The organism is Paenibacillus sp. OAE614, assembly GCF_040546645.1.
GTDB lineage: Bacteria > Bacillota > Bacilli > Paenibacillales > Paenibacillaceae > Paenibacillus_AQ > Paenibacillus_AQ favisporus.
The window spans coordinates 2204008-2261678 of record NZ_JBEPOD010000001.1 but is presented as its reverse complement, the minus strand read 5'-3'; the positions used below and the strand labels follow the sequence as shown (position 1 = coordinate 2261678).

Here is a 57671-nt window from a genome sequence, read left to right as displayed (position 1 = left end):
TGTTCGAACGTTTCGGCAAGGGGGTTCGGCTGACCTCCTCCGGGGAAGAGCTGCTTAAGCTTACGGTACAAATGCTTGATTTGTTCGATGAATCGAAGGAGAAGCTTCGGACCGAGGGAGGCGGCACGATCTCCGTCGGAACGATGGATTCACTCGCCGCTTACTTTCTCCCCCCGCTGATCCAGCAGCTGCGCAAGCAGTACGAAGGATTGTCCATCCGATTATGGACGGACCGGGAGGACCTTCTCGTCCAGAGGGTCAAAGAGGGAGATTTGGACATCGGCTTGATTCTCGATAACGAACCGGAGGATCCGGCGCTTCACTGGCAGACGGTCCGCGAGGAACCGCTCGTTCTCATTGCAGGACCAGGACATCCACTAGCAGATCGAGAGATCATCCGTCTTCAAGATCTGTACGATGCCGAGTGGATTCTGCCGGAAGAAACCTGTAATTACCGGGTGATGCTGGAGAAGCTTCTGAAGCAGCATGGAATCCCATGCCGGCTCGGCTTGGAGCTGGGAAACCCCGAAGCGATCAAACGCTGCGTCATGACGGGATCAGGAATCTCCCTCTTGCCTCGCATGGCGGCAGACGATGAAATCCGCAGAGGGCTGCTCGCCCCACTTCCGTTCAGTCATCCCGATCTGCGACTCAGCCTGCAGCTGATGACCCATCCGAAGAAGTGGATCTCCCGGGCACTCGGCGATTTTATCGAGTTGGTTAGGAAGTCGCCGTAAGCCCAGCTTGGCTGTTCGTGATTCCCCAGAATCAGCTGTAAGCCGTCCGCAGCAAGTCGATCTCCATGTTCCCGGCACCCAATACTCCATGACCACCTGAGCTCGGCGAATTCCTTTAACCCTCGGGGATACAACAAAAAACGCACTCAGGCAGCGTCCAATCGCTTCCTCCGTGCGTTTTTCAACATATCCAATCGATTTATGCCCGTATCGTCTTTAATGCCGTGGACCAGGCAATCACTTGATCCAGCATGCCGTTGACATTTTTATGATGCAGCTCGGCCGGCTTGAAGGTTCTAAAGCTTTCGAAATCGGTAAAGAGCGACAGCGTCGGGTGAATGCGGACATCCGCCACGTTCAGCTCCCCAAGAATGCCGCGCAGATGCTCGGCCGCCCGGGCGCCTCCAGTGGACCCGTAGCTCACGATGCCTGCCGCTTTATTCCCCCACTCATCCCGAACCAGGTCGATCGCATTTTTCAGTACACCGGAAATGCTATGATTATACTCCGCGGTGACGAACACGAATCCGTCCATGCGGCCGATGACCGCGGCCCAGTTTTGGATGGCGTCCTCTCCGCCGGGATGTCCGAGGAACGGCAGCGGATAATCCGCCAAATCGATCAGGTGGTACTCCGCATCTCCACGCCCGTCGGCCAGCTCCTTGAGCCATGCTCCGACCTGCGGGCTGACCCGCCCTTCCCTAGTGCTGCCAAGGATGATTCCAATATTCAAGTGTGATTGTTCCATTTCTAGATCTCTCCCCATATTCATAAATTTCCGCAGATCCTGCAACCTGCCTGTAAACCCGGACCGGTACTTTTATCTTATAGCGGCTTGAAGACGAAAGATAATATCAATTCCGGCATGGCTATATATATTTCGGTCTATGGGTGGTTGATGCCAAAAAAAACAAACGCCTGAGCAGAGCACCGGCGGCTCTGCCTAAGCGTTTATCAGGCAGTATAATCGGATCTATTTGCGGATCTCATAAAATTGGCATTCTTTACGCGAGTGGTAAGTAACATCACTCACACCGGACTGGGTAATCACCGTGGAGTCGGTGAACCGGATGATCCGCGTATCTGGATCGATCAAATGGTCATCTTTAAACACGCGTATGGGAAGCTTCCTGCGCTCGGCCTCCTGCAGATCCGCTTCCGTCAGAAGCTCTCGAATCGTTGCCATGAATTACGGGTTCTCCTTTGGATATGAATTAGATACGATCACGGGTGCTCGCTCTTCCCTTATTGTAGCCGTTCATGGCATAAATGGAAATGGTTGAAGCGGGTAGGAACGATGGAAGCAGGAACCTGCAGGCTCAGACAACGTAACCGGACCAGTTCTTCACTCTTACGCACAGGTTTTTTCCGGAACTGCTGCGGAATCAGCTGGAGCCGGAGTCTTTTTCAAATATGGAATCAGCGACAGCAGGCCAAGCACGGCCAGAACCGCACCAACCCACAACGGTGATGCCAGGCCGTAGCCATGATCGATCGTGAGCCCGCCAATGGTGGAACCGACGACAATGCCGAAATTGACGACCGAGACGTGGAACGTATTGACGAGCGAGCCACCGTTCGAAGCTCTGGCCACTCGGGTCACCATGGGAGGATTCATAGAGACACCAACCAGACCGATCACGATGACGGCGATAACCGCAACGACCTGGTGTGCGGCAAATAAGCCGAACAAGATCAGCGCGCCCGTAAGCACGACTAGGCCGATGGTCAGAATCGGCATCATGTACCGGTCGGCCAGTCTGCCGGTGATGGTGTTGCCGATGACCGTCGCTACTCCATACACCCCGAGCAGGAGCGGCACCATGGATTCGCTAAAGCCCGCTACATCGGTAAGTATCGGTGAAAAGTAACTGAATGCCGCAAACGTCGCCCCGATGATCAGCATGCTGGTTGCGAAGGCCGCCCATAAATGCCGGTTCAAGAATGCAGCGAGTTCGCCGCGGAGACTGAGCGATTCAGCCTCTTCCTTAGGTGATTTCGGGATCAGCAGGAGACCCATTATTCCCGAAATCAGCACAAGGAAGACGACGGCCCAGAAGCTCGCCCGCCAGCCGAGATACTGGTCGAACAGCATGGCGGCGGGCAGCCCGACAGCGGTTGCGACCATCAACCCGCCAAGGACAATGGAGGCAGCACGGCCGCTTGCTTCCGGGCGGACCAAGGTGAGTGCAATCGCGATGGCCACGCCGAAGCAGGCCGACGAGGCAACTCCGGTAATAATCCGGGCAGCCATCATAAGCTCATAGTTCGGAGCCAGCGCTCCCAAGGTCTGCCCGATCAGAAACACGGTGGACAATGCCAGGAAGGCTTTTTTGCGCGGCACTTTTAACAATCCGACTGTCAATAGAGGCCCGCCGATAATCATCCCCGCAGCATAAGCGGATATCAGATATCCGATGGCGGCGACAGATACGCCAAACTCCTCTGATAGCGACGGCATGATCCCCGCCACCATAAATTCGGAAGTCGTCATGGAAAAAATCATCAATCCCAGTACATAAATCGCAAGCGGCAATGTAAACAGCTCCTTTATTAATTATTTTGTAACATTCAGTACAAAATTAGACACAGGGATCTCTCCAGGCATGTCACCTAGGAATCCTCCTCTGTATTTTCTTTATATTTTCTCTGCATCTCCTCTACAACTCTTCGGAATCTACTCGAAAGCTCCCCTGAATCTCATCTTTATCCTCACTGTATTTCCTTTGTGAGTTCTCTATATCTCCACCTTGCTCCCGTCTTTACTTATGCCTCACCTCCATTTTTCAATGGTTATAACTTTGCGGCTCATTTTACGTCCCACTTTTGTAACAACTAGTACAAAATTATTCAAAAAACACAGCCGCGTCCATCGCGTGAATATCGTCCAGCGCAAAGCGGCAGCTCGAATACGAACACAACAGCAAACAATGATTTAGATAGACTATATGATAGATTAAATAAATCTCTGACTCCCAGGGATTCTGCTAAAAAATGGCCGCAAGCGTGCCGTCAATAATTTGCCGGGCCAACGCACGGTTCATGGTCCCCGGATAAATCACACGCAGGCCATAACAGCAGCTGAGGAACAGAGCCGTCAGCTCCGATGTATCCCGTTCACGGGAAATTTCGTCGGCGGACTGCCCTTCGCGAATCGTTTTCTCGAGAGCCTGCTCCAGCAGCGCCACATGCTGTTTGAAGATCCGCTCAACAGTCGGGTCAGACTTTCCCCGCTCTACCGACGCGTTAATAAGCAAACATCCACGGTCCTTGGCTGCCGAGCCCTCTCGGATTTCCCATTCCAGCAGCTCACGCAGCCGCTCCTTCACCGGAGCGTCTTTGCGCAGAATGTCCAATTGGGTCTCGATCCCCACCTGATGGTATCGGATCAGCGCCTGTTCGTACAGCTCATGCTTGCTGCCAAAGGCATTGTACAAGCTTCCTCTGCCGAGACCGGTTTCCTTGCATAAATCGTCTGTTGAGCAGGCCCCATATCCCTGTGACCAAAACACCTCCACAGCGGCATCGATGACGGCTGTGTCTTTGAACTCACGGGGTCTACCACTTTTACTCATGTTTAGGCATCCCTTTCGTAGGTTTGATTGGATTGATTCTTAGATTACTCAATTCTGTACTCATCTGTCAAATATTATTTTTCTAATAAAATCCAATCCGTCACAAAAACGACACCAAACATGCGTTGCAAGCAAAGGCGTTTTCCTATAGCATAAATTTCCGAACGAAGTTCGGCCACCACTGTGCTGCCGCGTTTCGAACATTATCTCCAAACGGAGCGGAGTATTTTGCCATGTCAAAAAGCAAGCGCTATTATGCCCTGATGCTGCTGGTCATCACTGCCTTTATTTTATACGTCGCCTATGTACAGATCATTCAGGATCCACAAGCTTCGGCTTTCCTCGGTTTCAAAACCGACCTGAACCATCCCCTGAACCCTAAGCTGTGGCTGATCGTCATGAGGATTCATGCCGGATTGGCCTGCTTGGCCATGATCTACGGGGCCATCAACTTCGCAGCACGGATCCGGATCAGACACGTAATATTCCACCGGTTCAACGGATATTTATATGTCATCTGCGTCATGCTGGTTGGCCTCACCTCAGGTTATATGGCACCGGTCGCCACGGGAGGAAGGTCGGTCAGCATTGCGTTTAACCTGTTAACGATGCTATGGCCGGCATTCACGGTGATCTCCGTAATACAGATCCGGAAAAAGCAAATGGCCAGCCACCGGAAGTGGATGGTTCGCAGCTATGCTTTCTGTTTTACAAACCTGGTTGTCCACGTCCTCACGTGGACGATCCGCACGCTTGCCGGAAGTCCTTATCCGGTCAGCTACCGGATCAGCGTGTTTATTACGATTCCTTTGCTGCTTCTCATCGCAGAGCTTGTTATTCGCACTGCGTGGCCTGGGTCAGCCGGTTCCCGGCGTTCTGCCGACAACAATAAACCGTAAGCGAAAAAAACCGCCAGATGGCGGTTTTTCTCTTCTTATTCCAGCAAATCCCCGTGCAAACAACGGTAATTTCAGTTTGAAAGCTATTCGTTTTCGATCGAATTCAGCGCTGCAAACGCCAGTGGTCCAAAACCTTCAGAAGCTTCCCTCTGCGGCTGTGTGACATGAAAAACAAATCCGCTGCCGTCAAGCTTCTTCACGATAAATTCATGGGTTCCCGAAGAATCGAATGCCGTCAAAAAAATAAGAGCATCCTTCATCGGACCGGTAAGGTCTGCCGCCCCAAGCTTCTTGATTTCGCCATACGGCTTAAGCTCTTTCTTCCCTTGCAGTTCCAGCTGGTCCAAGTTGAAGTCTACAGGCAGCTTCTCAATACGGACCGAGTACTCGTGGTCAATGTTCATATACAGCAGATGCTTGCCCGCATCAAAAGAGAACTGTTCGGGAATATACAGCGAATACCCTTCTGCATGAACAAGCTTGGCAGGCCGCACTTCGTCGTTGCCTTCCAAGGTGACCTCCAGCTTGCCCTCGGCAGGGCGCTTACTTACATTACCGCTGTTTGCGGATGATTTAGAGTCTCCTGAATCAGATTGGCCGCCGGCCGAAGCACTGGAAGATGAATCCTTGCCTGATGTGTCGCCTTCGCCACCTTGGCCTGCTCCTTGCGCGCTGTCCGATTTTTTAATTTCGGTCAGTACGAGCTGCTTTAGCGTATCCTCGCCTTCAATAGCCTTTTCCTCGTATTTGAATTGGACTTGGTCCTGCTCCTGCAAATCGGCTACCGCTTGATCCAGCCCGTCACCCAGCTGAAAAGCGGTAGGCTTGCCGTCAACCACAATCTCCACCGTATGCGGATCAGCCTGGCCGGTATACGTTCCGGTCCCTTCCTTCACGGACGGTACCTGTTCAGCATTCCCGGGCTGGGTTGACGGATTGTTCTGCTCATCCATGTGGTCTGGCGGCGTACCCGGCGCCGTTTCCTGTTTGTCACTGCATGCGGTTACCGCAACAGCTATAGCCAGCGCCAGCAGAATCGAACTGATTTTAATCGTATTCTTCATGCTGCACCTCCGTTACCATCTTAGACGGACGGAGGCGGCTTCAGGTTTCAATAAATTCGATAGTCTTGATAAAAATATCAAATGGGATGGGTCTTACGAGACAGGAGCAAACCGCATGAAAAGCGCATCATTCGCTTTCTTTCACTTACTTGCTTCTTCCTCCAGCCCTGGAAAACCGGATCATCGACCAAATGATCAGCACGATAAGTACGGCGATGCATACGCCGATACTAAGCCGGTTCTGCGCATCGAATAAAAACATGGCCGCGATCACCGCCAAGCAGGCCACGACGGCGGACGTAACATATGGGTACCCCCAAACCTTAAAGGATGGCTCCACCGGATACGACTTCCGCAGCTTGATTTGTGCAAGGGAGATGCAAATCCAGACCAGCAGGACGCAAAATCCCGGAACAGCCATTAACACGCGGAACAACTGATCCTGCGCAAACATGCCCAGCATGGATCCCAATATCAAAATCACAGCACACAATAACAGCGTATTTACCGGGATACCCCTCCGGTTCGTGCGGGCGAGAGCCGGCGATGCTTCGCCGGCTGCAGCCATGGAGTGAAGCATGCGTGATGCTCCGTAAATTCCCGAATTGGCTGCGGACAGCACTGCTGTAACCAGAATAAAATTCATGAGATCCGCCGCTCCGGACAAGCCGGTCGCAGTCAGTACCTGGACAAACGGACTCGACTCGGGGCCAAGCTGGTTCCAGGGAATCAGCCCGCATATCACGAGGATCGGCAGCGTGAAAAATAATATGATCCGCAAAATAAAATTGCGTACCACTTTGGGCAGCACCTTTTCGCTGTTTTCCGTTTCCGTCAATGTCAAACCGATCAGTTCCGAGCCCCCGTAGGAAAACATGACCACAAGCAAAGCGGAAAAGATGGACGTCCATCCGTTGGGCAGAAATCCTCCGGCCGCCGAGTAGTTATGCAGATACGGCGTGTTGCCGCTCGGAATGATCCCGAAGATCAAGCATGTCCCTAAAACGATAAAGACGATAATCATGGCGATTTTGATCCCCGCCAGCCAAAATTCGAACTCGCCGAAGCTTCCCACGCTCATCAGATTAATCAGAATAATGAAGGCCGCGCTGGCTAGACTAAGCAACCATAACGGTACCCCGGGAAACCAATACTGCAAAAAGCTGCCGGCCGCTATAATCTCAATGACGCACACGGAAAGCCACAGGAAGCAGTACATCCACCCCATAATAAAGGATACTCTCTCGCCAAAGGCCTCACGGACGAAGTCCTTCATGTTTTTACCCGGGTAAACCGTAGCCATTTCCGCCATGGCTCCCATGACGACGAGCAGCAGCAGCCCGGCGAAGACGTAAGAGATAATGACGCCCGGTCCGGCCAGACCGATCGTTTCGGCACTACCTTTGAAGATGCCGGTGCCGATGACTCCGCCCATAGCCATCAAGCTGATATGCCTTGGTTTTAATTTTTTCTGCAATGAAACCCCATCTGGTTGTGACATCAAATATCCTCCTGCTGAATCTTGTTGTATTAGAACAAAAACCATAAGTTCAAGTATAACATTTTGCTTAAGCATCCTGATAGAAATTTAGCCGAATTTTCTGCATTTGCTTCACGATTCTTTATGATTTTTAAACAAAATTTAACCAGAAACCGATCATACTTGTGCTATGATGTACATTCAACCGATGGCAAGGCTGAAAGAAAACATAAAGAAATTAAGGCGGTGCAGTTTAGTCGTGTTTCATTCGTATGTATTTCCAATCTCATATGCATTTCTGTCTTTTCCCTTTGCGGCACTATTTTTTACCATTCCCTTCATGGTCGTCCAGTACCGCAGACACGGTTATATCCATAAAATCAGGGCGTTTGTGCTGTACCTGTTTCTGCTGTACCTGCTCAACGCATTGTTTCTGGTCATCCTTCCGCTGCCGTCTTCACGGCACAATCCCGCCATGGCCGGAGGGGCGCTTCAGCTGGTGCCGCTGAATTTCATTCACGACATCCTGAAAGAAACGTCCGTCGTGTCATCGCAGCCCTCGACGTACCTGCGGCTGATTACGGAACGCGCCTTCCTTCAAGTGGTGTTCAACGTGTTTCTTACCGTTCCGTTCGGTATGATCCTCCGTTATTATTTCCGGACGGGATGGAAACTTTCCATTCTGCTGTCGTTTTTGCTGTCGCTTCTGTTTGAGACGACCCAGCTCACCGGAATATTCGGGTTCTACGATCACCCGTACCGGGTATTCGACGTAGATGACCTGATCACTAACACGCTCGGCGGTTTGCTTGGATTCTTGGCAGCCGAATGGTTATCCGGCCTTCTTCCCCGCATTGAGCATTTGGATGCCAATATCGACCGGGCCGCCAAACGGGTGACCTATACGCGGCGGGGAATCGCTTTTATGGCGGACGGGATCGTCTGGGCGATCCTGCTTGGCATTCTGCATATTCTGCATGTACCGGCTTCCTTCTGGGTTGCGACAGGACTGTATTTCATGCTGGTACCTTGGCTGACTGGAGGACTGACTCCCGGCAAATGGCTTGTCCGCATCCGTCTTGCCGATGGAGGGGAGCGAATCTCCCTTAAATCGCTTGTGGTTCGATATGGAATCCTCTACTGGCTGTTTTTTGGAGCCAACCGGGTTCTGGCCGGCTCCCTTGACACCGTTCCGCCGATCCTTCGCATGATTCTGGGACTCATTGTGTTCGCCATGAATACCGCCTTCTTTATTCATGTCGTCATCTGCGTATTCAAGAAGGAGCCTCAGCTGTTCTATGAAAAATGGAGCAAAACCCGGCATGTTATCCTTTGGCAGCCGGCCGCAGCACCCGAACCGGAGAAAAAGGAGTAGTTCCCCTAATCGAAAAGTACTTCACAAGGACATATCACGCTTGTCCTTCAAGACTTGGGGAGCTTGGTTTCCGCAGTCCGGATGACGGAATCGATCTGCTTCTCCCATTGGTAAATTTGATTGAGAGAGGCGCTGATTTTACCAAGCTCCTTATACATCACGGTCAGCTCAGCCGTGGCTGTGATCGCGTTCCCGAGCTTGACTGCAGCTTTATACCGCTTGTCCGACGCGCTCCGGGTACTGTTCGCTGCCGTAATCTTCTTATTCTCGGCAGTCACCTGCTTCTTTAACGTTTGGACTTGCGCCAACGTATCCTTCACCGCCTTCGCTTTGGCCGAGGCTTCTTTCTTGGCGGCAGCGAGCGCATCCTTACGGCTCTTGATTTCCGCACGGGCCGCACTTGCCGAGGCCTTGATCTGGTTGCGCTTCAGATCGTACTGAAGCGCGGCCTTCTGGTCCTTGCGCTTTTTCGCATCCGCCGCCTTCTTCCCAAGGTCTGTATATTCATTGAGCAGCGGCTGATATTTCTTCTGGGCCTGATCGGCTTCGGATTTCAGCTTGTCGATCTTGGCTTTGTCGATCCCCTGCACCTTCGCATTGACAGACTTTAACCGGTCATCATTCTGTTTCCGGAGCACTTGAATCTGCTGCTTCTTCAGCTTGTTGGCCTCATCCAGCGCCTTATAGCTGTCATGAAGCACGCCAATACTCTGCAAAGCGGCATCCCAAGCACTGTCCGATGCGGCTTCCGCCCTCAACGGACCTAACATAAACAATGCGACCGTACAGCATAAAACCGTCACCAAGCTGTTTTTCCATAAAACTTTTACATACGACATCTTCATCTCTCCCCCAAATCATCAAAATTCATAATGAATGGACAAAAAAAGCACCCTGCAAGTAAGGCATGACGCCTTTCCTGCAGGGTGCTTCTCCCGCTTCCATTAACTATGTTGAACCCACTATATCGCTATTTCACACGGTTGTCAATAAATTACCGGAACATTTGTTCCTCTTTTTTTGGACGAATCCAGTTGTCGTGATTACTGACCGACCATCCCGCCGTCTACCGTGTAGAGGGATCCTGTCACGAATGAAGCTTCGTCGGAGAGGAGGAAGTTCATTACCGCTGCTACTTCTTCCGGCTCACCGTAACGGCCCATTGGCGTAGCCGATTCATTGGCGGCTTTGTACGCTTCCGCATTGCCGGAGTTCGCCTCAATCTGCCGCATCATCCGGGTGTTGATCGTTCCAGGCAGAACCGCGTTAACCCGGATGCCCAGCGAAGCCAGCTCGTTGGCAGCAACGCGCGTCAAGCCGATCACGGCATGCTTGGACATAATGTATGGGGCCACTCCTGGCGCGCCCATCAGGCCTGCAAGCGAAGACGTATTCAATATTGCGCCGGAATTCTGCTTTTTCATAACTGGAATAACATAATGCAGTCCCAGGAACACCCCACGGACGTTGACGTTATATACCAGATCAAGCGCTTCAACGGATTGCTCTTCGATCAGCCCGGTAGGACCCTCAATCCCTGCATTGTTCGCAAAGTAATCGATGGTGCCGAATTTTTCAACAGCACGGTTCACATAGTTCTGCACGTCCTGCTCTTTGGATACGTCGGCAGCGATTGCCAGTGAATTGGTATCGTTTAGGCCAAGCTCCTCAACGACGCTCTTGACCGCATCTTCCTTCAAATCGACCAGGACGAGGTTCAGCTTGCGCTCGGCCAAACGCCGTGCCAGCTCTTTCCCGATTCCGCCGGCCGCGCCGGTAATGACTGCAGTTTTCGTTTGTGTTTGACTCATGACTGAATCGCTTCCTTTTCAACAAAGTTTATAAAATTGCTGTATGGGCTTTAAAGCTCATATCTGCTACATGTATAGGTTACACCCTTATTAATTGTTCACACAATAATCATATTATGAAATAATGTCATCTATCCAACAGGTTGAAGCCGTATGTCACCGAACCATGACAATCTTGAACATTTACCTTCTTTTTGTTGATGATGTTCTGCGTTTTGGCGGCAGCCCAACTTGCGTTATAATAGGAGAAACGACAAGCTGGAGGCAGATTGCATTTGACAGACGAACAAGTTCTTGACCGCAGAGCCAGAAGAACCCGGCAGGCGCTCAAATCCGCACTCGTTTCCTTAATTCTCGATAAAGGCTTCGATTCGGTGACTATTATGGACATCGCGGCCCGCGCAGACTATAACCGGGGCACCTTTTACAAGCATTTCGTCAGCAAGGAAGACCTGCTCAAGGAAATCCACGACGAGTTTCTGCATGGCATCGCCGAACTGCTCGTCGAGCCGTATGATGGCCTGGAGCGAATTGAAGCCTCGATGACCTATCCCTCGGGGCTGCGCTTGTTTGAACATATCGAGCAGCATAAAGATGTGTTCCTGGCCTTATCGCGAGTCGAACGCGGAAAGCTGGCGATGAACATGTACGACAGGCTCAGGGAGTCGATGCGGAAGGACATGCATATCGAAATGGAACCGACCGAGCCGCCGATCGACTACGAAATCATGCTGAGCTACCGGATGTCGGCCACGGTGGGGGTCATTATGCACTGGGCAGAGGTTGATTTTAAATACACGGCGTCTTATATGGCGCAGCAGCTGATGGTGCTGGTTGAGACAAAAATGGATTACATCGTGTTTAAAAGAAACGGCAGCACATAAGCATCATTCTCAAAACTCCCCATTGTGCCCGTAAGCACAATAAGGTATCATTCTACATAGATGGACTGTGTGCGACTGGCGGAAACATGGGATGAACCATGAGGGAGCACATGGATATAAACAGCCGTACGCCTGGGCAGAGGTAAGGGGAATTTCCCCTTGCCTCTTTATGTTTTTCTGGACCTTACCATGATTTAAAGGAGATGCAGACAATGACAGAACAAACGCTGATTTTGGACGGAGCGCGCGTGGCGCAGGACATTAAGGACGGCTTGGTTAGCAGGGTGAAACGGCTGTCCGAGCAAGGGATTACCCCCTGCCTGGCGACCATTTTGGTAGGCGACGACCCGGCATCGGCCACATACGTGCGCATGAAAGGCAATGCCTGCAGACGGCTCGGGATGGAATCGTTAAAAATCACACTGGATGCGGGGACGACGACCGAGGAGCTCATCTTTGAAATCCAAAAGCTTAACGCCGACCCGAACGTTCACGGAATTCTGCTGCAGCATCCGGTTCCCCATCAGATTGATGAAAGAGCCGCATTCGACGCGATCGCCATTGAAAAGGACGTCGACGGCGTCACCACGCTGGGATTCGCGCAGAACGCTTTCGGCTTTGCTGCCTATCCTTCCTGTACCCCGGCGGCCATCATCGCCATCCTGGATTATTACCGGATTCCTGTAGAAGGCAAGCACGCTGTTGTTGTCGGCCGCAGCCCGATTCTCGGTAAGCCCGTCTCGCTGATGCTGCTATACCGCAATGCCACGGTCACGATCTGCCATTCGAGAACGAAAGGCCTTGGTGATATCGTGTCCCAAGCAGAGATCGTTGTTGCCGCAGTAGGCAAACCGAAATTCATTCAGGGAGACTGGATTCAGGACGGCGCTGTCATTCTGGACGCAGGATACAATGAAGGCAATGTCGGGGACGTTGATTATGAGGCATGTCTGGAAAAAGCGAGCGCCATTACCCCCGTCCCTGCGGGCGTCGGACCGGTAACCATTGCCATGCTGCTGAAGCACACGGTGGATGCGGCGGAAAAACAGCTGGGATAAACCAGCCATCGGTATGGCCAGGTTTTCCAAGGGACACTTAAAAAGCCGTGTATCGGCAGCACAAATACGCCGGTAACGGCTTCAAAAAATGGCAAGAGGGCATTCCGCCGAACATCATTCGGTGAAATGCCCTTTTTTCTACCCAAGATGTAATGTTCTTGAGTCGGTTGATATCCGATTCACATAAATCCGTCCGTCAAAAATGGCGGCCTATTCGTACCGCAGCGCCTCGATCGGATCCAGCTTCGCGGCCTGTCTGGCCGGGAATACGCCGAAAACGATGCCGATGCAGGCCGAGAACCCGACGGCAAGCAGCACGGAGTTCATGGACACCGCCGTGGTCACGTCCATCAGCTTGCCGACGAACTTGGAGCCGCCGAAGCCAAGGATGACGCCGATCACACCGCCCAGGATAGCCAAGGTGACGGATTCAAACAGAAACTGCGATAGAATCGTCCCTTCCTTGGCCCCGATCGCCTTCCGGATACCGATCTCCCGCGTCCGTTCGGTAACGGACACCAGCATGATGTTCATGATGCCGATTCCGCCGACGAGCAGGGATATCGCCGCCACGCCGCCCAGAAAGAGGGTCAGCGTTTTGGTGACACTTTCGGCGGAGGACATGACATCCTCCTGGCTTTGAACCCTGAAATCATCGTCGGCCCCGCCAAGTTTATGGCTTTGGCGTATCGTATACTGGATCAGCGCCATGGTGCTGTTGATCACGTCGGTAGATTTGGCTTCGACCAAAATTTGCCGGACACTGCTCCGGGAGCTCCCGGTCTGAAACCGGGACTGAATCGTCGTGATCGGCGCAATGACGGTGTCGTCCTGGTCAACCGTTCCCGATGAACCCTTGGCTTTGAGCACACCGATGACCCGAAACGGGATGTTGTTGATTTTGATCATGCTGCCGACCGCATCGAAGCCCGCTTCACCAAATAGCGTTTCCGCCGTCGTTGCGCCAAGGACTACGACCTTTGCCCTGTCATTGACTTCATCTTCCGTAAAGAAACGACCGATGTCCGTCTCCCACGATTTGATGTCGGCATAGCCCGGCGTCGAGCCGATGATCGTGGCGGAGGCCGTGTTCGATCCGTTCAACAGCTGCGCGCTCACCTGCGAGACCGGCGCGACGTACTTCACGGTATCGATCTTCGAGATCGGGTCAACGTCTGAGATGTTCAGCGTGCCCGTGCTTCCGCCTTGGCTGCCTCCTGCCGCTGTGCCGGTTGACGACCCCGAGCCTGCGGTAACCGTGATCAGATTGGAACCCAGGCTCTGGATTTGGCTCGTCACCTGCTTGCTCGTCCCCTGGCCGATGGAAATCATGGCAATGACGGTCGCCACGCCGATGATGATTCCAAGCATCGTCAGGAAGGAGCGCAGCATGTTGGACCGTAAGCTTCGGATTGATATGCGCAGCAGTTCCCCCACATTCATACCCGCTCACGCTCCGTATTCAGCCGGTCCGTCTCGATCAGGCCATCGCGAAACCAAATGACCCGTTTCGTATGGGCGGCGATGTCCGGTTCGTGGGTGACGATGACGATCGTATGCCCCTTTTCGTTCAGTCTCCGGAATATGCCCATGATTTCCTCGGATGATGCCGTATCCAGGTTGCCCGTCGGCTCGTCCGCCAAAATAATGGCGGGGTCGTTGCTCAAGGCGCGAGCAATAGCCACCCGCTGCTGCTGTCCCCCGGAGAGCTCATTCGGCTTGTGATGCATCCGGGTTTTCAGGCCGACCAGCTCAAGGCAGTACTCGGCCTTCTCCCGCCGCTCCTTTTTGTTTTTGCCCGCATACAGCATCGGAAGCTCGACGTTTTCAATGGCAGAGGTTCGCTTGAGCAGGTTAAAGTTTTGAAAGACAAAACCGATCTTGCGGTTGCGCACCTCCGACAGTTGCTTGGCCGATGCTGAGCCGATGTCGATGCCATCCAGCATGTACTTGCCGGAAGTCGGTTTATCCAGACAGCCGATCACATTCATCATGGTCGATTTTCCTGAACCAGACGGTCCCATAATGGAGACAAACTCGCGCTCATCGATTTGAAGGGTGACGCCCTTCAGCGCCTGGACCTCATTCTCGCCCGAAGCATAGACCTTCTTTACTTGATCAAAGGTGATCACTGTCCGCCACCTCCCATTCCGCCGCTGCGTGCACCGCCCTCGCCGGTTCCTCCAGTACTTCCGGTCCTGCCGCTACGGTTGAACTGCCGCATCTCGCCGCCTCCGTTCATGCCTCCGAAGCCGCCCATACCGCCCATGCCGCCAAAGCCACCCATAGTTCCCTGGCTCGTTCCGGTGCTCGTCTTTGTCGTCGTCATCGTAATGGTTACCTTGTCGCCCTCGGACAATCCGGTTAGCACTTCGGAATTAGCCCCGTCATCAAGGCCGGTCGTAATTTCCACCTGCTCCTCTTTGCCGCCTTTGTCGACCATGACGATTTTCCGTCCGCCAAACGACTTGATCGCCGCATCAGGAACTTTCAATACATCCTTCTTACCATCGGTAATAATGGCAATCGTCGCGCTGATACCCGGAATCAGCTTGTCTGCGTTATCTTGGCCCGCTGTGATTTCAATGCCGACCGGGAACGTCACGACGCCGCTGGTCTGCGCTTCCCCGAGCACCGCCTTGGACACGACTTTGCCTTTCAGCGTTACGCCCGTGAGCGCGTCAAATGTTATATTTACGTCCTGGCCGACCTTCACATCGGTGATATCGGTATCGTCGATGGAAGCCGAAATCCGGAAGCTTCCGCCGGTTGAGTACATAGAGATGGCCGAAGCAGCGTCGCCGGCAACCGTCTCCCCAACCTTGGCGTTCACGGCGGAAATGATCCCGTCATACGGCGCATAAATTTTGGCCCCGGCTGCGTTGGCCTTGGCGTCGTTCAAGGCAGCGAGTGCCATGGCCACGTCGGCTTTGGCACTGGCCACGTCGCTTTCAGCCGGCCCTCCCTGCAGCTTGGCCAACTGCGAAACCGCCTGATCATAGGCGCGGGACGCGCTATCCACCTGCGATTCGGCGTTGGTAACCGCTTCTTTCAGCTGATCCAGATTGCTCTGCTGCGATACCGCTTGTTTATAAGCATTCTGGGCATTATCCGCCGCGACTTGAGCGAATAAAATCTGGGACGGGTCTGTCCCCTTCTTCGCTTCGTCCAGCTTGGCCTGCGTGCTGATGACGGCAGCCTTGGCCTTGTCCACCTGTGCCTGCAGGTACGATGCATTGGCCGCCTTTTTTGCGTTCGTAAGCGCCGTCTTGGCGTTCTCCAGGTCGGACTGCGCCTTGGACACCTGGGCTTTTTGTTCGCTTAAGGTAGCCGAGTCCGTTCCAGCCTGGATGCTGTCCAGCTTCGCCACTGCACTGTCATACTTCGCCTGGGCTGACAGCAGGTCGTTTTGCAGCGCCGTTGCATCCATCGCTGCAAGCAGCTGCCCCTTTTTCACCGCTTCCCCGACGCTTACGTTGACCTTGGTCACTTTGGAGTTTCCGCTGAAGCTCAGGTTCACCGATTCGGGTGCTTCCACATTGCCGGAGGACGTTACCGTTTTGGACAAGTCGCCCCTCTCGACGGCATATGTAATGGTCGCCGTTTCCGTTTTCGTCGCGCTGGCGTTTTTTTGATAAAAATAGGTCCCCCCCGCGCCGATCACAATGACGCATCCGCAAATGATCAGCACGTTTTTTACCGCTTTGTTCATGTCCATTCTCCCTTCCTTCATATGACAAACACGATATCAGCCGAAACTTAAAAAAACCTAAACTCCGGTAGGCATGCAAAAAAGTTTTTCGAAAAAGACGGGAAGCCCCGATAAGCTTGCATCATGGAAATGGATAGAGATACACTGGTAGACAGATATTCTTTTCTCGGCAGGAATGCCATTTCACATACGATGGAGGAACTTGAATCATGGATCATTTTGAACAAATGCTGGAGAAATACGCCGAACTGGTCATCAAGGTCGGGGTGAACATCCAGCCCGGCCAGGTGCTGCTTGTGCAATCCCCGCTTGAAACCGTAGATTTTACGCGGCAGATTGTGTCCAAAGCCTATGAGGCTGGCGCCAAATACGTTCAGGTCGATTGGGACGACGAGAAGGTGACCCGCATCCGGTATGAACAAGCGCCTGACGATTCGTTCGCTTATTATCCGAAGTGGCAGGCCGACATGATGGAGCAGCTCGCCGAAGGCGGCGGCGCGGTACTACACATCAAGGTGCCCGACCCTGAGCTGTTCCGCGGCATCGATTCCGCCAAAGTATCGACGGCCGTGAAAGCGGCGGCGGTAGCCCGCGAGAAGTATCAGGCCTACGTACGCAGCAACAAGGTCAGCTGGTCGCTGATCAAGGCGCCGACCCGCGCCTGGGCGAACAAGGTTTATGCCGATTTGCCGGAAGAAGAACGTGTCCCGGCTATGTGGGAAGCCGTATTCCGCATGAACCGCGTCGACAGCGGGGATCCCGTCGCGGCTTGGCGGGATCATATCGACGAGCTGAAAAAACGGCAGCAATACATGAACGACAAGCGGTATAAGAGCCTGCACTACCGTGCGCCAGGCACCGACCTGCGGGTCGAGATGCCGGAAGGGCATTTGTGGCTCGGCGGCGGGGATTTGAAGGAGGACGGCGTGTATTTTGTGGCGAACATGCCGACGGAGGAAATCTACACGATGCCGCTGCGGACTGGAGTCAACGGCACGGTGTCCAGCACGCTTCCGCTTAACCTGAACGGCCGGCTGGTAGAAGGCATCAAGTTAACCTTCAAAGACGGAAAAGTGACGGAGTACGACGCCGTATCGGGCCGCGAGCACCTGACATCGCTGCTGGAAACGGATGAAGGCGCGTCCTACCTCGGCGAGATGGCGCTTGTGCCTCATGACTCCCCGATTTCGCTCATGAACCGTGTCTTCTACAATACGGGCGTGGACGAAAATGCTTCCTGCCATTTCGCGCTTGGAAGCTGCTATCCGGTCAATATCGAGGGCGGAACCAAGCTGAGCAAAGAGGAGCTACTCGCCAAAGGCGGCAACGTCAGCCTGACGCACGTCGATTTCATGATCGGTTCGGACCAATTGGACATTGACGGTGAACTGCCGGACGGCACCGTCGAGCCGGTGTTCCGCGCAGGCAAGTGGGTTTAAAATAACAAAAGCGGTCAGTCCCTAAAGAGGACTGGCCGCTTTCTTTTTTTAGATATAAACGTAGTTTTTCTGCTCCATGCGAGTGGAAGACCCGTTCCTTTATTCCGCCGCCGCAACCTTTCGCCGTGCGGACAGCTGATTCAAGCCGAGCAGCGCCAGCATCGCGATGACAACGCCCACGGCCCCGATCCATGTAACCGCCGACAGCGAGACGCCCGAAACGACCACGCCGCCGATGCCGGCGCCGGCCGCCATGGACAGCTGCATCATCGATTGGTTGAGCCCCAGCATGACACCGGAGGATTCCGGCTTGATCGTGACCAGATTGTACTGCTGTGCCGGTCCTGTCGACCATGCGGCGAATGACCACAAGATCAGGATGGCGAACACGGCGAACGCCGAGTGGCCAGCCAAACTGAGCAAAATAAGGGCGATCACGTGAAGGGTCATCCCGCTCAGAAGGGTGAAGGTCACCCCTTTCTTATCGGCACTGAACCCCCCCAGCTTTGAGCCGACCAGGCTGGCGATGCCAAAAGCTAACAAGGCCGTGCTCAGCAGGCTCTCCTGCAATCCGGATATTTGAAGCAAATAAGGGGACAAATACGTGTAAGCCACCGAATAGCCGCCCAGCCAAAAGAAACTGATAGACAGGCCCAGCGCAACTCTCGGATTTTTCAGAAGGGAAAACTGCTGCCGAAGGGGCACATGCGCGTCTCCCTGAATCCGCGGGATGGTCACCGAAATGATGAGCATCGCGACAATGCCGAGCAGAGCAATCCCGATAAATACCGCTTTCCAGCCAAAAGCAGCCGCGACCATTCTTCCGAGCGGCACACCGATGATGAGCGAAGCTGTAAAGCCCATGATGACGGTGGCCAAAGAGCCAGCCTGTTTACCTTCAGGCGCAATTTTGGCGGCGATGCTAAGCGCCGTGACGACGACCATCCCCGCACCAAGCGCCATCAGTATACGTGACGCCAGCAGCAGTTCATATCCGGGCAGCACGAACGACAAGATGTTGGCGACAACGAAAATGCCAAGGGCCGTGATCATCAGCCTGCGGCGGTCCCACTTTGCCGTCATGGCCATGAGAACAGGCGTAGCGATCGCGTATGTCAGTGAGAACACGGTAATCAGCTGGCCCGCGGCAACGACTGTAATGCCCATCGAATCCGCAATTTTATCCAAAATACCGGAAACGATGTATTCCGAGGTACCCACCAAAAAGCTGATAATGGCCAAAATGTAAATCTTCCAGGTGCTGGTCATAAATGCAATCAAACTCCTTTAAATAATATTTTCGTATTTCTACAATCATAGAAATAAAGGACAAAAAAAATTAGTTCAACAGAAATGGCGCATATTTCTGCGCTACCTCACGGTTCAGGCAGTAGAAAATAAAGGTGCCTTCCTTACGGGAATCCAGCAGACCGCTCTCTGCCAGCTGCTTCAGATGATGGGACAGCGTGGAGTCCGCTACGGATTCCAGCTTGCTCCCAAGCGTGGAACAGCAGGCTTCACCTTCCCGGGAAAGGATCATTGCCACTTTCAAACGTGTCGGTTCGCCCAGTGCCTTGTATATTTTTACGGCTTGCTTGGACTCCACATCTTCGTTCATATCCTGCTCCTCCTTCCTGATTTCGTATTTCTAAATTTATAGAAATAAAGTAGCATACGGTTTACCGGATTGTCAACACCCCATCTTTGTGGGTGGTATTAAAAAATGGGATCATGCCCCTCACTCACCACTGCAATGTCTGACGATGTTTATTGCCGCAGTGAGCCAAGGGATGACGGATTACAAGGACAAGATCCACCGTTTACAGCTTCGTTTCGTCCATCAGCAGCTTGACCGGACAATGATCGCTCCCCAGGATCAGATGATCGATCTGGGCGTCAATCAGGGACGGGGCAAGCCGTTCCGATACGAGAAAATAGTCGATCCGCCATCCCACGTTCCGCTCACGGATTTTGGGCATGTAGGACCACCAGGTATACGCGCCTTCCTGCTCCGGGTAAAAATGTCTGAACGTATCGATCAGCCCCGTATTCAGCAGTTCTGTCATTTTGCCGCGTTCCTGAGGAGTAAAACCCGAGTTTTCACGGTTCGACTTCGGATTCTTCAGGTCGATTTCCTGATGGGCGACGTTTAGATCCCCGCAAATGATGACAGGCTTCCGCGCATCCAGCTGCTGAATGTAGCTTCTGAACCGGTCCTCCCATTCCAGCCGGAGGTCCAGTCTCGACAGATCGCGGCGCGCGTTGGGCGTATACACGTTGACCAAGTAAAACCCTTCGTACTCGAGCGTAAGGATTCTCCCTTCCGGCTCCCCGTCCTCTTCCAGTCCGGAGTACACGGACAACGGCTTCTGCTTAGTAAAGACGGCGGTACCGGAATAGCCTTTCTTCTCGGCGTAGTTCCAGTATTGGTAATACTCGCCCATGCCGTCCAGGCAGATCTGCCCTTCCTGGAGCTTCGTCTCCTGCACGCAGAAGATGTCCGCATCCACTTGCTTTACATATTCTATAAAACCTTTATTGACACAGGCCCTGAGCCCGTTCACGTTCCAAGATACCAATTTAATCATCATTTCCCCCGCTGTTGTTGAAGTCTGTAACTCTAGTCTACCATACTACGTCCGCATCTTCCGTGACAAATCGGTGATTTAGAAAATGATAGATTCATGATACAATGTCCTAACGCGATTCAACCTATTTCCAAAATGACGTGAGGGATCTATTGTACCCATGAGAACTTCCGCTTCAGTTAAAGCGTTTAATTTTCTGTTTTTCGCCCTGCTGGCCATTTTCATTCCGTTTCTTCCCGTATATTTTGATGAGCAGGGACTATCGCCTTCCCAGATCGGCTTCATCGTCGGTACGGGAGGATTTATCACGATTGTGGCCCAGCCGCTGTGGGGGATGATCAGCGACCGGACCAAAACGATCCGGAAAGTGCTGCTGCTCCTTCTTGTTTGCGCCATCATGACCGGCTTTGTCCTGTACCATACCGGCACGTACAGCCTGATCATCCTGTTTGCCATGCTCACCTACTTTTTTCTAATGCCGGTCGATCCGCTGACGGAGAGCTTGAACTTCCGCGTCGCCGAATCGGCGGGGATCAGCTACGGCTCGCTTCGAACCTACGGGGCGCTTGGCTATGCAGTGATGTCATTATTCGCAGGTTATTTCATGACTTCATACGGCGCACACAGCCTGGCGTATTTGTTTGTGGCCATTGGTCTGGTCAGCTTTGTCATTACGCTGTTCATGCCGGACGCTCCGGTGTCGGGCAAACCGGTCACCCTTTCCAGCCTGAAGCATTTTCTCAGCAGTAAAGAAACTCTGCTCTTTCTCATCCTGGTCTTTATCAGTTCGATCCCCGCGCGGATGAACGATACTTATTTAGGGGTATACATCAAGGAGTTGGGCGGGACGGCCAGCCTTGTGGGACAAGCCTGGTTTCTGGCAGCGGGAAGCGAAATCGTCGTGTTCGCCTTGAGCTTCTGGTGGCTTCGCAAAGGCAGCGAGCTGATGCTGATCGCCTTTTCGGGATTTTTTTATTTTATACGCTTTTTCGCATCGGCCTGGATTGAAGATCCGCATCTCCTCGCCTATTTGCAGTTACTGCAGCTGCTCACCTTTCCGGTGTTTTATTCCGCCGCCATTCAGTACCTGTACCGCATCGTTCCGGTCGAATGGCGGGCAACCGGGCAGACGGTGCTGGCGCTGCTGTTCTTCGGGGTTTCCGGCATTATCGCTTCCTTTGCAGGCGGTGCGCTGTATGAGGCATTCGGCGGGAGGACACTGTTTCTGACGATTTCCGGCATGTCGCTGGCGGGAACGCTGTTCGGGATTGTACTGTACCGAATTTACGGGCGCAGAAACCGTGCAGCAACTGCAGAGCCGGCCGGAGAAGACGCCCCAGAATAATCGTGAAGGCCACAAATAAACCGCCCTTAGAGGCGGTTATTTCTTGTTTCCCGATGTTAATTGGTGCTGGAAGAAGCCTTGCCCGGCTTCACAGCCTGCACTTCATACATTTTTACGGTTGTGCTGATCATATAGGCTGGCGGCTCCTGCCCCTTCTTGTCGCGATGACCTTGAAGATGCGCGTCGCTTTTCTCCCAATTTTTCCAATCTTCCTGGGACTCCCAGCGGATCATGACGACGACTTCGTCCTGCTCTCTTCCACGGGTATTGACCATGACCGTTCTGTCAATCAATCCGTTCATCTCGTCCATCGGGCCATCCTTGGTGAATCTGGCGGCAACCTGTTCGCTGTACCCTTTTTGCACAGCCATCGTTCTCAATTGAATAAACATAGGTGGTTCCTCCCGTCCATGGATATGATTGCTGTATTCCTGCGGAATCATCGCCTTATGTCGGCTCCGTGATTTCCGGACTGTATCCATCTTAATCGATAATGATTCTCATTGTCAAATGGCTGGACATCCCGAAATCTCTCCGCTTCTACCATTCACCGCTTAAACCCTTGTTTTTCGGTTTTTAGATGTAATATCATTAAAGGAGTTTCCTCATGGCTGCCCGTATGGGATACATAAACCTGACTCCAAACAAACGATACTTTACTTTAAAAAGAGAGGATAATCATTCACATGATCATCAAACCAAGAACCCGGGGCTTTATCTGCACGACGGCACATCCTGTAGGATGCGCTGCGCAGGTCCAGGCCCAAATCGATTACGTCAAATCCAAGCCGGCCGTCCAAGGGCCGAAAAACGTGCTCGTGATCGGCGCGTCGACCGGCTATGGCTTGGCGGCACGCATCACAGCTGCATTCGGGGCAGGAGCGAATACCGTAGGCGTATACCGCCCAAGCAGCGGTTCCGAGAAACGGACAGCCTCCGCCGGATGGTACAATTCCGCCGCGTTTGAACAAGCAGCTGAAGCAGCCGGGCTAAAATCTTTCAGCGTGACAGGGGACGCCTTCTCGACTGAAACGAAGGAGAAAACGGTGGAATTGATCCGTTCCGAACTCGGTCAGGTCGACCTGGTGGTGTACAGTGTGGCATCCGCCCGGAGAACCGATCCGGTCACCGGCGAAGTGTACAATTCCACCCTTAAACCGCTGGGTAAGCCCTATACGAATAAAACCGTCAACTTCCACACCGGCGAAATCAGCGAAGTGACCATTGAGCCCGCTACGGAAGAAGAAGTCCGCGGTACGGTTGCGGTCATGGGCGGGGACGACTGGCAGCTGTGGATCGATGCGCTGGAGCAGGGCGGCGTGCTGGCCGACGGAGCCGCCACCATTTCCTTCTCCTACATCGGATCGGACATCACCCAAGCCGTGTACCGGGAAGGCTCCATCGGCAAGGCCAAGGATCACCTGGAAGCCACTGCGCTGAAGCTGAACGACCAGCTGGCGGCCAAAAACGGACGCGCTTATGTCGTTGTCAGCAAAGGGCTGGTGACCCAATCCAGTTCGGCGATCCCGGTCGTGCCGCTGTACATCTCCGCATTGTACAAGGTCATGAAAGAAAAAGGCATCCACGAAGGATGCATCGAGCAGACGTACCGCCTGTTTACCGACCGGCTGTATACCGGCGGCGAAACGCCTGTGGATGATGTCGGCAGAATCCGCATCGACGACTGGGAGCTCCGCGAAGATGTGCAGGCTGAAGTCGCCGACATCTGGAACAGCATCACATCGGACAACATCTATGATCTGACCGATCTTCATGGGTACCGCCGCGAATTCTTCCAACTGTTCGGCTTTGAGACGGATGGCGTCGATTATGAAGCCGACGTAAATCCTGACGTGAAGGTTCCGCATTCCGTTTAACCGATTCAGCGCTTAAATAGAGAAGCCTGGTTATGCTTTCTCGCATATCCAGGCTTTTTTTTGGCTTGTTCGCCAATTCTTCGATGTGACGAATCATAAACGGCCATCCTCCGGGTATGTTAATGAAGACGGTCCTGAACGATCGGTTGGTCGGCATTGTCAATGACTTCTCTGAAAATGTTTCTCTCCTCCGGAGACTTGGGAACATGCATCTGCGGGAAATTAGCCTTCAAAATCTTTTCCAGTTCCCAACCGTCATCCGGGAAATCGACTTGCGGCCGCTGATCCGAAGCAGCAGGATTCCTGCCAGCGCTACAACCGCCGACTGCCAGATTATGAACATGTAACGCCTCCTCTTTTTTATGCCAAGCTGTGCGAAGTGTAAAAGCTCCTTCTATGGAAGCCTTGCCACCAATACAAAGTTCAAACGTATGTGTGTAGAAGTACATTTCATTCACCGTCCCCCAGGTCCGTATCGTCCGTTTTCAGTGGACAAATGAATGATCTTTACACCCCTCGTTGACAATAAACTAGCAAATTTTAAGACAACCAGCGTATAATGATAGCGAGTCCGACAAATCACAGCGTTTACATGCGGCTCTTTGACTTATCCAGTACAGATACCCGGAGGATTGATTTTCATGAGATTGGAAAAAGATTTTCTAGGCACCAAAGAAGTTCCCAACCATGCATACTACGGCATTCAAACTCTGCGCGCAAAGGAGAACTTTCCGATTACCGGACAGCGTCTGCATCCTGAACTGATCCGGTCGATGGCCATGGTCAAAAAGGCTTCAGCATTGGCCAATATGGAAATCAAACGGCTGCTTCCAGCCAAAGGTGAGGCCATTGTACAAGCCGCAGATGAGATCATTGGCGGTGAGTGGCTCGACCAATTTATCGTGGATCCGATCCAGGGCGGCGCCGGTACATCGATAAATATGAATACGAACGAAGTGATTGCGAACCGGGCTCTGGAATTGATCGGCAAGGAAAAAGGCAGCTACGCCGATATCAGCCCGAACAACCATGTCAACATGGCGCAATCGACCAATGATTCGTTCCCGACCGCCGTCCATCTGGCGACACTGACCATGATTGACAAGCTCGTGGCCACCATGACCGATCTGCACCAGGCCTTCGTCGATAAAGCCAACGAGTTTGACGCGGTGATCAAGATGGGCAGAACCCATCTGCAGGACGCCGTTCCGATCCGTCTAGGGCAGGAATTCCAGGCATACGCCCGCGTGCTGGGCCGTGACATTGAGCGGGTCAAAGCCACCAAGAACAACCTGCTGCATATTAACATGGGCGCAACGGCGGTCGGTACAGGCCTCAATGCCGATTTGACCTACATCAAGCGCGTGGCCGAAATTCTGGCAGAGCTCAGCGGTTTTCCGGTGCAGGCAGCGGATCATCTTGTCGATGCCACCCAGAATACCGACGCCTACACCGAGGTGTCCGCCGCTTTAAAAATTTGCATGATGAACATGTCCAAAGTTGCCAACGATATCCGGCTGATGGCTTCGGGCCCACGGGCAGGACTTGGGGAACTTTCTCTCCCTTCACGCCAGCCGGGTTCCTCCATTATGCCGGGGAAGGTCAATCCGGTCATGTGCGAGGTTATCAACCAAATCGCGTTCCAAGTGATCGGTAACGACCATACGATCTGCCTGGCATCCGAAGCCGGCCAGCTGGAGCTGAACGTCATGGAGCCGGTTCTCGTCTACAACCTGCTGCAATCGCTGGAAATTATGAATCAGGGCTTCCGGGTGTTCCGCGAGCACTGCGTCGAGGGCATTCAGGCTAATGTGGAGCGATGCAGGGAATATGTCGAGAACAGCGTCGGCATCATTACGGCGCTGAATCCGCACCTTGGCTACGAAGTCGTCTCCCGCATCGCGCGCGAAGCGATCACGACCGGCAAGTCGGTTCGGGAGCTGTGCCTGCTGTACAACGTGCTGACGGAAGAAGAGCTGAACATCATCCTCGATCCTTACCAAATGACCAATCCAGGCATTGCAGGCGAAGCGCTGCTGCGGAAGGAATAATATAATAGGAGCAGGCCGTGCCGGTATTGGCACGGTCTTTTTTTTATATAAACGCAGTGTTGTTCCTCCTATCCATCTAGTTATTTTGAAAATATCTACGTACATAATAATGAACTCAAGAAAGTTATAGACCTTTGTTGGACCGATATAGCAGGAAGTTCCTTGCAAAACTTTTATTCAATCTATGTAAATACATAAAATCCACCGTTCTTTACCATACTATCCATAATCTTAACCAAAGCCTAACCGGAATAGAGTGATAAGCGCGATGGGTTCTGTCAATCGAATGAGTTTTTCCCAAGTCTGCATGATTCTTATGCTGATGAACGGGCTGGCCAGTCACGTCGTCGTCAACCCCATGATCCTGGACGCGTCCGGCAGAGATGCCTGGGTTTCCGTCATCATGGCGGCGGTCTTTTACGTACCCTGGTCGCTGCTGCTCGTCTTGTTCATGAAGAGATCCGGAAACCGTAAGCTGCAGCCGTGGCTTGCCGATCGGACCAAACCATGGATTTCCTGGGTCCTCATGGCCCCGATATGCCTGTATTTGTACTTAATAGGTGGCCTTACGCTTCTTCATACCTCCACCTGGACGATCACCAATTACCTGCCGGCCACGCCGAAGCTGGTGCTCGTTACCGTACTGGCGCTTGTTTGCCTGTACATGGCAAAAACCGGGCTGCGCTCCATGGCCATTGGAGCTGGCGTCCTGCTGCCTATCGTCGTCTTCCTGGGTATTTTCGTCTCGGTTGCCAATACGGCGCACAAAAATTACAAATTGCTGTTCCCCCTGATGGAGCATGGCTGGGTGCCGCCTGTTCATGGCATGCTGTATGCGGGAGGTGCGTTCATCGAACTCATCGTTATCGTGACGATGCAGCACCGGATCCGTTCTCATGTGAAGCCTTGGCATATGGTCGTGTTTGCGCTGCTGATGGTATGGATTACGCTGGGACCCGTAATCGGAGCCATCACCGAATTCGGGCCGTTTGAAGCGGCCAAGCAGGTTACTTCCCCTTATGAGCAGTGGCGGCTTGTCAAAATCGGCGATTATGTGGAGCATGTGGACTTTTTATCGGTGTATCAGTGGCTTGCCGGGTCAACCGTACGGGTCAGCCTATCCTTGTTTTTGCTTGCGGATATTATGCCTTTCTCCAGTCAAACGATGCGGAGCCGATTTATCCTCGCCCTTACGTTCAGTTACATCGTGCTGTGCATGTTTCCGTACAGCCAGCAGGACTTTTACAACATGATGTACCGGATTTATTTTCCGGCATCGCTGATCTTGGGAATCGCGTATTCCCTGCTGTGTGTTGGCATGTCCTTCATTCCGGAGAAAAGGAGGGAACGTACGACATGACGGATACTGAAAATAAACATAACTTGCCCCAAGGGAGCAATGAACCAGCGGAGGACCAGAAATCAGAAGGTCATCCGCATGGTGATAAACGTGACCAGGATCACGAAAAAAGCGGGGATCCAGGTAAACGGCGCGACCATTCATCGGAAGATCCGTCTTCAGAAGAGTCAGGCCAGGAAAATGACGCACCGCTGGACGACACCGAAGATGACAACGGGGACAACAGCAGGTCCGAGCATGACAAGGAAAAAAGAAACGATGAAGATGCAAAGCACGGCAAAGGTAAAAGTAGAAAAGAAAATACCGATAACGAAACTTCAGAAAACGGCAGGTCGGATGATAACAAGTCCCAAAAAGACCAAAAGGATGACAACCCCTCGGAGGATCCGACGCTTTGGAATTTCAGTAAGCTGAACGATTTGTTTGCGAAAAGTGCAGATATTAAAGTCCAAATGCATCGGCTCAGCAAATCCAATCCTTATTCGGAAATCGTATTGGTCTTTGCTGATGGTCTGTGCGAGTCGTCGCAGATCGGCAAAATCATTCTGCCGGAGCTCTACGACATGTATGAGAGGGACGGCCTTCCATCCAAAAAAGGCGAACTGCTTGCAGGCAAACTTCCGCTGAGCGTGCTAAAGCACAACGCGCCCAGCAGCGCGGTGGAAGAAGCGGTCTTTCAGGGGAGTGTCGTCCTGTTCCTCCCGCATACCAACGAGCTGTATACGATGGACATCAGCAACATGCCCAAGCGGACACCGGAAGAGTCTACCACTGAAATTTCTGTCAAAGGCCCGAAAGACGGTTTCACCGAAGATATCAGCACAAACGTCGCGCTTATCCGCAAGCGGCTCCGCAGCACAACACTCTGCAATGAGACGTTTATTATGGGCAGACGAACACGGACGCGCGTATCGCTTCTTTACATTGATGACATCATCTCACCGAAGCTCTTGGAGGAAGTCAAAAAGCGGATGTCCAAAATCGACATGGACGGACTGTATACGGCGAGCCAGTTGGAGGAATTGTTGTCCGACTCGAAGTATTCCCTGCTGCCGCTGATCGATTTTACGGGTCGGCCGGATTACGCGGTCAGCTCGTTGATCAACGGGAGATTCGTCATCATCATAGACGGCAATCCGATGGTGCTTACTGGTCCTGGCTCACTGTCCCTGCTCATGAAGTCGCCGGAAGACATCCACTTTAACTACATTTATGTCTCCTTCGTGCGGCTGATTCGCGTGCTCAGTCTCGTCTTGTCCGTGGCTCTGCCGGGATTCTGGGTGGCCTTGACCGCATTTCACCAGGACCAGCTCCCATACCGGATGTTGGCGACCATTTCAGTGACCCGTCTGGGCCTGCCCTTTTCCGCTCAGATGGAGCTGTTTCTGCTGCTCCTGCTGTTTGAGATCTTCCGCGAGGCCGGCATCCGGCTGCCCACCACGATCGGCCAGACCCTGACCGTCATTGGCGGTCTCATCATCGGCGACGCCGCCATCCGTGCCGGGCTGGTCTCTCCGTCATCGGTCGTCGTAGGCGCCATTACGACCGTCACTGGCGCGACCCTGGTCAACCAAAGCTTAACCTCGGTCATCAGTGTTATCCGGTTCACCTTGTTCCTGATCGCCTCGTTTCTGGGCATGTATGGTCTCATTCTCGGCTTGATCCTGCTGCTGATCTACGTATCCCGCCTCCGGACGTTCGGAGAGTCCTATCTTGCGCCGGTTTCGCCTTTCCGGTTCAAGGATTTTATCAACTCGGTCATCCGTCTGCCGTGGGATAAAGTCAAAAGCCGCACCTCCTTCCTAAATCCGCAGGATCCGGATCATCAAGGGGAATCTCCGACATGAAAAGAACGGTGCTATCCATCGTGTGCTGTGCGCTGCTGCTTCTCCTGCCGGGATGCTGGAACTCCAAGGATATTCAGAATATGGCCTATGTGACGGCGATCGGACTTGATTATGAGGATGGAAAATATAAAAGCTACATTCAGGTGCTGAACTTCTCGAATGTTGCTCAATCCCAAAATGCCCAGGTCGGTAAAGTCGTGCCGATCTGGATCGGTACGGGAGAAGGGAAGACCGTGACCGAATCGCTGACGTCCATCTACTCGACGGCCCAGCGCCGTGTATTTTGGGGCCATATGAAAGCGGTCGTTTGTTCCGAGCGGCTGCTCAAGCATGGCATGAACCAAGTGTTTGACATGCTGAACCGGTTCCGGGAGATCCGCTATAACGTGCTGCTGTACGGGACGAAAGAACCGGTTCAAGACATTTTGACGGAGAAGTCCATCCTGAATTTTTCTCCACTGGAAAGCGTATTGGAATCACCGCAGCAGATTTATACGCAGCGTTCGTTCATCCTGCCCATTTACGAGTTCAAAATTTTGGCCCAGCTGAGAGAACCAAGCGGGACAGCAATTCTTCCATCGTTGACGATCGACATTAAGGACTGGTATGAAGATAAAAAAGACCACCCGATGCTCCGGGTGAGCGGAGCTTATTTCTTTGACAACCGGGAGCTCCGCGGATGGCTATCGGAGGATGACCTGAGGGGAACCCGCTGGATTCAGCAGCAGCTTGAACAGACACCCATCAACATCCCAGTCGGCGAAACCCCCGTGGCCGGCCTGATTCTGATGAAGCCGCATTTTGTTGTCGAACCCAAATTGGAGAACGACAAAATACATTTCAATATCCGAATCGGGCTTAAATCCTATATAGATCTGCTCATCAAGGATACACCGGAGTCGACGCTGGAGAAAATGGCCGCTGAACTGGTCAAGAAGGAAGTCATCGAGAGCTATAAAAAAGGCGTTGCCCTGAAATCCGACGTGCTCATGCTGGAGGACAAGCTGTACCGGAAATACCCTGGCAAATGGAGGGAGCTCAGCAAGCAGTCCGATTTTATTTTGACCGAGGATATGCTGAAAAACGTGGACGTCACCATTACGATGGTGAACTCCGGAAAGTACAAGCAAAGGGTTCACTGATCCACCGGTGCATGGTATGATGAAGCAAAGAATGCGTTCCTGTCATGCACAGCCAAGGATCAAGGAAGGTGATTGTATATGTGGATTTACATCGTCGTAATCGGCATCGCCCTGCTGGCTGCTGTCGGGACGTTCTGGGTCGGTTTTTCCGCAGAAAATAAGAAGCGTAACCCGGAATACGAGCATCGTACGAAGAAGAATCTGTCCAAGCTGACTTCCATGTACGTGGTGACCGTGGTCCTGGCCATCATCATCTGCGTTGCGGTGTATTTGAGATAGCTTGCGCTCCACATGAAAAAAGAGAAGCACCACAAGGATGCTTCTCTTTTTGTATTTCTGAAGGCCGTCTAGGGAGTTCGATTACTGTGCCGTCAAAATTTCCGGACCGTTCGCCGTGATCGCGAGGGTGTGCTCGTACTGGGCCGACAGTCCGCCGTCCAGCGTTCTGGCGGTCCAGCCGTCGCTGTCCATCTTGCTCCGGTAAGTGCCGGTATTCAGCATCGGCTCGATCGTAATCACCATGCCCTCCTTCAGCCGTGGACCCACATTCGCCGGTCCGTAGTGGGGAACCTGCGGCGCTTCGTGCATTTCCTCCCCGATGCCGTGGCCGATGAAATCGCGTACGACCGAGAAGCCTTCACCTTCGGCATAAACCTGGATCGCATGCGAAATGTCGCCGATCCGGTTGCCGATGACTGCCTTCTCGATTCCTTTGTACAGGGATTCATGCGTCACGTCCAGCAGGCGCTGCGCCTGCTCGGAAATGTTTCCGACCGGATAGGACCATGCAGAGTCGGCCAGCCAGCCTTTCAGGTTGACCACCATATCCACGGTAATGATATCCCCGTCCTTCAGCACCGTTTTGCCCGGAAAACCGTGGCAGATCACGTCGTTTACCGAAGTGCAGGTCGCATAAGGAAAACCGTTGTATCCTTTCTGCTCGGGTGTAGCCCCATGCTTGCGGATGAATTGTTCTGCGAAACGGTCAATCTCTATAGTGGTGATGCCGGGAGCGATCATCTTGCGGATCTCACGGTGGCAGGCAGCCAAAATTTCGCCCGCTTCTTTCATGTACTTGATCTGGTCTTTTGTCTTCAAAATTATCATCTTTTTATCTACCCTCATTCCTGTCTGTATCTTCTTATTATACCCAATATCGTCAATGTCCGAAATCTACCCGTATCATCTTATGCGTGATAAGGCGAAAAGGAGCTCCGGTCCTTCGATGGGAAGAACCGGAGCCCCTGTGAATGGATTGTTATCGCGAGTGCAATTAAGCCGTTTGCGGCTTTGCTGGAACTTCCTTCGCCTTGCGGCCCTTGATCAGGAAGTAGACAAGGGTCAAAGCAAGGAAAATCACGGCGTCAATCCCCAGTATGCCTGCCTGCTTCCACACCAGATCGAAATCTCCGCTGGCGATAATCGCCTTGTATCCGAGCACGCTGTGGGACATCGGAAGCCAAGGATTCAGCGGCTTCAGCCAATCCGGAATCAGCTCCAGCGGGAACGTTCCGGCGCTGGTTGCCAGCTGCAGAATCAGCAGGATGATGATCAGGAAGCGTCCCGGCATATCCAGCCAGGTGACGAACGCCTGCACGATAAACATAAACGTCAAGCTCGTAATAAAGGAGAAGAGGAAGAAGAGTGGTACGCTTCGAACCTCCAGCCCCAGTCCGTACAAAATGATCGCTGCCGCGACCACGGACTGGAACAAGCTCATGCCCGCAAAGGACAGCGAGCGGCTGACAAACCGGCTGAAGCCGGAAGCGCCAGGAACCGTCGTTCCTTTGAGCGAAATGACCAGCGTCGAAATGAGCGCTCCGACGAACAGGCCGAGCGACATGAAGTACGGCGTCAGGCCTGTGCCGTAGTTCGGCACCTTGCGGTCATCGATTTCCTTCGTATCAACCGGGGAAGCGAACATTTCCACAAGCGCATCGGTCTTCTTAAGCTCGGAGGTTTTATCCGCCGCGTCTGTCAGCTTCGTCTGCAGCTCCTTCGAACCGTCCTCCAGCTTGCTGATGCCGCTCTTCAGGTCACCTGCGCCGTTGTTCAGCTGCTGCGAACCGTCGGCAAGTGTTCCGAGCCCGCTGGCCAGCTTGTTCACGCCGCCCTGCAGCTGGCTGGATCCTGCCAGGAGCTGCTGGGCGCCGCCCACCAGGCTCTGGCTGCCGCCGGCCGCTTCGGACAGCTTCTGGCCGAACGTTTGCAGGCCGGCCGTAAGCTGCTGCTGGCCGGCATTCAGCTTGGATGCGCCGGCCACGAGCTGCTGCTGGCCGGCTGCGAGCTGTCCGCTGCCTGCGGTGAGCTGCTGCGTGCCCGCATGCAGCTGGGCCGCGCCGCTGGCCAGCTTCTTCTGGCCGTCATGCAGCGAGTTCGCCCCGCTGAGCAACTGCTGCTGACCCTGCGCGAGCTGGGCGCTGCCGTCGGCTACCGCCTGGCTGGCTGCGATCAGCTTCTGCAGCTCAGGGTTTGCCGCGAGCTCAGGGCTCGCTTTGGCCAGCTGCTGCAGGCCGTCGGCCACGCCTTTGGCGCCGTCGGCGACCTTCTGAGCGCTGCCTGCGGAAGATTCAAGGCCGCTCGCCAGATCGGCGCTTCCCTTCTCCGACGCCTTCAGGCCGGATTCCAGGCCAGCTGCGCCCTCATCGGCGCTCTTCAGACCGGCATTCAGGTCTTGGGCGCCCTTGAGCAAGGACTGCAGCCCTTGATATAGCTGCTCGCCGCCCTTCTGGGCCGACACGGCCCCTGCGGTCAGCTGACCCTGCGCGCTGCTCAGCTGGCTGAGCCCGCCGGCAAGCTGCTTGGCGCCGCCTTCCAGGTCGCCAACACCTTTGGTCAGGTCGCTTGCCCCTTTGGCCAGCGGACCCATGCCGTCCTTCGCTTCCAGGGTGCCTGCGGCCAGCTTGCCGAGGTTTTCCTTCAGCTTGACGGCTCCTTCATCCAGATCATTGGTGCCGTTGTGCAGCTTGCCCGCGCCTTCACCAGCTTCGGCCAAACCGTCCGATACCTCCGTAAAATTGTCCAGCAGGCTGTCGGTATACGATTCCGTTACCTTCGCGGATACTTTTGACTTGATATCTTTTACGGCCGTATTGCCGATCTGGGAGGCCACAAAGTTGTAGTCTCCGTTCGGCTCGTATTCGATGCTGGCCGGCTGCGGATTTTCATCCATCAGCGTCGTCGCTTTGCTGGAAAAATCCTCGGGGATCGTAATTTTCATATAATATCGGTTATCCTTGATTCCCTGCTCAGCTTCTTTTTCACTGACGAATTCCCAGTCAAAGTCCTTGCCTTTCTTCAGTTCGTCCACCAAATCGTCTCCGATGTGGAGCTGCTTGCCTTTGAATTCGGCGCCCTTATCCTTGTTGACCACCGCTACCGGCAGTTGGTCCAGATGACCGTAGGGGTCCCAAAAGGCCGCCAGATATACGCCGCTGTACAAAATCGGAATAAACATGACGGCAATGACCGGAATGAGCACTTTCGGATTTTTTACGGCCGCCGCCAAATCTTTAAAAAACACGGCTATTGATTTCATGTTCCCGGGCTTCCCCCTTTACGTTATTTAGTATGACTCAGACACTCCCGAGTATCATTGACTGATTTCTTCAATTGGTCAGTTTTGCGCATACGGAAATACTCCGGACAAAAGGACCCCACAACGTGGGGCCATTGCTCCGAGACGTACTCGGGTACTTCGCCGTGGCGCCTGATAAAGGCCTCAGCGGTCCCTGCTCTTATAAAGGGATATAACGCATGCCCGGTTATTTCACAGACAGCCCTTCTTCCAGAAATAGCCGGAAGTGCTGTCTGATTTCCGCCTTCGTTAACGTTGCTTGATGCTGTTTGTTCCATTCGGACGTCAAGGCGACATACATTTTCAACATGAGGAAAGCGACGACGGAGGGATCGCATTCACGGATTTCGTGCTGCTCCACCGCGAACCGGACTTCCTTCTCCATATAGCCGAGGATGACACCCTCCACCCGGCTCATCGCCTCTTGGGACTGTGGCGTCCCGAAGTCTCTGACCTCCTGTGAGAGCTTGATCAGCAGCTCATGCTCCCCCCGGAACTCCAGAAGGGAGTCCAGAACCCGGAACAGGTTGTCGAAAAACGGCTTCCGGTGATCCACTTCCCGCTCAATGATCGTCTTCATTTCGGAGATGACGCCGTGCAGAATTTCGTCAAACAGCTGTTCCTTCGTATCAAAAAACGTATAAATCGTTCCTTTTCCCACATTAGCGATCTTCGCTACCTGCTCCATCGTCGTCGCCTTGTACCCGAACAAGGAAAAGGACTGGGCAGCCGCGCCCAGCACCTGTTTCTTCCGGTCGACCGATCCTATGATGTTCTCCTCCCATCTAAACGCGTATCAGCAAAAACTGACCAATTTTCAATTTCAGTCATAAGGTCAGTTTTTACTTTACCACATTTATTGGAATATGCAAAGATACTTATTGAAATTTTTCAAGATTGTATGAAAATTTCATATTTTGCCCGTTCCGTTTCCATGGAAAGCTGCTGCTCCTGCACATCCGCGTGCTTCAATCCGTCAACGTAAATTTGGTATGTGCTCTGCGGAAGCGGGATATCTCCCTGCTCGTTCACCACAGCTCCGCTGCCGTGCAGGATCAGCGAATCCCCTTCGGTATATTCGTCAATCGTCGGTGTGCTCGGCTTGTATTCCACATCCTCCAGCGTGATTCGTGTTTGGTCGGTGTCCTCAAGCTCCTGTTTGCGGATCATAACGGTCTGCTGTTTATGCGCGTTCAGCCAGTCGGTTACGGATTTGAGAGATTCGTTCATTGAAAAGCCCTTCTTTCTGCGTAGTAGTCATTGCCTTCATCTCCGGGTGCTGTTGATGCCGATGAAGCGGCCGCGGCCCGTCTATAAAGAGTCTAACCATTCCGCCGAAAGGCAAAACATACCTCAGGATTCGGCCATCGTAACCGTAAAAGATTGATTCGTGCCGGTCCGGAAACCATAAACGCCGGGTTCAATCCTTTCTGCCTGGATCCTTTCGGCGCCAGCGGATATATGGACAGGCTGCTGCGAGCACAGCCGGCAGTATTGACCATTCAACGAGTGAATGCGTGCTTCGGTCAGTTTGCCTTCCTTCCATGTCAGGTCTACCGTAAAACCGCCCCTCGCGCGCAATCCCCGAACGCTCCCCTCTGCCCATTCCTTCGGCAGCGCCGGCAGAAGCCGCAGTTCTCCCGCCTGGCTCTGCAGCAGCAGCTCCGCAATTCCCGCCGTTGCCCCGAAATTCGCTTCTACCGTCAGCGGGTAAAACGATAGCTTCGGATGACGGTGCGCGTTGAACAGGTTGGGGAACGGATTTTTTAATAGCTTGATTAAGTAATGATAGGCCATGTCCGCATCACCCAGCCTCGCAAATTGGTTGATTCGCCACGCAAAGCACCAACCGATGGCATCCTCCTTTTCATGCTGGTGCCGCCGCTCCAATGTGACCCGGCAAGCTTCAGCCAATTCAGGCGTAACCATGGAATCAATTTGGTCTCCGGGATGCAGCGCGTATAAATGCACCGTATGGCGGTGTCCAGGTTCCGCCTCCTCGAAATCCTCAAACCATTCCTGAAGCTGTCCATACCGGCCAATCCGGAGCGGGCGCAGCCGGTCTCTGGCGGAAAGAAGCTTTTGCCTGAACTCATTATCGGTCTCAAGAAGAGCTGACGCCTCTGCGCAGTTGGTGAACAGCTCCCATATGAGCGAATTGTCCAGGGTGGAAGCGATGCTGACGGCGGACTTTTTTCCATCGGGTCCGATAAACGTATTCTCAGGCGATGTGGATGGATTCGTCACCAAATAACCCTCCGGGTCCTTTACCAGCCAATCCAACAGGAAGAGCGCCGCTTCCTTCATGATGGGGTAAGCCTTATCTTTCAGGAATGCCCTATCGCATCCAAATCGGTAATGCTCCCATACGTGCTGGCACAGCCACGGTCCTGCCATCGGCCAGAAAGCCCAGCTGGCCGGGCCTTTGGAGGGACCGCCTGAGGGCGTTGACAGCCTCCACAGATCAACGGCGTGATGGCACACCCAGCCGCTCGCACCGTAATAGACCCTTGCCGTTTCACGTCCCGTCACGCGCAGGTCATCCAGCAAGTCAAAGAGAGGCGTATGACATTCCGCCAAATTACAGCTCTCGGCAAGCCAGTAGTTCATTTGCAGGTTTATATTCACCGTATAATTGCCGGTCCACGGCGGCCTCGTCCTGTCATTCCATATCCCTTGAAGGTTGGCAGGCTGCGTTCCCGGTCTTGAGCTCGAGATCAGCAGGTAGCGCCCAAACTGGAAGAACAGCACAGCTAACTGTGCATCCTCACGTCCGTCGCGCAGCGCCTGGATCCGTTCATCGGTAGGGAGATCCGTTAATCCGGGCACGCTGAGGACCAGTTCAACCCGATCGAACAGCTCCCTGTAATCGGATTCATGTCGCTGGAGCAGCTGCTGAAAGGAATAGGCGGATGCCTTGCTCAGCCATTCCGCGCAGCGCAGGGTTGGATTGCTGCCGTCCAGAAACGGGTCCCGGTCAAAGCCGTTGTAGCTCGTTGCTGCCGTTAGCAGAAACGTCACTGCGTTTGCGCGCTCCACTTTCAAGCCATGGTCGCCCTGTTCCACGCAGCCCTGATCCGCCATGGCAAGCAGCCGAATTTCAAACCGCATGCCTTTCCCTTCTTCATAGACCACGGGATCGGCCGATTTCGCATGCAGCGGCTCCACATGACTTGGACTGCGCCCCTGAAGAACAAGACAATCGGGTACAGCCTGCTGAACCTGATGCTCCAGCAGGCTGTCCAGTGATGCCTCTACAGATATTGTACCCGGCTGGTTTGCAGACAGATGGATGACCATCACCTGATCCGCCGCCGAGACGAACACATCACGGGTATACCGAACGCCGTTTATGACGTAGGATGTACGGCATACGGCCTGCTGCAAGTTCAGTTCCCGGCGGTAATCCGTAACGGATCCCTCGTGCCCCATTCGAAGATACAGGTCTCCCATCGCTTGGTAGGATTCCGACCAAGGACCCAGCATATGCTCTTCGATTTGTTCCTGCGCCTCGGTATAACGCCCTTCGAAGTTGAGCTGACGGACTTTTTCCAGATGGGTTAAAGCCGCATAATTCACAGGGTCATAAGGATGCCCCGACCAGAGCGTATCTTCATTCAACTGAATGCGCTCCTGCTCCGTGCTTCCGAACACCATTCCGCCCAAACGGCCGTTACCTACGGGAAGGGCTTCTACCCACTCCTTGGCCGGCTTTCGATACCACATTGTCATGCTGCGATCTTTCGACAACGCGCTCCACTCCTTATACGCATCATGGTATTTGCTTCAAGATAGACACGCCATGGGCAGGCAGCATCAAATCGCCGGTGACATGCCTTCCTGTTAACAAGTCAAGTCGTTGTTCCTGCCCCAAATGTATCGTCGACGATGTCTCGTTATGATTTAACAGAAATGTATACCGCTCCCCATTCTTTACGCGAGCGGCTGCCTCAACCCCTGGCGGCGTCTCCAAAACGGGTACAATGTTTTTTCTTTCGGACAATTGCCCGAAAAATGCCGCCAGGAAATCATCCTCCGGATCCGATGCGATATACCAGGCTTCTCCCCTGCCGAATGCATTCCGCGTCAATGCCGGCATGCCTTGATAGAAATCACTTCCATACGTGGCGGCTACCTCCGCCGTTTCCGGGTGAAGGAGCTCGCACAGCATGCCGCAGGCATAACAACCTTCGAAGCCGGCGGCGCTTGGCCGCAGCTGCATGCTGTTGAACTGCCCCGGGAATAATGCGTCGATTTCCTCTACCCAGATGCCAAGCAGTTTTCGCAGCTCGCCCGGATAACCGCCTAAGGTAACCAGATCGCTTTCATTGACGATGCCGCTAAAAAATGTAGTGACGAACGTTCCTCCGCCCGCCACGTAGGTTTCCAGCTTCTCGGCAACCCCACCCTTCACCATATAGAGTACAGGTGCGATGACGATATCGTACTTGCCAAGGTCCTCCTCGATTCCGATCATATCCACCGGGACATTGCGATGATAGAAAGCGTCATAGTACTTTTGGATTTGCGGCAAGTATTTCAATTGCTGGGTGGGTCCGCTGGAATGCTCCAGCGCCCACCAGTTATCCCAATCAAACAAGATGGCGACCCGCGATTCCGTCTCCGCCCCAAGCAGCGTGTCCCCCAGCATCTGTAATTCCTTTCCGAGTTCCGCGCATTCACGGAATACACGCGTGTGCTCGTGGCCTGCATGATCAATGACCGCGCCATGAAACTTCTCAAACGCTCCGCGGGAGCGCCGCAGCTGGAAGAACATCACGCTTTCTGCCCCGCGGGCTACAGCCTGGTAGCTCCATAAGCGCATCACACCCGGCCGCTTCAACGGATTGACGGGTTTCCAATTCAGCTGACTTGGACTCTGCTCCATCAATAGATACGGCTGCCCCTGCTTCAAACCGCGCATCAGATCGTGGCGCATCGCAATTTGGCTCATCGGCATATCATTGGCGGGGTAGCTGTCCAATGCGATGATATCCAGCTCTTTGGCCCATTTGAAATAATCCAGCGGCTTATACGTTCCATTGCTCTGGAAATTGGTCGTAACGACGGCATCTGGAATAACTGCCTTGATCGCATCCCGCTCAAGCTTATAACAGTCCAATATGCTGTCGGAGTTAAACCGGTCGTAATCGAGCGATATGCCTTGAAATGCCGTTTGATCCGGTTGGCTTCGATTCAAATGTTCGCTGAGCAGGTTAGGCAGCACAATTTCATCCCAGTCGTAGAACGTATGGCTCCAAAAGGAGGTATACCAAGCCCTGTTCAGCTCCTCAAGGGTGCTGTACCGCGCCTTGAGCCATTCCCGGAAGGCGGATTCGCAGTTATCGCAGTAACACCGCCATCCGTATTCATTGTTCACATGCCACAGCAGCAGCGCTGGATGGTTTTGATAGCGTTCCGCCAGCTTTGCAGCCATCGCCTGGGAATATTTCCGATACGCAGGGCTGTTCGGGCATGAATTGTGCCTGCGGCCGTATTTCATTTTCCGTCCGTCCGCAGTCACTGTCCGTACGTCGGGGTATTGGCGGGCCATCCATGCAGGATGGGCGGCCGTGCCCGTAGCAAGGCAAGCGTACATCCCGCTGGCATGAAGCAGATCCATGACGTCATCCAGCCATTCAAAAGAATAGGTCGATTCGTTTGGTTGATTCAGCGCCCATGAAAACACATTGATCGTGGCGATATCTATGCCCGCAAGTTTGAATAGGCGCATATCCTCTTCCCATATTTCTCTCGGCCATTGCTCCGGATTGTAATCGCCGCCGTACAAAATTTTGGGCCATGCTCGCGGCATCGTCATTCCTCCATCCCTCAGGTTTTTGCTCTATGGTTTCATTTGCGCTAGATTGCTCTGCCAAAACTTGGTTTTCTCCGCCAGAATGTCTTCATAACCAGCCTTCATCACGTCAGCCTGCAATTTTTTATATACCGCTTCAAGCTCCTCGTCACTTTGTGCAAATATCATTTTGGCGTTGGCTTCGTGCCAGATTTGCTTGATCTGCTGTTCTTTGATTCCGGTGTCTGATTTCGGATCAATTTTCATGTTATTGAATTGATCCGTATTGAGCTTGGCAAATTTGGCGAAATACTCGCTGGCCGCCATCCCCCAGTTTTGATGATCAGGATCCTGGGCATTCTTAAAATGGGCGATTTTGTAATATAATGGTGAGCCAAGCGGGTTGAACAATCCAATTTTTAAATTTGCTTTTTCTTCTGGTGCGATCGTTTTCGCCTTTTCGTTATCAATAGGCGCCCCATTCTCATCCACCTTATCGTACAGCAGTCCTGGCGGGCCGAACGCATTGATACGCTGCCCTTCTTCACTTGCCCACCAATCGTAGAATTGGAAAATTTGCTCAGGCTGCTTCGCTTTTTTGGTGATGACGATAACGTTCCAGCCTAAAGTGCCATAGGTGTGCGGATTCACCGTTGTTGGATCAACACCAGTCTTGTACAGGAACGGCATATAATCATAACCGGCGTCAGGGTCTTTGGCCCGGAGTATATCATTCGCCGTGTTTCCAAGCCCTGTAATATTAGAGATTGCCGTCACCGCAATGCGGCCTGAATTCAGCTTTTCCTGCACCTGCTCCTGCTTCTGGGTAAACATATCAGGGGAGACTAAACCTTCTCGGGTCAGTTTGCTCATATACTTAAACGCTTCCAAGTAGGCAGGATCGTTAAAAATCGGTTCTAACGTATGCGTTTCAGTATTCGGGAGCGTCGGAACGTCCCCAATATTCCAAATGGTTCGATTACCTCCATTTCCGGCATAAATCAGTTTGTACAGCATATTGACCCCATTCATTGCAATGCCTGGCTCTAGCGGTACGACGTTCGAAAATTTCTCCTTCACTTGTTTCAGGTAGCTGTACAAATCATCAAATGTCTTAAGCTCCGGTTTTCCAAGGCCGGCATAAATTTCCCGATTGACGGTCCAACCCGTGTTGATGTTCTTATATTGATTCTGGGCGCTATCGAACCAGTTCGGAATGACATAAATGTGACCGTCCTCCGCCTTCAGCATGTTAAACGTCTCTGGATCAATGAGCTTCTGGAGCACAGGATATTTCGCATAATAGTCGTCAAGCGGTACAAGCATCCCATTCTTCTGCATGGTTGTATAATCCGTTGAACCCCGATCCAGCATAATGACATCCGGGAGGTCATTTGAGGCGATCATCGTGCCGAATTTCTGACTCGCATTGCCGTTGGAACCGATTTCAACCAGGTTTAATTTTTTATTCTCTTTCAGCCACTTCGTGGATACATCATTTCCATAACCGATAGGAGAGGCAAAATCATAGTTGGAATAAAAGCTGAATTCAAGCGGTTGTTCTCCGAACACGGCTGTCTCTGCACTTGATTGATCGTTTCCAATAGACTTGGTCGCCGATGAATCACCGCCGCATGCAGACAGTGTCAGGCCTAACGCCGTCATAACTGAAATGACTGTGAAATGCATTCTTCTTCTACTCATGGACAATCCCCCATTCATCGTTTATGATCGGCCTACTCTTTAAGTGAACCGACCATTACACCTTTCACAAAAAACTTTTGCACAAAAGGATATACCAGAATAATTGGCAGGCTTACGACCATGAGAGCTGTCATTTGCAGTGATTTGGGAGTAATTGTGCTAGAGATCATATCTCCCACGCCGCCGGCTGCGCCAAGTTGGCTGATCATTTCCTGAGCCGAATTGGAGTTAATCATATTCATCAAATAGTTCTGTACTGGCAGCAGTTTGGCATTGTTGATGTAGATACCGGACGAGAACCATTCATTCCAGAAGAACACCGCTTGGAATAGAGACAGCGTAGCGATGACAGGACCGGATAAACGAATGATGATGCGAAAAAATAGACCGTAATGGTTACACCCGTCGAGCATAGCTGATTCCTCCAGTTCTTTCGGCAGCTCCTGGAAAAACGTGCGGAACACAATCATATTCCATACGCTAATGGTCCAAGGAACGAACAATACCCAAAAGTTGTTGAACAGCCCGAGCTCTCTGAGCCATAAATAGGTTGGAATGAGTCCACCGCTGAAATACATCGTAAATATCGCGATGACCATGTAGTATTTTCGCCCGACTGTATCTCTGCGGGATAAACCGTATGCGAGCAACGCCGTGAAGAATATAGAAACAGCCGTCCCGCTAACGGTTCTTAATGCGGAAATCCCTAAAGCTTTAAAAAATCGCGGATCACTCAGGATCACCTTGTAATTATCGAACGTCAACTGTCTGGGCCATATCGTCAGACCGCCCAATGATGTATCTATACCGGCATTCAATGAGATGACCAGCGCATTCCAAAATGGGTACAGGGATACCAGTGCAAGTATGATCAGTACGGTATAAACAAAGATTTGCAGAAACCGATCTTCGAGGCTGAGCTTCATGTTCCTACCTCCCGCGCTATAACTGGGTTACCACAATGACGACCCTGACATTCTTCTTGCGATGGAGTTGGCCCCCCACAGAAGCAGCACATTAATGATAGATTTAAACAATCCCGCAGCCGTAGCGAATGAATATCGCTGCTGGTTGACGCCAAAATTGTAGACATAGGTATCAATGACTTCCGACACATCACGCAGAATGGTATTTTTCCCGCTGTTCGTAATGGCTAATATGTCTTCGAACCCTGCATTCAGCAAGTTACCGATATGCAAAATGAGGAAGATCGTCACAACAGGTGCTATGCTTGGCAGCGTGACCAAAACCATTTGTTTGAATCTGCCTGCACCATCCATCGCGGCTGCTTCATATAGGTGCGGATTGATACCTGTGATGGCAGCCAGGTAGACAATGGAGCTGAAGCCGATCTCTTTCCATATCCCAGCGGAGATTAATATGGAATAGAAGTATTTGGGCAGCGACAGCCAATTCGTCGGCTGTTCGATCAAGTTCAGCTTTTGAAGTGCGATGTTGAGGCTCCCGCCTTCAACCGCCAAGATCGAAAATAAAAGGCCGGATACGATAACCCAGGAAATAAAATGCGGCAGGTACGTTAACGTCTGCACGATTCTCTTGAAGGCGGCAAGCCGTACTTCATTGAGCATCAGCGCAAGGATAATCGGAGCCGGAAAGATGAAGATCAGTTTCAGCAGCGCGATGACCAGCGTATTTTTCATAATCATGAAGAAGTCGGAGGATTCAAAAAACAATCTAAACTGTTTGAAGCCCACCCATGGACTGCCCGAGATCCCTTGGAAAATATCAAACTCTTTGAATGCGATCGTAATCCCATACATCGGGATGTAACTAAATACAACAATGAAGAGAATTCCCGGCAGGATCATCGATTGTACTTGCCATTGGCCGGCAAGCCTGCGCAGCAATCTATTCGAGCGCGTCATGTTTACGCCGGATGCAGTCCGTTTCATAACAGATTTGTCACTCACGTTGTTCACGACCTTTACTTGAAATGACCGGGCCAAGTCCCATTTATTGGTGATGGATCATCTTCATGCTTACTTGTGAACACATACGTGCCAGAGCCTGTATGAAAGACAGCGATCCCGTTCTCATAACGCATCAATTCCGGACCCTGCATGCCGGAAATCGGAAGACCCCGCTCCGTAATTTGTTCCATATCGTCCGCCGGAATATAGATAACCGCCTCCGTGTTTACCGGGACATGAACTTGAACAGTTAAACAACCGTCCTCGCCCCTCGTCCATTGAACAGCTGCCCGCCCGGATCGGAGGTCGCACCATGCCTCCGCCCAATCCACGCCGCCTACCACATTCGGCTGTACCGTTAAGACATAATGCTCCTGTTCCGGATCATACCTGTAATCCAATCCGGCCAGGTAGCTGTACAGCCATTCCTCCAAATGACCCAGCATGAAATGATTCTGGGATTTGCCGGCGGTCGGTCCGTCCCAGGCTTCCGTTAACGAAGTTGCTCCACTCACGATCTGATATCCGTAGCCCGGCGTTTCTGTGTTTTGCGTCATGCGGAAAATGAGATCCGACCGGCCTGCCTGTGCTAAAGCCAGCAGTACGTACCGATGCCCGACATCACCGGCGGTAGTTTGATATCCGCGGCCGGTGATACCGTCGATAAGCCATTCTAGTACCTGACAATGCTTTTCTTCCGGCGCAAGTCCAATGGCAAGAGCCATGGCCTGCGCAGTGTCACTACCATTTGCATACATCCCGGTCCCGTAATTTAAAAACTCCTCATTAAAAGCGGCTTGGATCTGGCGGCTCTGCTCACCATACATGCAGGCATCCTCGGGTCTTTCCAATACTCCCGCTATTTTCTCCATCACGACGCTCAATTCGTAGTAAATCGCCGTTTCGACGAGTGCCACCGGCGTATTCTGCGCGAAGCCGGGACCCTTCGGCCCGATATCGTACCAATCTCCCAGCCCGTGCCGAAGAATACAGCCGTCTGCGCGGCTTGCCAGATAATCGGCATATCTCTTCATCCCCTCGTAATGCCGCCTCAGCACCCCGTCATTTCCGTAGCGCTGCAGCAGCTCCCATCCCGCCAAAATATACGCGCCGCCCCATGCGGCCGCATCGCGGAACATTTCCCAGGGTTTCTCGAAAACGACGTACTCCGGAGCCGTCGTCGGAATCAAGCCGTTCGGCTGCTGCGCATCCGCCATATCCTCCATCACCTTGCACAGCAGTGCCTCAACGTCATAGTTGAACATCAGCGACGGGCCCATCAGGTGAAGTTGTTCCAGCCAGCCAAGCTTCTCACGATGCGGGCAATCGGTGAACACGCTTTTCATGTTGCTCCGCATCGCCCAGCCTATAATCTCATGAATGCGATTCAGCAGTTGATTCGAGCAGCGGAATCCGCCGGTGTCCGGAATCTCGGGATATATCATTTGTCCTTGCAAGCTGTGCAGTACGGGAATGCCTTCACTGCTTGATGCGTCTTCCTGAGGAACAGCCCCTTCCACCTGTACATAGCGGAAGCCGTAATATGTAAATCTGGGCCGCCAAATTTCAAGCCCTTCGCCCTTCAACACGTAACTCCATCGGTAGGGTGAACCCGTCCAGCGCTGATCCGCCACACCATCTGCGGTTAACAGCTCGGAAGGCGTCAAGGTGATGACCGCCCCCGCCGGACCCGATACCGAAATTTCAGGCCATCCCGAGAAATTCTGACCGAGATCCAGGACAAAGATTTCCGGCTTGGGTTCAGTCACTTTCGAAACCTCAAAGCGTTTCTTCACTGTGATCGCCTGGGCGGTCTGCGCCGATAAAATGCCCGTGGGAGCTTCCACCCTTGCGGCAGCTGCCCAATTCCCGTCAGGCTGAAAATACGGGCGGTCCCAGCCGGGCTGCTCGCATCTCGCATCGTAATCCTCTCCCCCGTAAATGCATGAAAATCGCAGGGGACTACCGGATACGCTCCACGATTCGTCCGTGCAGATCGTTTCACTGGTGCCGTTCGAATAATCGATGATTAAGTTGACAAGGCATTTCGGTGTTCCGAAAGAGTTTTTAAATTTGGTATACCTGCCGCCGGTTACATGGTAAAAGCCGTTCCCCAGCAAGACACCAACGGCATTCTCCCCCTGCTGCAGCTCATGCGTAATATCGTATACCGTATACAGAATGGTCCTGTCGTAGTCAGTCCAGCCTGGATCAAGCTCTCTCGCACCGACTTTATAGCCATTGAGCCGGAGTTCGTAATGTCCCAGACCGCAAATATAAGCCCTGGCTTGGCGCACGTCCCCCCAAACGATGAACGAACGGCGAAATTGCGGCAGCGGCCGCCCTATTTCTGCAGCTTGAGGATCACCGATCCACGCTCCCGACCAATTTTCCTGCGACCGTAAACCCATCTCCCACCATGCAATAGAGCTGACGGCAGCATTTCCTTCCTCATCCCACACTGTGACGCGCCAAAACAGCAGCTGTCTGGGCAGCAGCTTCGCCCCGTTATATGGAATGTCGGTATGCCGCCTGCTCGTCACCACGCCGCTGTCCCACATGTCAAAGCAGCCGTCTGCCAAACGCCTCTGGCTCGATGCAACGACGATCCTGTAGGCTTTCTGCCTGAGCGAACGTTGATCCGATGCGCCGTATGACCAGCTAAGGCGAGGTGAATCGGAATCGATTCCCAGCGGACAGATTCGTCCTTCCGTCCACATGGCATCTACTGTGATTGGTGTCATCTCTTATAGTCCCCCTATCCGACTGGCGTTACCGCGGAAGCGGCTTTGATGTCGCAACGGTGATCGTGCGGAATTCCGGAAAAACGTTGCAGGTGCGATCGCCTTCCTTCGGTTTTCGGCTTGCCGTATAGAAATGGTACAGGATCCCGTTATGAGCTATGACGGACGGCTTATGGGCAAAGGTCTCATCCAGCTCACCTTCTCCGCCGACGGTAATAATCGGCTCAGGATGTTTATTCCAATGGCGCAAATCAGGGGAGAGCGCAATTCCTTCTTGCGCTTTCTTGTAGTTGTAGCCGAAGTAGAACATGGCCCACTCATTTCCGTTGCGCAGCACGCAGGGGTCGCTGGCGAATCCGGAGTCCCATGCCTCAGGCGTCACCTGGATCACCGGATTATACGGATGTCTGTCCCAATGAATTAAATCCGTGGACGTGGCGAGCCCTGTCTGTTCGATCCAGCGGCCATGGTTCTTGTTCTTGGCATTATAAAACAGGTAGAACGTCCCCTCATGCTCAAGCAGGCACTCCTTATACAGTCCGCCCCGTTCCCATGATTCGCCATCTTCGGGTGTTAAAATGGGCCGTTCAAGGCGGTTCCAGTGAAGCAGGTTTTCATCCTCTGTCCAGGCAAGACCGATACGGGCCGATCCTTCCTCGTATCCCTCCCAGGGATAAGAGTGATAGGCAAGCCAATACTTTCCGTTCCATTTTTTCAGCTTGGCCGGTCCCTGCATATCGTTCTCCCGCATGATCCATGTACCAGCGACATTTCTGGAATCCCAACCGGAACCTTCTTCCCGGCGCAAAATCGTAGACAGATGCTCCCAGCGAAGCAGATCGTCGCTAACGGCAAGCGCCGTTTGGTAGCCCAGCCCATCGAATCCGACATACATCATATAGAAACGATTCTGATGCTCAAACACAAAAGGACAGTCTACGGCATGATGATCAAATGCGCCTTGATCCCCCGAGCCCACAAGGACCGGCTCTTTCCATTTGTAAGGCGTTAAGTAGCTGCGGATGTCCACGCTCGCCACTCCCTTCAGAAATATACTCCAGCATCGAACGCATGCGAAAGATTATGGACGGCAGTTTCGCACACGTGTGCATTTTAACTTAACTGCAGCTAACGAACGAGGCAGTGCATTGTCTCCTCAATCGTTCGTTCCCAGCCGCTGGGCTGAAACGCTTCACCCCTTCCCTTTGGATCGCCATTCAAAAACGGACCATGGATGAATACGGATAATGCAAGCACTTAGCCGATCGCTGTGAGAGCCAGGTCCGCTTAGTCCACGGTCCGCTGCGGGGCACCGAGGATTTGCCTGCATCCTCCGGACTTGCAACCTCCAGCTCCATGGCATGAATGATATCCGCTACCTTGGACACCAGCTCCGCGTTATGCGCTGCTCTGCGATCGCGGTTCAAATAATCGCTGTCTTCAAAACCAATGCGCACAAGACTCGCCCCCATCGCGATCGCCGCGGAAATGATGCAGTAATCCATACGGTTAGCATGCGTAATGCCCCATAGCGCATCATGAGGCACAAGGCTGCGAAGGGCAATTAAGGCGTCTATCGTCGCGGGTGCGCCACCCGGATGTCCCAGCACCAGATCAAACATGAGCGGCTTCGGCAAGGAATAGTCCCGATCCAGCTCCAGGACGGTATGAATCATGCCGAGCTCAAAGATTTCAATTTCCGGGATTTTCCCGTGATTGATCATTTGCTCTACGCAATAACGCACGTCGCGGATCGGATTCCTGTAAATCGCTTCCCCCAGGTTAAGCGAACCTACATTTAATGAAACCGTCTCAACCTTATCGTAGCTCAGCGGTGCACAGCGCTGCTGAATCGTCAGGTCAGACAGGCCGCCGGTTGAAGCCTGAATCACAATGTCGCTGTCTTTCGTAATGCGCTCAACGGTATCCTGGTATACATCCATATCGTCGGTTAATTTGCCCGTTCGGTCCCGCACATGCATGTGCACCATTGCTGCGCCCGCACGGCCGGCTACGATAACCTCTTCTGCCAGGCCCGCCGGATCAATCGAAGCGGACAGCGCCGGAGTAGGCGCTACAGAGATGATCACTTTTCTCATACGGTCAGCTCCTCCACAATATCAAGCAGCGTCGTGTCTTCCCCCACATTCCCTGGAAAAATAATATAAGGAAGATGTGGATACTTGCTCTCTTCCCCGCAAATCCATACAGGGATGCCCGGCCTGATCTGGCCAGCGACCACCGCCACGGTCACCCCTAATGCCTTCGTTCCAATATCGCTCGAGGTGATGCCCCCTTTGGCCACGATAAAACGTGGGCGAACGGTCAATTGACCTACGATCTCCGTCAGCGCAGCCGAGATGCGAACGGCAATGCGAAGCTCATCCTCCTTGCTGCCGTTATCGATATCAAACCGTTCGCGCCTCGTGCGCAGCACGACGGTGCAGCCTGCCTTCAGCCGCTCCACGGTCTGTTCAGAGGCCCGCGATATTTCACACCGCCACGTCTTATCCTGCCCAGCAGCCAAATGCTGGTTAAGTTCAACCACGGCGACATCCCGGCGGCGCTCCAGCAGTTGAAGCTGTTCCGTCGAGAGACGGGTATGCGAGCCCGCGACTATGAGTCCGCCGTCAACCGCTGCCGTGGATTGTCCATCATTCAGTTCCTGGGTTTGAAACAACTCCTTCGCCTTCAAAAGCGGCCGCTCCTGAATCCCGCCGAAAACGCGAACGAAGCTGGCTGCAGTCCGGAACAAAAAACACTTGCCCTGTTCTAATGCTTCGTACAGCGCCAGACAGAAAACCTCAGCGTCACCGTAATCGAGTGCATTTACAATCACTTTATGGAAGCCGCAGACCGACATGAGCTTCCCTGCAATGCCGGATATATCATAAGCACGCAGCTCTTGAAGCGAGATGGCGGCGACGTCCTGCGCACAAAATAGACCGGAAGTCTTCTCTTCCACCCATGCGCGCAAATCGGAAGATTGATAGCCGAACGTTTTGTCCTTCGCGAATTCCGTCTCCCCGCTCGGTATCAGAAATCCTTGACTCTCCACATAGTGCGTATTATGAACCGTATATCGTCCGCCTTCTTTAAAGAATGGAAAAATAATTTCTCCGTCGATTTTCGTGCCCGTCTCCGATTCGATCACATCCCGCAGCGTTTCGGTCTCCAAAGGATAGTGGCCCCGTAAGGTTGAATCGCTGCGGCTCACAAGGATGAACGGCCGGTTCAGTTCCCGGGATATACGAATAATGTTGTTAACCGCCTCGCGATGGACTACCCGCGTCTCCTCTGCAGTCAAGCTGCGCGAATTGGTCAGGATGAAAAACAGCTTCTCTTCCGTAAGAAATCTGCGGCGAATAAGCTCGGGATCCCAGCCTGTCACGACGGTGACGCCGTGAACCGTCTGCACGCCGGTTGGATCATCATCCAGCACAATGATAGTCCCGGGACGGTCCGATATAGCCTTCCTGAGCCGTAATGTTACGGAAGGATCAACCGCGTGATCGTATGCCTTCATGACGTCGCCCAGCTTTAACCTCTCCATAACCAGCGTCCCTTTCGAAATTTTTCGCAAGTCCGGCATTTTACAGCTTCTCAAGCAGTTCCTTCACCTGCTGCACGCCATAGCGCGGAGAGGAAAATACTTCTTTTCCCGTCGCATCCCATAGTCTCCGCTCCATTCTAGCCATAGAACCCTGGGCCAGGACGATAGCATCGGCTTGCCCTGCTACGCGAAGCGCCGTGCGCAGCAGAATTTCGTCGTGCTCTTCCGGCCGGCCGGATCCGAGCGCATCAAAAGCCCCTTCCGCCAGCCCGTTTACAATTTCGATCGCTTTGCCCGCTTCATCGGCTTTCTTCGCGATCAAGCGCATGGTCGGGGCCAGCGTTGTCGGCAGCGTCGCCACCACCGCTATGCGATGGAAGCTCTCCACTGCTTTCTCAGCCATCCTCTCATCAATTTTCACGATCGGAATCCCGATCATGCCGCGCGCTTCATCCGCCACCTCGCCAACGGAAGAGCATGTATTCAAAATCATGTCGGCGCCCAATTCCTCCCCGTGGCGATAGTACTGGACAAGGCGCTTCATAACACCCGGCGTTACCTGCCCCGCCTTTACGACATCGCCGATCAGGCTGTCGTCTATAATGTTAACGAGGCGGCAGTCCGGCAGCATTTCCTGGAACACAGCCTTGAGCGGTTCCATAAGCCCCTGGCCTGTGTACACGGCCACTACCGTTTTGGTCATTATGCCAACTCTCCTTTGCCGTTTAGAATGAGGCTGCCATGAACCCTTGAGCGTTCAAACCATCCTTTTATGCAGAAAACAGCACCGCCATGGCAGCCTTGACGAACGTTGTTACCATATGAAGTCTTTTTCCGGTATCCTCAAACTGCCTTCCCGCAACGGCGCCGTATCAAACACGCTGCGCGTCGAATATAACGGCTTGTTTTTCCCTTGAGGCGTAATATGGATGACATCATCGCCGCGCCACTCCGTGATGAATTGTTGTCCCACCGCGGTTTCAACGGTCGTGCGGAAGCTTAGCGGAAAAGTGATGGTGATCGTCTCGCCCGCAAAGGCTTCATCCAGTTGCAGGAAGCAGCGGTTGACCCAGCGGCTGGGTTCTTTGCCGTGACCTTCAATGACGGAACCCTGCCGTTCACGGCGGTACCGTATCTTCGTGAATCCGGCCCATTCGGGAATGCGGACCCGTAATCGGGGAATATCTTGGTGCACCTTCAGCACAAGCTTCCCTTCATGCGGAAGATAACTGTTGACGTCAAGCCACTTGGAGCCCCGGTTTAGCAGGAAGTTGACGCTGACCGTGCCGTTTTTCTCCGTGACGGTGTTGCTCCAGCCCATGAACAGGCCGCGTGTCCCCGAGCCCAAACAGCAGATTTGCAAATCGTTCGTATGCCCGCGGCCTTCGATGACGTCGCACACGAAATCATTTGGCGCAGAGTAGCCTGCAAAAGAACCTCTTGTACGCTCTGCCACCTTGTAATACGTTGCGCGCGCATGGACATCCTTCGAGCGGTCGTCGCTCTGCTTCACCCAGCCCAGGTCCAGCAGCTGCGACTCGGCCAAGTGATTGCGGATGAAGCGTTCCACAACTCCCCAATACTCGACATATCCGCTCTGGGCGAGCGTTATGCCCGTTGAGATCAGGTCTACGAGCGAGCAGGTTTCATGCTCGTACGCTTGCTCATGCATATCTCCCGGCGTCCAGCCGAAAGAAGTGCCGATCGTCAGGGCCCAGTCGTAGCTTTTTTTCACCCAGGCAATCATCGCTGCATTTCCCGTAAACACCCCGAAACGGGCGATTGCGTCCAGTGTACCGATGCGCGTATGGAAATGTCCGCTGCGATAAGCAAGCGAGGTATTAAAGCTGCCATCTTCATTAAATACTCCGCTGCGCTCCATAATCAGCGCCGTGAAAAATTCACACAGCTCAAATGCATCTGGATTGCCGGTAACTTCATGGTATTTCAGCAGCGGCATAATAAGGCGCCCGCTAAAAGAGGCCGGATCCGGGGCCAACCGAAGCTGCGCGGCATTGGCTGACGGCCAGCCGTTTTCCTTGTATTCCGAAGCCGGGTAGTACCAAATGTCCCGCTCCTTAATAGCAATTCTTTTCAAGGCTGCGACATGACGATCCGCGTGCTCCTTTACTTTCAAATCACCGCTCTCCATGTACCAAGAGGTTAACGCCAGAATAACAGCGCGCTGATCGATCAAATTGGCGTTCGTCTCCCATCGGTGAACTGGATTCAACTGGCGGTAGCTCAGACCGTCTTCCTTGAAAAAAGACAATAAATTGCTCCGGTATTTCTCCTCGGTCTCCTTGCCCTCCGTTGAGCCGCTCATATGCCGCGCCAGCACCAAAGCGTCCACCATACGGCCGTGGGATGAGCCATAGTCCCAGTCGCCATGAGTCATTTTGGCGGGCTCCGCCATCAGGTCTGCGGCAAAGAACGGAATATGGCCAAAGTCATGATCGGCCATGCCGATGATGGCGTTGATCGCATGCGCCGCCCTCTCCTCCAGCATCAACGTATCCGGAATTACACCCTTTTCCATTTCGTCATCTCCTCAAAGTTTTGTGAGCGTTACTACCTGAATCAGCTTCGAACAAAACTCACTTCGGAAGCATTGGCTTAGTTTTGTGTGCGTTACTGCCTGAATCGGCTTCGGACAACACTCTCCTCGGAAGCATTGGCTTAGTTTTGTAATTCGTAAGGGCCGGCCGGTATGACAGGCAACGCTTTCATTTTGTCGGAATTCAACGGAAAGCGAAATCTGAACCGCCATTATTATCAGCCAATGACGATTGTGCCGTCACGCTGCCCCCGCGCCAGCTGGGATGTAAAGGCCCACGTTCCTGATCCCACCTGAAAAGAAGCCGTCCGCCGGTCAGACGTATACGATGGCGTTAGCGACGCCTCCGAAACAACATTCTTTCCCGGTACATGCACGGTAGCGGTCGTATTCGCCGGAATCGTAACCTGCAGCTGGAATCCTCCGGACTCCGTAGCCTCCCAAAGCACTTCATGGCGGCCGTACAGGCTGTCATAGCTTGCTTGTAAAGACGTGATCCTGCCATCCGGATGCGGCTGGATGACCGCATGTTTGAAGCCCGGGTGCTCCGGATCCGCTTCCAGACCCGCCATGTAACGGAACATCCACTCGCCGACGGAACCGAGGGAATAGTGGTTGAACGAATTCATGCTCGGCGTCTGGAAGCCGTTATGCTCGGTCCATCCGTCCCACCGCTCCCAAATCGTCGTTGCCCCATGCTTGATAGAATACATCCATGACGGGAATTCTTCCTGCAGCAGCAATGTATACGCCAGATCCTGATAACCGTGATCGGTTAACGCCGGCAGGAGGTATCCTACGCCGAGGAAGCCGGTTGACAGGCGGTTGCCGCGCGCACGAATGTCGTCAGCCAGATGTGCTGCAGCCTGCAGCCGCTGCTCCGGCGTCAGCAATCCGAATTGAAGGGCGAGCACGTAGACCGTTTGGGTCTCGCCATGAATCCGGCCCTGCGCATCGACGAACGCTTGACGGAAGGCTGCAGAAATATCGTCGAACAATTGTTCAAAGCGCCGCTGGTCACCCGTTTTTCCAAGCGTTTCGGAAATCAGTCCCATCACCTTGGTGCTGTAAGCAAAATAGGCGGTGGCGAGCACATCCTTCGGCGTATCCGCGTCGATCGATAACCAGTCTCCGTAGTTGGCGTAAGCCGGGCGAATCAAATGGTCGCTCATCGATATCAGGTACTCCACCCAGCGCACCATCGCATCGTAATGGGTCTCCAGAATCCGCCGGTCTCCGTACATGAGGTACAAGGTCCACGGGATAATCACGCCCGCGTCCCCCCAGCCGGCATTGTCAGGCGCAAACCAGTTGAGCCGGGTATTCCACATCTTGTGCCGGATCCAACCCGCGTCCGGCGCGACGTCGGTAAATGCTCCTGAAGGCTGCTGAGCATCGATCATATCCCATATGAATTTTTCGAAAAAACGGGATACGTCCATATTGTAGGTTGCTGCTCTCGCGAAAATCTGGGCATCCCCCGTCCAGCCCAGGCGCTCATCACGCTGAGGGCAATCCGTCGGCACGGAGAGGAAGTTCCCGCGCTGCCCCCAAGTAATATTCGAGTAGAGCTTATTCACCATCGGGTCCGACGTCGTCAAGCTGCCGGTAACCGGCGTATCGGAATGAACGACTTTGCCGATGATCGTATCCAGGTCCGGCTCCCCCGGATAACCGATCAGTTCCACATAGCGGAAGCCGTGGAAGGTGAAATGCGGCTCGTATCGCTCCACGCCTCCGCCTTTCAAAATATAATGATCCTGCTGAACCGCTTCGCGCAGGTTTTCCAGGTACAATGTACCGTCCGGATTCAGCATCTCGGCATGGCTGAGCGTGATTCGGGTTCCGTGTTCGCCGGTCACGGTCAGTTCCGTCCAGCCAACCATGTTCTGCCCCATATCATATATGTAAGTGCCAGCCTCGGTTTTGCGGACGCTGATCGGCTTTTGAGTGCGCGTTATCCGAATCGGCGGCTCTATGGCCGCTGTCAGCAAGCCGTTATAACCGGGCCTGATGTCGGGCAGCTGCCAATCCGCGTCATCATAACCGGCCTTATCCCATCCCGGTCGTTCCGCCGTCGCATCGTACAGCTCGCCTTTGATGAAATCGGAGTATCGAATCGGGCCGTCCGCCGTTTTCCAGCTTCCATCCGTCATGAACAGCTCTTTCGTGTCGTCGGTATATTCCACGGACATTTGCAGGAACAGGAACGGGCGCTCTCCGTAAACTTTGTCATGCAGAAAGCCTACGGTACCCGAGTACCATCCCTCCCCCAGAACAGCCCCGATGGCATTGCTTCCCTGATGCAGCTTGGAGGTCACGTCAAACGCTTGGATTTGGACGCGCTTATTGTAATCGGTCCAGCCTGGAGCGAATAAGTGACTGACGATTTCGCCGTTCACCCGCAGCTGATAGATACCGAGCGCGGTGACATACACCATCGCACGTCTCACATCAGCGGCTGCGTGGAATTCTTTTCGAAATAACGGTGCCGGTTGTCTCTCCAGACCCGGATCGGCTTTGCGGCCAATCCACAGTGCCTTCCAGCCGGTCCGGGATAAAATGCCCATACTCCACCTTTGCGGCTTGCTCCATACCGGACTTGAATCCTTACCCGTCCATACGCATACCTTCCAGAAGTAATCGGTATCTGATGCCAACGGTGCTCCATCATACCTAATATGCGTGGATTGATCGCTCTCGAGCCTGCCGCTGTCCCACATCTCGCCGACATTTCGGGAAAGGGAATCCTGTGAGGCGGATACGAGTAATCGATACGCGCTTTGATTCACGTTGCGTGTATCCGACGCGATCTTCCAGAATAAACGCGGCTGCAGTACATCCAAGCCTAACGGGTCCGCCAAATATTCAGTCCTGCAGTCCGTAATGACAACTGACATGATGTTCTCCCCCAATTATGTTTTGTTCGGCAGCCTCTGCCCGGGCATACTTCAACGAGCCCTGAAAGGCTGCAATAGAAACGAAAAAGCCTGTTTTTCTGCCGGAAGCAAGTATTGCTTGAGCGTCGGCGCATAGCCGCAGCTGTGATTGCCGATTCCGCTCTGGGCAGCGTCCAGCTTGAGCTCAATATGGTCCAACGGTGACAATTGATGAACGTGTTTCTTGCGCGTCAGCTCCTCGGCCGAATAAAAGTGAGCGCTCATATGGAACAGCTCGGTACTCGTGATGAGAATGCCGTTGCCTTGATCATCGCTGTACTTGCCCCAACGTACATCCGCTTTGTTTCCGTTCTCCTGCGGTTTGATATAAGGAACGAACTGCTCTTCAACGAGCCCGCTATGAATACCCAGCTTCCCGCTTTCTTTGCGGTCGGGATAGCATTCATGCGGACCACGCCCAAACCAGGACACGTGGTTGAAGCGGCGCGGGATACCTAGCCGGATTCCCAATCTGGGCATGGGCGGCAGCTCGCGCAGCGGTTCGATGGATTGGGTCAGCTGCAGGGCACCGACGCTTGTAAACAGATAGCTCAAATTCGAACGGAATACAGGTAAGGCTCCTTTGGCGCCGATAATCAGCTTGATCTGTACAGTCCAGCCCCGCCCAGCGTCCGGCGTGACGGACAGTTCCCGAACATCGGTATGAAGGCGGTCATAGCCCGCCGCCCTCCACGCCTTGGCCAAATGGACATCATTGTCGAGCGGCGCCCGCCACAGGTTGACAGCCGGTTCTTTCACCAGCAGAGGCATGCCCTGATATTCCCAGCTCGTCAGCTTTCCTGAATCCTTGTCAAGGACAGCCTTCCAATCGTCGCCTCTAATATGAATGGCCTTTCGGGTTTCTTCCACTATAAGCTGATGGCCGGGCTCCATAACGGAAACTGCCGCCTTAATTACATCGGAATAAATAGCTTGAGGTTCCCTCGGTTCGCCAAGCGGCAGGTCTGCCCAAGCCAATTCATAGCCTGCATCCGCCCATAGTGCAGCATGACGCAGCGTAAAGCTTACATGAAGCCAATATTCGCCATTCAAAGCCCAAGCCTGCTTGCTGAATGGAAGCTCTAACTCGGAACGCTCACCCGGGGGAGTATCCAGCGCAGGGAGCTCTCCGGCCAGCATCACTTCTCCGTTGCGATATAATTTCCACGTTCCCATCAGATGTGAGAGCGATAAAAAATCGTAGCGATTGTCAATAATCAACGATTCGCCATCATCGCTGCAGCTGACCCTGACGGGCCCAAGCACCTTTTTATATTCTAAGAGCGATGCCTTCGGCGTGTTGTCGGGAAACAGCAGCCCGTCGATACAGAACGAACCGCTATGCGGCTCTTCACCGAAATCGCCTCCGTAGGCATACCATTCATAGCCTTGTTCATTTTTCCGCAGTATCGCCAGATCTCGCCATTCCCAGATCAGCCCACCGAGCAAACGGGGATATTTATCAATGGTGTTCCAGTACTCACGAAGATTACCGACCGAATTCCCCATCGCATGACCATATTCAATCATTAAATACGGCCGGGCATCCTGCTTCACGCCTTCCTGCTTCAGCATATCGACCGATGGGTACATCGTGCTCACGATATCTACCGTCTCCGCATCGTAAGCCCGCTCATAATGGATCGGCCGCGTTGAGTCCACAGACCGAATCCATGCCGCCATGGCATCGTGATTCTGTCCGTATCCCGATTCGTTGCCGAGTGACCAGACAATTACGCAGGGGTGATTTTTGTCACGTTCAACCATGCGCTTTGCTCGATCAATGTACATAGGAGTCCAATCGGGATGGTCGGATAAATAGCTTTCTGCAGCACCGCGCGCAAACCCGGGAACCTCTTGGTTCACTCGCTCACCGGTTAACGCAAATCCATGCGTCTCCAAATCCGCTTCATCAATGACGAACATACCGTAGCGATCGCATAACTCCAGCCAGCGCCGGTCATTGGGATAATGGGAGAGCCGCACCGTGTTCAAATTGTGCCGTTTCATGAGTACGATATCTTGCTCCATGTCTTCCATCGTGATGACCGCACCGCGTTCTGGATCGAACTCGTTACGGTTTACCCCTTTGATGACGATCGGTTTGCCGTTAACGAACATTCGCCCGTCGGCAATCCGAATATCGCGGAAGCCAACCTCCAATCTTCGAACCTCCTGCACAGCGGATGTTTCCTGATCCCGTACAGTGATCAACAGCGTATACAGCTGCGGATCTTCCGCTGACCACAACCTGGGCGCCTGCACGGCTTCTATCATGTTCAACCTGACCTCTTCCAGCGGGCCGGGCTGGAGCACCGAACGGTACACCCGTTCCATAATACACTCCATGCGTTCATTGAAGAGTGAGACGTCCAGCTGAAAAGGAGCACATGCCTTACGGCTTCGGTTAACAACGTCGATATCGATTTCCAGCTCGCCGGACGAATAATCCTCCGATAAATTCGTGCGAACCCTGACGTCCCTGACGCCCGCCGCGGACTCCGCGATCAGATACACGTCGCGGAAAATGCCGCTTAAACGCCATTTATCCTGCGTTTCCAAATAACTGCCCTTAGACCATTGATAAACTTGCACCGCTAACACATTGCAGCCGGATGTAAGGAA

General features: G+C 53.2%; 45 protein-coding genes and 1 riboswitch (2 of these 46 only partly in view). Of the genes, 13 read left to right on the top strand and 32 right to left on the bottom strand.

The annotated features are described in order from the left end of the window. Window positions 1-737 carry the 3' portion of a LysR family transcriptional regulator gene (locus tag ABIE48_RS10680; RefSeq protein WP_145023087.1) on the top strand. The gene continues 139 nt to the left of window position 1, outside the view, so 737 of the gene's 876 nt are visible here — the last part of the coding sequence; its start codon lies off the left edge, out of view; its stop codon occupies window positions 735-737. Window positions 738-936: 199 nt separating this feature from the next. On the opposite strand, the gene ABIE48_RS10675 is transcribed toward ABIE48_RS10680, so the two are convergent. From ABIE48_RS10675 to ABIE48_RS10660, 4 genes are all read right to left on the bottom strand, one after another. After that, entirely contained in the window at window positions 937-1485 is a 549-nt protein-coding gene (locus ABIE48_RS10675) for an NADPH-dependent FMN reductase (protein WP_145021237.1), read from the bottom strand. A gap of 225 nt (window positions 1486-1710) precedes the next feature. Then, window positions 1711-1923: a hypothetical protein gene (locus tag ABIE48_RS10670; RefSeq protein WP_145021240.1), complete on the bottom strand. Its 213-nt coding sequence runs from the start codon at window positions 1921-1923 to the stop codon at window positions 1711-1713. Window positions 1924-2088: 165 nt separating this feature from the next. Next, window positions 2089-3273 carry an MFS transporter gene (locus tag ABIE48_RS10665; protein WP_192714595.1) on the bottom strand — a complete coding sequence of 395 codons (1185 nt, stop codon included), beginning with the start codon at window positions 3271-3273 and terminating at the stop codon, window positions 2089-2091. 451 nt (window positions 3274-3724) lie between these two features. After that, complete coding sequence (locus tag ABIE48_RS10660) at window positions 3725-4312, bottom strand: TetR/AcrR family transcriptional regulator (RefSeq protein WP_145021246.1); 588 nt, start codon at window positions 4310-4312, stop codon at window positions 3725-3727. A gap of 233 nt (window positions 4313-4545) precedes the next feature. Here ABIE48_RS10660 and ABIE48_RS10655 point away from each other — a divergent pair, with 233 nt between their 5' ends. Beyond that, complete coding sequence (locus ABIE48_RS10655; protein WP_192714596.1) at window positions 4546-5211, top strand: DUF2306 domain-containing protein; 666 nt, start codon at window positions 4546-4548, stop codon at window positions 5209-5211. An 83-nt stretch (window positions 5212-5294) separates the two neighbouring features. On the opposite strand, the gene ABIE48_RS10650 is transcribed toward ABIE48_RS10655, so the two are convergent. Both ABIE48_RS10650 and ABIE48_RS10645 read right to left on the bottom strand, forming a co-directional pair. Beyond that, a complete protein-coding gene (locus ABIE48_RS10650) occupies window positions 5295-6275 on the bottom strand; it encodes a hypothetical protein (protein ID WP_145021252.1) in 981 nt (326 codons plus the stop codon). A 145-nt stretch (window positions 6276-6420) separates the two neighbouring features. Continuing rightward, the gene (locus tag ABIE48_RS10645; RefSeq protein WP_145021255.1) at window positions 6421-7776 is read right to left on the bottom strand and encodes an amino acid permease; all 1356 of its coding nucleotides are present in this window, start codon (window positions 7774-7776) and stop codon (window positions 6421-6423) included. A gap of 238 nt (window positions 7777-8014) precedes the next feature. On the opposite strand from ABIE48_RS10645, the gene ABIE48_RS10640 reads away from it, so the two are divergent. After that, window positions 8015-9130 (top strand): VanZ family protein, encoded by a 1116-nt coding sequence (locus ABIE48_RS10640; RefSeq protein WP_145021258.1) that lies wholly within the window; start codon window positions 8015-8017, stop codon window positions 9128-9130. Window positions 9131-9177: 47 nt separating this feature from the next. On the opposite strand, the gene ABIE48_RS10635 is transcribed toward ABIE48_RS10640, so the two are convergent. After that, window positions 9178-9969 (bottom strand): hypothetical protein, encoded by a 792-nt coding sequence (locus ABIE48_RS10635; RefSeq protein WP_260869210.1) that lies wholly within the window; start codon window positions 9967-9969, stop codon window positions 9178-9180. A gap of 204 nt (window positions 9970-10173) precedes the next feature. Further along, on the bottom strand, window positions 10174-10941 hold the full coding sequence (locus ABIE48_RS10630) for an SDR family NAD(P)-dependent oxidoreductase (protein ID WP_145021263.1): 768 nt from the start codon (window positions 10939-10941) through the stop codon (window positions 10174-10176). Window positions 10942-11216: 275 nt separating this feature from the next. Here ABIE48_RS10630 and ABIE48_RS10625 point away from each other — a divergent pair, with 275 nt between their 5' ends. Both ABIE48_RS10625 and ABIE48_RS10620 read left to right on the top strand, forming a co-directional pair. Next, window positions 11217-11825 (top strand): TetR/AcrR family transcriptional regulator, encoded by a 609-nt coding sequence (locus tag ABIE48_RS10625; RefSeq protein WP_192714597.1) that lies wholly within the window; start codon window positions 11217-11219, stop codon window positions 11823-11825. Window positions 11826-11886: 61 nt separating this feature from the next. After that, window positions 11887-11970, top strand: a riboswitch (ZMP/ZTP riboswitch). A gap of 67 nt (window positions 11971-12037) precedes the next feature. After that, window positions 12038-12883: a bifunctional 5,10-methylenetetrahydrofolate dehydrogenase/5,10-methenyltetrahydrofolate cyclohydrolase gene (locus ABIE48_RS10620; RefSeq protein ID WP_192714598.1), complete on the top strand. Its 846-nt coding sequence runs from the start codon at window positions 12038-12040 to the stop codon at window positions 12881-12883. Between the two features lie 210 nt (window positions 12884-13093). Here ABIE48_RS10620 and ABIE48_RS10615 read toward each other — a convergent pair whose 3' ends face one another. The 3 genes from ABIE48_RS10615 to ABIE48_RS10605 are packed head-to-tail and all read right to left on the bottom strand — an operon-like array spanning window position 13094 to window position 16595. Continuing rightward, complete coding sequence (locus ABIE48_RS10615; protein WP_192714599.1) at window positions 13094-14326, bottom strand: ABC transporter permease; 1233 nt, start codon at window positions 14324-14326, stop codon at window positions 13094-13096. Next, window positions 14323-15015: an ABC transporter ATP-binding protein gene (locus ABIE48_RS10610; protein ID WP_145021275.1), complete on the bottom strand. Its 693-nt coding sequence runs from the start codon at window positions 15013-15015 to the stop codon at window positions 14323-14325. The genes ABIE48_RS10615 and ABIE48_RS10610 overlap by 4 nt, the downstream gene beginning before the upstream one ends. Further along, entirely contained in the window at window positions 15012-16595 is a 1584-nt protein-coding gene (locus ABIE48_RS10605) for an efflux RND transporter periplasmic adaptor subunit (protein WP_192714600.1), read from the bottom strand. Before ABIE48_RS10605 ends, ABIE48_RS10610 begins: the two co-directional genes overlap by 4 nt. Window positions 16596-16804: 209 nt before the next feature. On the opposite strand from ABIE48_RS10605, the gene ABIE48_RS10600 reads away from it, so the two are divergent. Beyond that, on the top strand, window positions 16805-18034 hold the full coding sequence (locus ABIE48_RS10600) for an aminopeptidase (RefSeq protein ID WP_192714601.1): 1230 nt from the start codon (window positions 16805-16807) through the stop codon (window positions 18032-18034). Between the two features lie 99 nt (window positions 18035-18133). Here the strand turns inward: ABIE48_RS10600 and ABIE48_RS10595 are convergent, their stop codons facing one another. From ABIE48_RS10595 to ABIE48_RS10585, 3 genes are all read right to left on the bottom strand, one after another. Next, complete coding sequence (locus ABIE48_RS10595) at window positions 18134-19303, bottom strand: MFS transporter (RefSeq protein WP_192714602.1); 1170 nt, start codon at window positions 19301-19303, stop codon at window positions 18134-18136. A gap of 70 nt (window positions 19304-19373) precedes the next feature. Continuing rightward, window positions 19374-19652: an ArsR/SmtB family transcription factor gene (locus ABIE48_RS10590; RefSeq protein ID WP_105443464.1), complete on the bottom strand. Its 279-nt coding sequence runs from the start codon at window positions 19650-19652 to the stop codon at window positions 19374-19376. Between the two features lie 202 nt (window positions 19653-19854). After that, the gene (locus ABIE48_RS10585; protein WP_192715317.1) at window positions 19855-20619 is read right to left on the bottom strand and encodes an exodeoxyribonuclease III; all 765 of its coding nucleotides are present in this window, start codon (window positions 20617-20619) and stop codon (window positions 19855-19857) included. A 163-nt stretch (window positions 20620-20782) separates the two neighbouring features. Here ABIE48_RS10585 and ABIE48_RS10580 point away from each other — a divergent pair, with 163 nt between their 5' ends. Beyond that, entirely contained in the window at window positions 20783-21967 is a 1185-nt protein-coding gene (locus tag ABIE48_RS10580) for an MFS transporter (protein ID WP_145021286.1), read from the top strand. A gap of 56 nt (window positions 21968-22023) precedes the next feature. On the opposite strand, the gene ABIE48_RS10575 is transcribed toward ABIE48_RS10580, so the two are convergent. After that, window positions 22024-22359: an antibiotic biosynthesis monooxygenase gene (locus ABIE48_RS10575; RefSeq protein ID WP_076167530.1), complete on the bottom strand. Its 336-nt coding sequence runs from the start codon at window positions 22357-22359 to the stop codon at window positions 22024-22026. Between the two features lie 294 nt (window positions 22360-22653). Between ABIE48_RS10575 and fabV the strand changes: the two genes are divergently transcribed. From fabV to ABIE48_RS10545, 6 genes are all read left to right on the top strand, one after another. After that, a complete protein-coding gene (gene fabV, locus ABIE48_RS10570) occupies window positions 22654-23844 on the top strand; it encodes an enoyl-ACP reductase FabV (protein ID WP_145021288.1) in 1191 nt (396 codons plus the stop codon). A 641-nt stretch (window positions 23845-24485) separates the two neighbouring features. Beyond that, complete coding sequence (gene aspA / locus ABIE48_RS10565; RefSeq protein ID WP_192714604.1) at window positions 24486-25895, top strand: aspartate ammonia-lyase; 1410 nt, start codon at window positions 24486-24488, stop codon at window positions 25893-25895. A 286-nt stretch (window positions 25896-26181) separates the two neighbouring features. Continuing rightward, window positions 26182-27255 (top strand): spore germination protein, encoded by a 1074-nt coding sequence (locus ABIE48_RS10560; RefSeq protein ID WP_260869211.1) that lies wholly within the window; start codon window positions 26182-26184, stop codon window positions 27253-27255. After that, complete coding sequence (locus tag ABIE48_RS10555) at window positions 27252-29102, top strand: spore germination protein (protein WP_192714605.1); 1851 nt, start codon at window positions 27252-27254, stop codon at window positions 29100-29102. The genes ABIE48_RS10560 and ABIE48_RS10555 overlap by 4 nt, the downstream gene beginning before the upstream one ends. Beyond that, the gene (locus ABIE48_RS10550) at window positions 29099-30244 is read left to right on the top strand and encodes a Ger(x)C family spore germination protein (RefSeq protein ID WP_145021299.1); all 1146 of its coding nucleotides are present in this window, start codon (window positions 29099-29101) and stop codon (window positions 30242-30244) included. Before ABIE48_RS10555 ends, ABIE48_RS10550 begins: the two co-directional genes overlap by 4 nt. A 78-nt stretch (window positions 30245-30322) precedes the next feature. After that, window positions 30323-30523 (top strand): hypothetical protein, encoded by a 201-nt coding sequence (locus ABIE48_RS10545; RefSeq protein ID WP_089546697.1) that lies wholly within the window; start codon window positions 30323-30325, stop codon window positions 30521-30523. Between the two features lie 81 nt (window positions 30524-30604). Here ABIE48_RS10545 and map read toward each other — a convergent pair whose 3' ends face one another. The 17 genes from map to ABIE48_RS10460 all read right to left on the bottom strand — a co-directional run. Further along, window positions 30605-31351 carry a type I methionyl aminopeptidase gene (gene map, locus ABIE48_RS10540; protein WP_076169476.1) on the bottom strand — a complete coding sequence of 249 codons (747 nt, stop codon included), beginning with the start codon at window positions 31349-31351 and terminating at the stop codon, window positions 30605-30607. Between the two features lie 166 nt (window positions 31352-31517). Further along, window positions 31518-33782, bottom strand: coding sequence for a YhgE/Pip family protein (locus ABIE48_RS10535; RefSeq protein ID WP_192714606.1), 2265 nt, complete (start codon window positions 33780-33782; stop codon window positions 31518-31520). Between the two features lie 226 nt (window positions 33783-34008). Continuing rightward, complete coding sequence (locus ABIE48_RS10530) at window positions 34009-34590, bottom strand: TetR/AcrR family transcriptional regulator (RefSeq protein ID WP_076167551.1); 582 nt, start codon at window positions 34588-34590, stop codon at window positions 34009-34011. A gap of 122 nt (window positions 34591-34712) precedes the next feature. Further along, a complete protein-coding gene (gene ymzB / locus ABIE48_RS10525) occupies window positions 34713-35051 on the bottom strand; it encodes a protein YmzB (RefSeq protein WP_145021307.1) in 339 nt (112 codons plus the stop codon). 123 nt (window positions 35052-35174) lie between these two features. After that, complete coding sequence (locus ABIE48_RS10520) at window positions 35175-37571, bottom strand: glycoside hydrolase family 95 protein (RefSeq protein WP_354518836.1); 2397 nt, start codon at window positions 37569-37571, stop codon at window positions 35175-35177. Between the two features lie 22 nt (window positions 37572-37593). Further along, window positions 37594-39636, bottom strand: coding sequence for a beta-galactosidase (locus ABIE48_RS10515; protein ID WP_145021312.1), 2043 nt, complete (start codon window positions 39634-39636; stop codon window positions 37594-37596). A gap of 30 nt (window positions 39637-39666) precedes the next feature. Next, complete coding sequence (locus ABIE48_RS10510; RefSeq protein WP_192714607.1) at window positions 39667-41307, bottom strand: extracellular solute-binding protein; 1641 nt, start codon at window positions 41305-41307, stop codon at window positions 39667-39669. Window positions 41308-41354: 47 nt separating this feature from the next. Beyond that, complete coding sequence (locus ABIE48_RS10505; protein ID WP_145021317.1) at window positions 41355-42248, bottom strand: carbohydrate ABC transporter permease; 894 nt, start codon at window positions 42246-42248, stop codon at window positions 41355-41357. A gap of 27 nt (window positions 42249-42275) precedes the next feature. Further along, window positions 42276-43235: an ABC transporter permease gene (locus ABIE48_RS10500; RefSeq protein WP_145023091.1), complete on the bottom strand. Its 960-nt coding sequence runs from the start codon at window positions 43233-43235 to the stop codon at window positions 42276-42278. A gap of 32 nt (window positions 43236-43267) precedes the next feature. After that, window positions 43268-45997, bottom strand: coding sequence for an alpha-L-rhamnosidase (locus tag ABIE48_RS10495; protein WP_192714608.1), 2730 nt, complete (start codon window positions 45995-45997; stop codon window positions 43268-43270). Window positions 45998-46025: 28 nt separating this feature from the next. Then, complete coding sequence (locus ABIE48_RS10490) at window positions 46026-47027, bottom strand: hypothetical protein (protein ID WP_192714609.1); 1002 nt, start codon at window positions 47025-47027, stop codon at window positions 46026-46028. A gap of 187 nt (window positions 47028-47214) precedes the next feature. Further along, the gene (locus ABIE48_RS10485) at window positions 47215-48096 is read right to left on the bottom strand and encodes a beta-keto acid cleavage family enzyme (protein ID WP_192714610.1); all 882 of its coding nucleotides are present in this window, start codon (window positions 48094-48096) and stop codon (window positions 47215-47217) included. Beyond that, window positions 48093-49604 carry a four-carbon acid sugar kinase family protein gene (locus tag ABIE48_RS10480; protein WP_354518832.1) on the bottom strand — a complete coding sequence of 504 codons (1512 nt, stop codon included), beginning with the start codon at window positions 49602-49604 and terminating at the stop codon, window positions 48093-48095. Before ABIE48_RS10480 ends, ABIE48_RS10485 begins: the two co-directional genes overlap by 4 nt. Beyond that, on the bottom strand, window positions 49591-50253 hold the full coding sequence (locus ABIE48_RS10475) for an aspartate/glutamate racemase family protein (protein ID WP_192714611.1): 663 nt from the start codon (window positions 50251-50253) through the stop codon (window positions 49591-49593). Before ABIE48_RS10475 ends, ABIE48_RS10480 begins: the two co-directional genes overlap by 14 nt. Before the next feature lie 111 nt (window positions 50254-50364). Next, complete coding sequence (locus tag ABIE48_RS10470; RefSeq protein ID WP_145021328.1) at window positions 50365-52089, bottom strand: glycoside hydrolase family protein; 1725 nt, start codon at window positions 52087-52089, stop codon at window positions 50365-50367. Between the two features lie 236 nt (window positions 52090-52325). Beyond that, window positions 52326-55007, bottom strand: coding sequence for a family 78 glycoside hydrolase catalytic domain (locus ABIE48_RS10465; protein WP_192714612.1), 2682 nt, complete (start codon window positions 55005-55007; stop codon window positions 52326-52328). Between the two features lie 51 nt (window positions 55008-55058). Then, window positions 55059-57671, bottom strand: partial view of a glycoside hydrolase family 2 TIM barrel-domain containing protein gene (locus ABIE48_RS10460; protein ID WP_192714613.1) — the 3' portion only. The gene runs 435 nt beyond the window's last position; 2613 of the gene's 3048 nt are visible here — the last part of the coding sequence; its start codon lies off the right edge, out of view; it ends in the stop codon at window positions 55059-55061.

Excerpts from the sequence above, each read along its gene's own strand:
- ABIE48_RS10675 (WP_145021237.1), bottom strand. The coding sequence starts at position 1,485 with ATGGAACAATCACACTTGAATATTGGAATCATCCTTGGCAGCACTAGG.
- ABIE48_RS10670 (WP_145021240.1), bottom strand. The coding sequence starts at position 1,923 with ATGGCAACGATTCGAGAGCTTCTGACGGAAGCGGATCTGCAGGAGGCC.
- ABIE48_RS10660 (WP_145021246.1), bottom strand. The coding sequence starts at position 4,312 with ATGAGTAAAAGTGGTAGACCCCGTGAGTTCAAAGACACAGCCGTCATC.
- ABIE48_RS10655 (WP_192714596.1), top strand. The coding sequence starts at position 4,546 with ATGTCAAAAAGCAAGCGCTATTATGCCCTGATGCTGCTGGTCATCACT.
- ABIE48_RS10650 (WP_145021252.1), bottom strand. The coding sequence starts at position 6,275 with ATGAAGAATACGATTAAAATCAGTTCGATTCTGCTGGCGCTGGCTATA.
- ABIE48_RS10645 (WP_145021255.1), bottom strand. The coding sequence starts at position 7,776 with ATGTCACAACCAGATGGGGTTTCATTGCAGAAAAAATTAAAACCAAGG.
- ABIE48_RS10635 (WP_260869210.1), bottom strand. The coding sequence starts at position 9,969 with ATGTCGTATGTAAAAGTTTTATGGAAAAACAGCTTGGTGACGGTTTTA.
- ABIE48_RS10630 (WP_145021263.1), bottom strand. The coding sequence starts at position 10,941 with ATGAGTCAAACACAAACGAAAACTGCAGTCATTACCGGCGCGGCCGGC.
- ABIE48_RS10620 (WP_192714598.1), top strand. The coding sequence starts at position 12,038 with ATGACAGAACAAACGCTGATTTTGGACGGAGCGCGCGTGGCGCAGGAC.
- ABIE48_RS10615 (WP_192714599.1), bottom strand. The coding sequence starts at position 14,326 with ATGAATGTGGGGGAACTGCTGCGCATATCAATCCGAAGCTTACGGTCC.
- ABIE48_RS10605 (WP_192714600.1), bottom strand. The coding sequence starts at position 16,595 with ATGAACAAAGCGGTAAAAAACGTGCTGATCATTTGCGGATGCGTCATT.
- ABIE48_RS10600 (WP_192714601.1), top strand. The coding sequence starts at position 16,805 with ATGGATCATTTTGAACAAATGCTGGAGAAATACGCCGAACTGGTCATC.
- ABIE48_RS10595 (WP_192714602.1), bottom strand. The coding sequence starts at position 19,303 with ATGACCAGCACCTGGAAGATTTACATTTTGGCCATTATCAGCTTTTTG.
- ABIE48_RS10590 (WP_105443464.1), bottom strand. The coding sequence starts at position 19,652 with ATGAACGAAGATGTGGAGTCCAAGCAAGCCGTAAAAATATACAAGGCA.
- ABIE48_RS10580 (WP_145021286.1), top strand. The coding sequence starts at position 20,783 with ATGAGAACTTCCGCTTCAGTTAAAGCGTTTAATTTTCTGTTTTTCGCC.
- ABIE48_RS10575 (WP_076167530.1), bottom strand. The coding sequence starts at position 22,359 with ATGTTTATTCAATTGAGAACGATGGCTGTGCAAAAAGGGTACAGCGAA.
- fabV (WP_145021288.1), top strand. The coding sequence starts at position 22,654 with ATGATCATCAAACCAAGAACCCGGGGCTTTATCTGCACGACGGCACAT.
- aspA (WP_192714604.1), top strand. The coding sequence starts at position 24,486 with ATGAGATTGGAAAAAGATTTTCTAGGCACCAAAGAAGTTCCCAACCAT.
- ABIE48_RS10560 (WP_260869211.1), top strand. The coding sequence starts at position 26,182 with ATGAGTTTTTCCCAAGTCTGCATGATTCTTATGCTGATGAACGGGCTG.
- ABIE48_RS10555 (WP_192714605.1), top strand. The coding sequence starts at position 27,252 with ATGACGGATACTGAAAATAAACATAACTTGCCCCAAGGGAGCAATGAA.
- ABIE48_RS10550 (WP_145021299.1), top strand. The coding sequence starts at position 29,099 with ATGAAAAGAACGGTGCTATCCATCGTGTGCTGTGCGCTGCTGCTTCTC.
- ABIE48_RS10545 (WP_089546697.1), top strand. The coding sequence starts at position 30,323 with ATGTGGATTTACATCGTCGTAATCGGCATCGCCCTGCTGGCTGCTGTC.
- map (WP_076169476.1), bottom strand. The coding sequence starts at position 31,351 with ATGATAATTTTGAAGACAAAAGACCAGATCAAGTACATGAAAGAAGCG.
- ABIE48_RS10535 (WP_192714606.1), bottom strand. The coding sequence starts at position 33,782 with ATGAAATCAATAGCCGTGTTTTTTAAAGATTTGGCGGCGGCCGTAAAA.
- ymzB (WP_145021307.1), bottom strand. The coding sequence starts at position 35,051 with ATGAACGAATCTCTCAAATCCGTAACCGACTGGCTGAACGCGCATAAA.
- ABIE48_RS10515 (WP_145021312.1), bottom strand. The coding sequence starts at position 39,636 with ATGCCGCGAGCATGGCCCAAAATTTTGTACGGCGGCGATTACAATCCG.
- ABIE48_RS10510 (WP_192714607.1), bottom strand. The coding sequence starts at position 41,307 with ATGCATTTCACAGTCATTTCAGTTATGACGGCGTTAGGCCTGACACTG.
- ABIE48_RS10505 (WP_145021317.1), bottom strand. The coding sequence starts at position 42,248 with ATGAAGCTCAGCCTCGAAGATCGGTTTCTGCAAATCTTTGTTTATACC.
- ABIE48_RS10500 (WP_145023091.1), bottom strand. The coding sequence starts at position 43,235 with ATGAAACGGACTGCATCCGGCGTAAACATGACGCGCTCGAATAGATTG.
- ABIE48_RS10495 (WP_192714608.1), bottom strand. The coding sequence starts at position 45,997 with ATGACACCAATCACAGTAGATGCCATGTGGACGGAAGGACGAATCTGT.
- ABIE48_RS10485 (WP_192714610.1), bottom strand. The coding sequence starts at position 48,096 with ATGAGAAAAGTGATCATCTCTGTAGCGCCTACTCCGGCGCTGTCCGCT.
- ABIE48_RS10475 (WP_192714611.1), bottom strand. The coding sequence starts at position 50,253 with ATGACCAAAACGGTAGTGGCCGTGTACACAGGCCAGGGGCTTATGGAA.
- ABIE48_RS10470 (WP_145021328.1), bottom strand. The coding sequence starts at position 52,089 with ATGGAAAAGGGTGTAATTCCGGATACGTTGATGCTGGAGGAGAGGGCG.
- ABIE48_RS10465 (WP_192714612.1), bottom strand. The coding sequence starts at position 55,007 with ATGTCAGTTGTCATTACGGACTGCAGGACTGAATATTTGGCGGACCCG.